Raw genomic sequence first — 48,039 nt, forward strand, 5'->3', positions numbered from 1 at the left:
GCGCTGGTCCTGCACAAACAGGTCGCCACCGGGCTGGCGACGCCAGAAGGCCGAGGGCTTGATGCGTGGGGTGATCATGCGCTCCATCATGCCGTCTCAGGCGCCTTCCGGATGAGAGAGGTTTCTAGAAGTGCCCAAATGGATCACCGATCGTGATTGACTTGCAGGGTGATGGCATCAGCACATTGTCGCCATCTGATGTCCACGTTCGCTTTGATCTGACCGGCGATGGGGTAAAGGACCGCGTCGGCTGGTTGGATGGCTCGGACGGATTCATCGTGCGCGACCTCAACGGCAATGGCGCCATTGACGGCGTGCAGGAAATGTTTGGGGGAATGCACCGGGGTGAAGGCTATGGCGAGTTGGCTGAGCTCGATGGCAACCGGGATGGCGTGATTTCCATGGCGGACGCCGACTTCACTTCTCTTTTGGTGTGGCAGGACTTGAATGTCGATGGCATCACTGACCAAGGAGAGTTGAGAACACTCTCTGAAGCAGGCGTTTCATTGCTGTCGTTGCGGTACGCGAACGTGGACAACTGGCAGAACGAAAATTTCATTGGCGAGTCCTCGTTTGCCCTCCGGGATGGACGTGAAGTTGAGATGGCCGATGTCTATTTCCGTTTGGAGCAGGACGATCATCAAGCTCAAAGTGGCCCGCTCCTGCCGAACCTGTCAGGAGCCAGCGCTCAGCTTGACGGCGCTCACGCCGCCCCATTGGGCATTGATCTGGGCGATTGGGGGGGCTTGGAGTTCAGCTTGAATGGCCCGGGCAAAGCTCGCTTGTTAGCTGATGTCAACGCGGCCGATGCGCAGGTGGCCAGCCTGGTTCAGGCCATGGCATCAATGGCGCCGCCTGTACTGGATGCGGGCATCATGACCACGGTCCGGCACACGGGCTTAACCCCAGTTCTTGCTGCGAACTGGTGCTGACGATGATCCTCAGCCGCGCAGCTTGCGGCTGTGCTCGTGCACCGTGTCCACCAGCACCTTGACGTTGTCCGGCGGGGTGAACTGGCTGATGCCGTGGCCCAGGTTGAAGATGTGGCCGCTGCCGGCGGTGGGCTGGCCGAAGCTGTCGAGCACCTTGATGGCTTCTTCGCGCACCTGCTCAGGTGAAGCGAACAGCACGTTGGGGTCGAGGTTGCCTTGCAGGGCCACGCGGTCGCCGGTGACCTGGCGGGCCTTGCCCAGGTTCATCGTCCAGTCCAGGCCGACCACGTCGCAGCCGCTGCCCGCGATCTCGTCCAGCCAGATGCCACCGCCCTTGGTGAAGACGATGTGCGGGATGCGGAAGCCGTCGTGCTCCTTCTTGAGCTGCGAGAGCACACGCTTCGTGTAGGCCAGGCTGAACTGCTGGAAGGCTCCGTCGGCCAGCACGCCCCCCCACGAGTCGAAGATCATGGCCGCTTGCGCGCCAGCTTCGATCTGGGTGTTGAGGTAGAGCGCCACGGCGTCGGCGTTGACCTCGAGGATGCGGTGCATCAGGTCGGGGCGCTGGTACATCAGCGTTTTGACCAGGCGGTAGTCGTCCGAGCCACCGCCTTCGACCATGTAGCAAGCCAGCGTCCAGGGGCTGCCCGAAAAACCGATGAGCGGCACCTTGCCCACGCCGTTGGCGTCGGCCAGTTCACCGCGGATGGTGCGCACGGCGTCGAACACGTAGCGCAGCTTGTCCATGTCGGGCACGGCGAGCTCGGCCACGGCGGCCTCGTCGCGCACGACCTTGGCGAACTTCGGGCCTTCACCGGCGGCAAAGCTCAGGCCCAGGCCCATGGCGTCGGGCACGGTGAGGATGTCGCTGAAGAGGATGGCTGCGTCCAGGTCGTAGCGGCGCAGCGGCTGCATCGTCACCTCGCAGGCCAGCTCCGGGTTGGTGGCCAGGCCCATGAAGCTGCCGGCCACGTCGCGCGTGGCGCGGTACTCGGGCAGGTAGCGGCCGGCCTGGCGCATCAGCCACACGGGCGTGGCGTCGGTGGACAGGCGCAGGCAGGCGCGCAGGAAGCGGTCGTTGGCCAGCGGGGGCAGGGTGAAAGCAGCACTCATGGGGCGCATTTTAGGCGGCGGCCCCCACGCGGCTTTGCGCCTGCTCATTCAGGTGGGAGATCCGCACAAGCCATGAGTCGAATTTCCGCTTGAACTGGCAGCATGCAACGCATGGCAGTCATCACCGGCGACATCGTCCCCCTCAACCGATCCGAGCACGGCTATGCGGCCATCGAAGGCCTGGCCGGCACCATGGTGCAGGCCTACCTGCTGCGCTTGAACCAGCCGGTGCCCGAAGAGCGCATGCGCCGCACCCTGCGCGAACTGGTCACGGCCTACCCCAAGCTGCGCGCCGCGCTGGAGCCGGGCCTGCACCGCTATCACTTTCGCATCCTGCCCGAGGGGCCGCTGATCGACCAACTCTTTGAGCTGGCCTACAAGGTCGATGCGCACCTGAACCCGGACGACCCGCTGGCGCTGGAGGCCTGGCACCGCGAGCGCATGCACGAGGTGCTGCCGCTGGAGCGAGGCCTGGGCCTGCGTGCGCACTTCGTGCCGCACCCCGAGCGACCGGTGCTGTGTTTCGGCGTGCCCCACATCCTGGGCGACGGCATGACCATGCTGCAGCTGGTCAAGCAGATCCTGCGCGGGCTCAATGGCCAGGCGCTCGAGCCCATGGCCTTGGAGGCGCCGTCGATGATCGGCTCCATCGCGCCCCTGGACTGGCGGCAGTGGCCGCGCCAGGTGATGCGCTCGCGTCGCCACAAGCTTGAAGAAGCGCGGCGCCTGGCCAGCCTGAACATCCAGCAGTGGCCCACGCAACTGGGCACGCATTTCTCGACCACGGGCCTGCGCCACCACGAGGTGCCCACGCCGGTGGCCGATTTGCGCCGCACCGCGCGCGAGCTGGGCGTGTCGCTCAACACTTTCCTGATCGCGGCGCTGGCGCAGACCTTCCTCGATCAGGCGCCGAACGACCCGAAGGCCGCCGCCGTCATCCGCATCTCGGTGAACCTGCGCAAGTACTACCCCGAGTCGGCCGGGCACGGGCACCTGTGGGGCAACCACGTGGGTGCTTTCCTGGTCATCGAGACGGATGCGCGCAAGCCATTGCGCGAACGCGTCAAGTCGATCGACGCCAGCATCAAAGAGGGGCAGGACCGATACGCCCGCCGCGAGATGTGCTGGACCTACCTGCTGGAAGAAGCCCTGCCCTGGCTGGGCCGCACGCTGATCGGCCACATCGGGGTGCAGCTCAAGCGCCAGGGCAAGTTCCCCAAGATCAGCTGCCACGCCACCAGCCTGGGCGACGCCAACCACGTCAACCTGCCCGATGCAGCGGTGCGCGTGGTGCAGATCGTGCCCACGGTCAACAGCATCTCCCCGTTGCCTGTGCTGGTCGAGATGAACGGGCGGCTGAGCCTGCCCTGCAGCTGGCAACTGGGCGAGACACCGGTGGCCGCCGTCGATGACTTCCACCGGCGCTTTGACGAGGTGCTGGCGCGCATGGTGGCCGAGGTGATGCCGCAAGGCGTGGCGGCCTGAGGGCTCTGCAGGGCGGCGGCTGCCCCACACGCCGCCTTGGTCGGGGTCGGGCACGCGTCCTGCTTCGTGTGCCGGCATTTCACCGGCACACTGTGGCAACTGTTGCCCACCCAGACGAGTCACCATGAGCACGCTCCACCTCATCTCCCACCCCCTGGTCCAGCACAAGCTCACGCTGATGCGGCAAAAGGACGCGAGCACCAACAGCTTTCGCCGCCTGCTCGACGAGCTGAGCACCTTGATGGCGTACGAAGTCACGCGGGACATGCCGCTGCAGCCCATCGAGATCGAGACCCCGCTGGAGACCATGACCGGCCACGTGATCGATGGCAAGAAGCTGGTGCTGGTGTCCATCCTGCGCGCGGGCGATGGCCTGCTCGACGGCATGCTGCGCGTGGTGCCGAGCTCGCGCGTGGGCCACATCGGCCTGTACCGCGACCCCGACACCCTGCGCCCGGTCGAGTACTACTTCAAGATGCCTTCAGAGGTCGCCGAGCGCGACGTGATCGTGGTCGACCCCATGCTGGCCACCGGGCATTCGGCTGCCGCCGCCGTTGCGCGCATCAAGCAGCTCAAGCCCCGCTCGATCAAATTCATGTGCCTGCTCGCTGCGCCCGAAGGCGTGGCCGCGATGCAGTCCGAGCACCCCGACGTGGACATCTACACCGCTGCCGTGGACCGCTGCCTCAATGAGCACGGCTACATCCTGCCCGGCCTGGGTGACGCCGGCGACCGAATCTTCGGCACGAAGTGAGGCGATCGCTCCTGTCATGCTGGTGGGCATAGGCAGAGCGGTGCGGCGCGGGTTCGCGCCCAGCCGGCTCAGGCGCCGCGTCCAGCGGCCAGATCGGCCAGTTTCTGGCTTTGCATCAGGCCGGTCACGCTGAGCTGACGCAGGCGATCGTGCAGGCCGTTCCAGTCGGACGATCGGCCCGACTGCAGCGCCTGCCAGCGCCCATGCACGTCGCGCAGGATGCTGTCTGCAGACGATTCGCCGCCCAGGTCTGAGGAGCTGTCCGCCAGTTTGCGGATTTGCGCCAGGCGAGCATCCACGCGCTCGGCCAGAAGGGGCACGGGCTCCTCCTGCCAGGCATCCAGGTCAGATTTCAGATCGCCAGCGGCCTCCACCAGCGGCAACCATGTGCCATGCAGCTCGGCTTCGGCGCGCACTTGGCGCTGCTCGTGCCAGGAAGCAAAGCCCCCGGCGAGCATCAGCAGGCCGCAGGCCGTGCCGAGCGCGAAGGCGCGCCAGTGGACGAGGGGTGAGGGGGCGGCGGCAGAGGAGGCGGACGAGGCCATGGCATCGGTGCCCCGTTGGCGCGGGGGCAGTGGGTGATGCCATGGTGTTCGGCGCCTGCTGCGCCGACTTGACCGCCCCCGCCTTGCCGGCGAGGGCTGCCGTGACGGGTTTCACGCTTGGGCGGGGAGCCTTTGCGTCAGCGGTGCCTGGGGTGTCAGGCGCCTCAGTTCAGCGTGCGCCGGTAGCTCTTGACCGCCAGCAGCCCGAACACCAGCCCGGCCAGCATGATCGGCCACAGGTGCGGCCACATGTCGATCAGCGTGAACTCCTTGAGGAACACGCCGCGCGAGCCGCGCACGAAGTAGGTCAGCGGCAGCCCCTGCGAGATCACCTGCGCCCATTGCGGCATGCCGCTGTAGGGGAACATGAAGCCCGACAGCAGGATGGACGGCAGGAAGTAGAAGAACGACAGCTGCATGGCCTGCATCTGCGACATGGCCGCCGTCGAGATCAGGATGCCCACCGACAGCGTCGTGATGCCATAGGCCAGCAGCAACGCGATCAGCGCCAGAGGGTCGCCCGTGAGCGGCAACTTGAACAACAGGAAGGCGATCGCCAGGATGATCGAGACCTGCACCACCCCCACCAGGAAGGTCGGGATGATCTTGCCGATGATCATCTCCCAGGGCTCGGTCGGCGTGACCAGCAGGAACTCCATCGAGCCCTGCTCTTTTTCCTTGGTGATGGACATGGCCGTCATCACCAGCAGCGACACGTTCAGGATCATGCCCACCAGACCGGGGATGATGAAGAAGGTCTGCTCGCCCTGCGGGTTGAAGCGCCGCTGCACGCGCACCTCCAGCTTGGGCTCGCCGGTGAACGTGGCCTCGATGCCATCCTTGCGGAACAGGTGGGCCGCCGTCTGGCGCGCGACCTCGCCCGTGGAGGTGATGGCGCCGTTGAGCGAGACCGGGTCGGTGGCGTCGGCTTCGACCAGGATCTGCGCCGGCAGGCCGCGCAGCAGGTTGCGCGTGAAGTCGGGCGGGATCTCGACGACCACGGACGTTTGCGCCTTGCGCAGCATCTCGCTGGCCTGGTCGGACGTCAGCTGGCGCTGGTCGATCTCCAGGTAGACCGACTGCTGCAGCGCGGCCTTGTACAGCCGCGAGAACTCGCTCTTGTCGTGGTCCACCACGATCGTCGGGATGTGGCGCGGATCGGGGTTGATCGCGTAGCCGAAGACGATGACGTAGCCGATGGTGACCGACAGCAGCGACACGAAGGTCATGCGGTCGCGCACCATGTGGATCAGCTCCTTGGTGGCGATGGCGGCGATGCGGTTGAAAGCCTGGAACACCTGGGGCTCCTCAGAACTGCGTGATGGAACCCTGCTGCTGCAAGGTCAGGTAGAAAAAGACGTCTTCCAGGCCCACGTCGATGTCGACGGGCGTGCCGGCGTGCAGGCCGTGCTGGGCCAGGTCACGCACCCAGGAACCCACGTCCTCGTGCGAGCGGGCCACCACGCGGATGCTGTTGCCCTGCTGCGAAAGCCGCACGATGCGCGGGTCGTGCGCCAGGTGAGGGTGACGGAAGACCTCCTGCAGCGGCACCTGCGCGGCCACCAGGGGCGCGTCGGCCAGCACCTTCTCAGGCGCGTCGTCGACCAGCAGGCGGCCATACAGCACGTAGGCGATGCGGTTCGAGCGCATGGCTTCGTCCATGTAGTGCGTGCTCACCAGCACCGACACACCGGTCGAGGCGATGTCCTGCAGGATGTCCCAGAAGGCTTCGCGGGCCTTCGGGTCGACACCTGCGGTGGGCTCGTCGAGCAGCAGGATGCGGGGGCGGTGCGCCATCGCGCAGGCCAGGGCCAGGCGCTGCTTCCAGCCGCCCGACATGGTGCCCACGCGTTGGCGGTCGCGGCCTTCGTTGTCGAAGGCGAACTGTTTGACCAGCTCGGTGACCCGCCCGGCCACGTCCTTGATGCCGTAGAGCTTGCAGACGAACTGCAGGTTCTCGCGCACCGTCAGGTCGCGGTAGAGGCTGAAGTGCTGGGTCATGTAGCCCAGCAAAGGCTTGATCTTGGGTGCCTGCGTGGCGATGTCGAAGCCCAGGCAGGTGCCGCGCCCCGAGGTCAGCGGCACCAGGCCGCACATCATGCGGATGGCGGTGGTCTTGCCCGAGCCGTTGGGGCCGAGGAAGCCGTAGAGCTGGCCTTCCTCGATGGTCATGTTGAGCTGGTCGACGACCGTCTTGTCACCAAAGGTCTTGGTGAGGTCGCGCACCTCGATGATGGACTGGGCCACGTCGCGTCCTTCGCTTGCGTTCAGGAGGCTTTCGCGGCCACGCCGGCCACCTTCACGCCCACCGGGGTGCCGGGGGGCGCGGTGCAGCCGGCCGGGGTTTCCAGGCGCGCTTCGGTCAGGAAGCTCAGGCGGTCACGCAGCTCCTGGCTGAACATCATCGGCTGGGTGTACTCGGGGCGGGCGCTCACGCGCGTGACGCGGGCGATGGCGGGCTTGTCGCAGCCCGAGATCTCGACGGCGACCTGGTTGCCAGGCAGGAACTTCGGGCGCAGGTCATTGGGCACGAAAAAGCGCACGCGCAGCGAGCCGGTGTGCAGGATGGTCATCGTGGTGCTGCCGGCGGTGGCGAACTCGCCCTGGCGCACGTACAGCTCCTGGATCACGCCAGCCACCGGGGCCGTCACCTGCTTTTGCTGCAGCAGCCACTCGACCTGGGCCACGCCGGCCTGGGCCGCCACGGTCTGGGCCTGTGCTGCGGCCTGCTCGTCGGTGCGCGCGCCTTCCTTGGCCACGCGCAGCGCCGCGCGGGCGTCTTCGACCTGGGCTTCGGCCAACTGCACGTTGGTGCGGTCGTTGTCCACCTGTGTTTCGCTCACGAAGTTCTTCTTGAGCAGCGACTCGCTCTTTTTCAGGTTGCTTTCGGCCTGCGAGAGCTGGGCCTGGGCGTAGCGCAGCTTGGCGCGCAGGCTTTCGAGCTCGGCCTGGCGGGCGCCCTTGCTCAGGTTTTTGCTCTGCGCTTCGGCCTGCTGCTTGCGGGCCTGGGCTTCGGCCAGGCGGGCCTGCTCCTGCTGCGACTCCAGCGTGTAGAGCATGTCGCCCGGCTTGACGATCTGGCCTTCCTTGACGCTGAGCTGGGCCATCGTGCCCGAGACCGGCGAGGCCACCGAGGTGGTGTCGGCCTCGATGTAGCCGGGCAGTTGCAAATCGGCCTGACCGTCGAAGAAGCAGCCGCTCAGGCCCAGGCTCAAGGGCAAGGCCAGCAGCGAGGCCGCCAGCACGCTCGGGCGCACGCGGTGTTGGGTGGGGGTCGACGGCAACTTCATGTCGAAACTTTCATGTCACTCGGGTTCACGGCTGGGGCCTCACAGGCGCCCCAGCTCCACATACAACGGACGGTTGTCGATGCCGGGGCGCGGATCGTCACCATAGCTCAGCCAGAAGTGGCTGGAGATGAGTTTTTGGCGTTTGTAGCCGCGCGGCACATCGACCAGCGGATCGCCATGGGTCACCGCCGTGGCCAGGGCGTCGTACTTCTGGCCTTCGTGCGCCATCACCCAGTCGATCAGGGCCTGAAAGGTGGCCTTGTCGTCACCAGCGATCAGCACGTTGTAGAGCGTCAGGTAGTTCAGCACGCCGCCCACCGGCGGCAGCTTGAAGCCACCGGCCAGGCTCACGTACAGGTTGTAGATCGGGCGCAGCACCTGGATGGCGGGCTTGAAGCCCATGATGCGCGTCTGCTTGTAGGCCTTCTGGTTCCAGCCGGCCAGCATGCCGATGATCTCGCCACCCTTGAGCGCCAGCACGTAGTCGCTGACCTTCAGGCCTGTGTAGTACGGATCGCCCTTGGCCATCTTCTCGAAGTCGTAGAGCGGGTAGCCGTTGCGGCGCGGCGCTTCGCGATCGAAGAAGGCCTGCATGGCGGGCAGGTCGGCGTGGGTGGCCGCGCGCAGGGTCACGCCAGCGGGGATGCGCGGCTTGACCTTGCGCACGAAGATGAAGCTGGTCTCGATCGTGTGGCTGACCCAGTAGCGAAACAGCACGTCATCCTTGACGCGCGACGCAGCTTCCAGCGGCGCGGTGTTGTCCTTCATCACGATGCCGTGCATCAGGTCATCGGTGTTGCGGAACTTTTTCTGCTCGGCGAACAGGGACGAAGCAATGCCGCGACGGCGGTAGAACGGGTCCACGCGCGTGTCGCCCGAGTAGTACAGGCGGCGCTTCTTGCCGCTGATGTACATGTCGTGGCCCGAAATCACCGTCAGGCCGGCCAGCACGTCGGGGCGCTCGTCGTCATCGGCCACGGTCATGATGAACTCGTCGCCGACCACGCGCGCGCCAATGAAGAAGTCCGGCAGGCGCTGAAAGCACATCTCGGCCGGGCCGGGCATGGTGATCTTGGAGACCAGGTCGTGGATCTTGGGGTTGTCGGCTTCGCTGCCGATGCGGATGGTGATGGCCATGGTGCTGCTTGGTTTCTTGAGAGGTCTTCAGGCGTCCAGCGAATCGCGCAGCATCGCGGGCACCGAGCCACGCCAGTGGCGCAGGGGCTCGATCTTGATGTTGCCTTCGATCATGCCGCGCTCGCGGCACTGGTCCATGTAGATCTGGCGCATGTGGGGCAGGGCCACGCAGGCGGCGTGCTGCAGTTGGCCCAACTCGCGCGCCAGCTTGTAGTGGAAGTTGGCCTGAAGGGCTTTTTCCACCTGCGCGGCCAGGTCGCTTTGGATGGCCTGGCGAGCCTGGCTGGACACGCCTTCGTCGCACTCGACCAGCAGCACGTAGCCCGGTGTGCGACCGCGTGCCTCGTCCAGGGCCAGCAGCGTCACCGGCAGCGCCCCCGACAGCGACAAGCCATCCTGCACGGCTTGCGCCGTGGTGGCGCTGGTCTTCTCGCCAACCAGGTCGACGCCGTCGTTGCGGCCCAGGAAGGTCAGGCAGGGCACCTGGCCCAGGCTGCCTTCGACGCGCAGCACGTCGCTCATCTGGTAGCGCGCGAAGCCGCTGCCCGTCGTCATCACGGGGATGACCTCCTGGCCTTCGCGCAACTGCCACGCGGCCAGCGTCTGCCCGTCGTTGGCGTCGACGAACTCGTAGAAGTGGCTCAGGTAGGACAGCGGGTAGCGCCCCTGGAAGGGGAAGGTCACCACGCCCTCGGTGGCCCACAGGCCCTTGCCCTGGAAGTTCGCGTGCGGCAGGAAGCCATGCAGCTTGCGCGCCCAGGGCGTGGCAGCGGCCGTGTCCCAGGCGCTGACCACGGCCAGGCTCGGCCACAGCGCCTTGAAGAAAGCCGGGTCCATGCGACCGTCCCAGCCGCGCAGCAGGCTGGCGGCGCGCTGGGAGCGAGGGCATGGCACGCCTGCCATCGACGCGGTGCGCCGGCCCCAGTTGCCTTGCGCCAGCACCTGCGACAGCTCCTCGCGCCAGTGCGACATCTGCTCCAGCAAGCCCAGCCCGAAGGTCGGGCTCCACACCGAAATGAAGCCCAGCGCGTCGTCGGCGGCCAGGTAGGCGATGGTGGCGAACAACGAGTCGTCAGACGACTGCGCCAGCGCGATCTCCTGCGGCGCGGCTTGCGTCAGGTAGGCCAGCAGGCGCTTGCCGAACGACAGCATCTTCATGTCGTCGTTGATGTCGCCGGCGGTCTGGCTGCGCATCTCGGTCGGGATCCACGACAGCGACCAGTAGTGCGTGCCGCGCCCTTGCTGGGGGAACTGCCGGTACAGGTCGCCCACCCAGGCCGTGATGACCTGGTCGAGCTCGTCGAGAAACATCTTCGTGTACGGGACCCACTTGACCGCCGAGGTCGAGCCGCTGGTCGGCTGGTAGCGCATCACCGGCGAGTCGATCAGCAGCGACTGCTTGCGCGCGCGCTGCTGCGCGATCACTTCGGCGTGATCCTGGTAGGTGCTCAGCGGCAACTGGCGCGAAAACTCCTCCCACGACCAGTCCGCGCGGATGCCACGGCGCTGGCCCTCGGGCGAGCGCGACACGGCGGACAACCAACGACTCAGCCGGGCGCGCTGGACCGATTCCAGTTCACCGAGGTGCCGTTCGAAGCGCTGGCGCCCCGGGGCGACCAGCAGGCGGAGGAGGTGGTGTCCGAGGGTGGTGCCGGCCCCCATCAGGAGGCCTTGGAACGCTCGAAAGCGTCCTGGGCATTGCCGTCATCCCAGGCGGCTGATTCGCGGCGGCTCGTCGTGGGCTTGACGTCCAACTCCTGACCCGGACGGCTGTGCGTGCCCAGGATGTGCTTCTTGACCCACTTCCAGGGCACGTCCACGATGGAGCGGAACAGGCTCTCGTAATCACAGGCGGCCAGGCAGGGCACCTCGTGGCCCTGGCGCCAGCCCGGGTTGACCTTCTCAAAAAAGGCGATGTGCTTGTTGGCGGCCTTGAGCTCGGGCGTGATGCCGGCCACGTCGCCTTTGAGGCGCACGTAGTCGTTGCCGAAGTCCAGCACCATGTTCTCGCGGTCGAAGGCCTCGGGGAACAGGGCGTCGCAATACGCTTCGGTGATGCGGCGATAGCGATCGTCCATGCCCGGGCGGTTGCCGCCGACCTTGGGGTAGTAGTTGTAGAAGTTGTTCGTCATCAAGAGGTACGTCTTGTAGCCCTTGGAGATGAGGAACCAGTAGAACGGCACGAAGGGGCGCTTGATGCGCTCGATGATCAGGCGGCGGTAGAAGGTGTTGGCCAGCGCGTTGTTGCCCCAGTAGGCCGGCTCGATGATGGTGTCGCCGCTGAAGATGCCGCGCAGGCGCTTGCCATCGACCTTGATATCGAAGAAGGTCTGGGTGGAAAAGCCCACCACCTTGTCGTCGGCCTTGCGGGTGACCAGGATCACGCCGGACTTCTTGCTCAGGTCGTTGAGGAAGATGTCGAGCGAGGTGTTCTCGTAAAACGACGAATACAGCTCGTACATCTGCTTGATGTGCGTGACCGTGATCGCCTGGATCGGGCGAAAGAAGGTGCTGACTTTTTCTTTCCTGGCCGTGGTGGACATGCTGAGGCTCCATCGAAGCGCGTGGCTTCTGCGATCGAGCGCCGGGCCGGTGGGCTGGGGCGTCGACGTTGACTACCGTTTTGTTACGCGTTCGTTACGCGTTGACGTTGAGGTGAGGATGCGCCCCCCCCTTTTTGAGCGGACACCGGGCTTGCCCTCGGTGAACACTTATATGAGGGGTGTGTAATGCCGCAGATTAGTAAGAAGGGGGAGGGGGGCAACCTGAGGGTTTAGGAGGGGAGGGGATAAAAGCTGTGCGATCGCAGCGCCATGGGCGCTTCCATGTGATCGACATGCGCCCTGGCTGTTTGAATTGCGGCCGATCTGCCCCGCTTGAAGCAGGCTCGGCGCCCGCCAGAACCCCCCGTTTGCGCCGAACTGCACACGGGGGGCTTGGTCTGGCTCGCAGTCCTGCGTATAATCTTTAGGTTTTGCCGACGCCGTGGTGGCGTTTGAATCCGGTGATGTCAATGAGTGGTTCCCACACCAAGCTGCGGATGAAGCCATTTGAAGACAGTGATCTGGACGAAGACGCCCTGCCGCCGGTCAGCCCGCTGACGCGAGAAGAGGCGCAAGCCTTGCTCGCACGGCAGCCCTCTTTCACCGTCTGGCAGGCCTTGGCCTCTCAAGCGGGGGTGGGGCTGCTTGTCGCGCTGATCTGGGGGGCGCTGGCCGCAAGTCAGGCTGCTTTCCTGTCCGCCTTGTATGGCGCGGTGGTGGTGGTCGTGCCGAATGCGCTGATGGCGCGCGGCGTCTTCGGTCGGCGAGCGGGGCGCAGTGTCGGGGGTCTTCTTGTGTGGGAGATCCTCAAGCTGTGTCTGTCCGGGGCCTTGCTGGTCCTGGCGCCGGTGGTGCTGCGCCCGATCGACTGGGCTGCGCTGCTGGTCACCATGGTGTTGTGCCTGAAATCGATTGCCGTGGCGCTGTTGATCCAGCAGCGTCGCACCAGGAATAGAAACGTTTGACGAGAGTCGCCCATGTCTGCTGAACAGCATGCCCTGACCGCGCCCGAGTACATCGGGCACCACCTGCGTCACCTGCAGAACAAAACCGAAGCCCAGGCCATCGTGGACTGGAGCTACATCAACATCGACTCGGTTTTCTGGTCGGTGGTGATGGGCCTGCTGGGCGTGTTCCTGTTGTGGAAGGCCGCTCGCAAGGCCACCTCCGGCGTGCCGGGTCGCTTCCAGGCGGCGGTCGAAATGCTCGTCGAGCTGGTCGACACGCAGGCCAAGGGCATCATCCCCAGCGCCGAGTCGCGCAAGGCCGTGGCCCCTGTGGCCCTGACGGTCTTCGTCTGGATCTTCTTCATGAACGCGATGGACCTGCTGCCCGTCGACTTGCTGCCCCGCATCTGGGAAGGCGTCTACGCTGCCGCTGGTCACGACCCCCATCACGCCTACATGCGCGTGGTGCCCACCGCTGACCTGTCCATCACCCTGGGCATGTCGATCAGCGTGCTCCTGATCTGCCTGTACTACAACATGAAGGTCAAGGGTGTGGGCGGCTGGATCAAGGAGCTCTTCACGGCCCCCTTCCATGCGCACGGTCCCGTCGGCACCATCCTGCTGCTGATCCCCAACTTCTTCCTGAACCTGGTCGAGTTCGGCGCCAAGACGATCTCTCACGGCATGCGGCTGTGGGGCAACATGTACGCTGGCGAGCTGGTGTTCATGCTGATCGCCCTGCTCGGCGCGGCCGTTGGCACGACGCTGACCGCTGGTGGCGCTGGCCTGTGGTTCCTCGGCGTGCTCGCCGGTTCTGCCTGGGCCATCTTCCACATCCTGATCATCGCGCTGCAGGCCTTCATCTTCATGATGCTGACCCTGGTGTACATCGGTCAGGCACACGAAGGTCACTGACCTTCGATCTCTCCCTGTTTCTTTCCCCCTTCCTTCTTTTTCAACCTCCCTTTTTTATTCTTAGGAGCAATCATGGAACTGGTGTTGGCTAACGTCGCTCTGGCTTGTGGTCTGATCATCGCCCTGGGCGCCATCGGTGCCTGTATCGGTATCGCCCTGATGGGTGGCAAGTACTTCGAAGCCACCGCTCGTCAGCCCGAGCTGATGAACGAACTGCAAACCAAGATGTTCCTGCTGGCTGGTCTGATCGACGCCGCCTTCCTGATCGGTGTCGGTATCGCCATGCTGTTCGCCTTCGCGAACCCCTTCATCGCCGCCCTGGCCAAGTAATCGGTCTTTCTCGACTGAACATCCCCTTTAACCGAGAAAGGTCCGAGCCGTGAATCTGAACGCAACGCTGTTCGCGCAGATCGTGGTCTTCGGGATCCTCTGGTGGTTCACGATGAAGTTCGTGTGGCCGCCGATCACGAAGGCGCTCGACGAGCGCGCAAGCAAGATCGCCGATGGTCTGGCTGCCGCCGACAAGGCCAAGCTGGAACTGGCGAACGCCAACAAGAGCGTCCAGGCTCAGCTCGCCCAATCCCGCGACGAAATCGCTCAACGACTGGCTGACGCTGAAAAGCGCGCTGCCGTGATCGTTGAGGAGGCCAAAAAGCGCGCTTCCGACGAAGCCGCCAAGATCGTTGCTGATGCCAAGGCAGAAGCAGATCAACTGGCCACCCAGGCCCGTGAGACCCTGCGTGAGCAGGTCGCCGGTCTGGCCGTCAAGGGTGCCGAGCAGATCCTTCGCCGCGAGGTCTCTGCCCAGGTCCATGCCGACCTGCTGAGCCGCCTGAAGTCGGAGCTGTGATCATGGCCGAGCTTGTCACCATCGCCCGTCCTTACGCCGAAGCGCTGTTCAAGGCCACTCCCCAGGCTGAGCAATCCGCCTGGGTGGCGCAAGTCGCTGCCCTGGGGCAAGTCGCTCGCGACGCCCAGGTGCAAGGCCTTGCCGACAACCCCCGTGCCACGCAAGACCAGGTCTATGGCGTGATCACGGAGGCTGCCAAGGTGGCGCTTGCGCCGGTCGTGGCCAATTTCCTGCGTACCGTTCTGGAAAACGGTCGTCTGGCGGCCCTGCCGCTGATGGCCGAGCAGTTCCAAGCCCTCGTGCAAGCCCGTCAGGGTGTGTCCGAAGCCCGCATCACCAGCGCCTTCGCGGTGTCCGACGAACAAGTCGCCGACATCCTGGTGCCGCTGGAAAAGCGCTTTGGTCGCAAGCTGACAGCCACGGTCGACATCGACCCTGAGCTGATCGGTGGCGTGCGAGTGGTGGTCGGCGACGAGGTGCTCGACACCTCCGTCAAGGCCCGCCTGGAACGCATGAAGTCGGCCCTCCTGGCTTGAATCGGAGCCCGGCCTCAACCTAGAACAGTCGCCCTACCCCCGGTGGCCGCGTGCCACCGGATGTTGTCAACGAGGTTTGCCTTCGAGCAGCCCTTGACCAGACTGGGAGCAAAGCAATGCAACTGAATCCCGCAGAAATTTCCGAACTGATCAAGAGCCGCATCGAGGGTCTCGGCGCGGCTGCCGACATTCGCAACCAAGGCACCGTGATCTCCGTGACCGACGGCATCGTCCGCGTCCACGGCCTGTCCGATGCCATGCAAGGCGAAATGCTGGAGTTCCCCGCGGACGCCTCCGGCGTTCCCACCTACGGTCTGGCCCTGAACCTGGAGCGTGACTCCGTCGGTGCCGTGATCCTGGGTGCTTACGAGCACATCTCCGAAGGCGACATCGTCAAGACGACCGGTCGCATCCTGGAAGTGCCCGTGGGCCCCGAACTGGTCGGCCGCGTGGTCAACGCCCTGGGTCAGCCCATCGACGGCAAGGGCCCGATCAACGCCAAGCTGTCTTCTCCCATCGAGAAGATCGCCCCCGGCGTGATCGCCCGTGAATCCGTCTCGCAGCCCCTGCAGACCGGCATCAAGTCCATCGACTCGATGGTGCCCGTCGGCCGTGGCCAGCGCGAGCTGATCATCGGTGACCGCCAGACCGGCAAGACCGCTGTCGCCATCGACGCGATCATCAACCAGAAGGGCCAGGGCGTCACCTGCATCTACGTCGCCATCGGTCAGAAGGCTTCGTCGATCAAGAACGTCGTGCGCGCTCTGGAACAAGCCGGCGCCATGGAATACACCATCGTCGTCGCCGCTTCGGCCTCTGACTCGGCTGCCATGCAGTTCGTGTCGGCCTACTCCGGCTGCGCCATGGGCGAGTACTTCCGCGACCGCGGTCAAGACGCCCTGATCGTGTACGACGACCTGTCCAAGCAGGCCGTGGCCTACCGTCAAGTCTCGCTGCTGCTGCGCCGTCCTCCCGGACGCGAAGCCTTCCCTGGCGACGTGTTCTACATCCACTCGCGCCTGCTCGAACGTGCAGCCCGCGTGAATGCCGACTACGTCGAAGCCTTCACCAAGGGTGAAGTCAAGGGCAAGACCGGCTCGCTCACCGCGCTGCCTATCATCGAAACCCAGGCCGGTGACGTGTCCGCCTTCGTTCCGACCAACGTGATCTCGATCACCGACGGTCAGATCTTCCTGGAAACCAACCTGTTCAACGCTGGCATCCGCCCCGCCATCAACGCCGGTATCTCGGTGTCGCGCGTCGGTGGTGCAGCCCAGACCAAGGTGATCAAGGGCCTGTCCGGCGGTATCCGTACCGACCTGGCGCAGTACCGTGAACTGGCTGCTTTCGCGCAGTTCGCCTCGGACCTGGACGCCGCCACCCGCAAGCAGCTCGACCGCGGTGCCCGCGTGACCGAACTGCTCAAGCAGGCCCAGTACCAGCCGCTGTCGATCTCCCTGATGGGCGCGACCCTGTTCGCCGTCAACAAGGGCTACATGGACGACGTCGAGGTCAAGAAGGTCCTGGCCTTCGAAGCCGGTCTGCACCAGTTCCTCAAGACCAGCCACAGCGCGCTGCTGGCCAAGATCGAACAGACCAAGGCCCTGGACAAGGACGCTGAAGCTGAACTGCAATCGGCCGTCGTCGCGTTCAAGAAGACCTTCGCCTAAAGGAGCGCACCATGGCCGTAGGCAAGGAAATTCGCAACAAGATCAAGAGCGTCGAGAACACCAAGAAGATCACCAAGGCCATGGAAATGGTCGCGGCTTCGAAGATGCGCAAGGCGCAGGATCGCATGCTTGCGGCTCGTCCCTACGCTGACAAGGTGCGCAACATCACGGCGAACCTGGCAAAGGCCAACCCCGAGTACGTCCACCCCTTCATGCTGCCCTCGACGGGCGGCAAGAAGGTGGGCTTCATCGTGGTGAGCACGGACAAGGGTCTGTGCGGTGGCTTGAACACGAACGTGCTGCGTGCCGTGACCAACCAGCTCAAGGAGCTGGACGGGCAGGGCGTCAAAGCCGACGTGGTCTCCATCGGCAACAAGGCCACGGGCTTTTTCAACCGCATTGGCGCCAACGTGGTCGCCAGCGTGGTCGGCATGGGCGACACGCCCCACCTGGAAAAGCTCATCGGCCCCGTCAAGGTGCTGCTCGATGCCTACACGGCAGGCGAGCTCAGCGCTGTTTACCTGTGCTTCACGCGCTTCATCAACACGATGAAGCAGGAGCCCCTGGTCGAGCAACTGCTGCCCTTGAAGGCCAACGAGTTCGCCGGCGAAACGACTCATGCTTGGGAATACATCTATGAGCCGGACGCCAAGGTGGTCATCGACGACCTGATGGTGCGTTACGTCGAAGCGCTGGTTTACCAGGCTGTGGCTGAGAACATGGCTTCGGAGCAGTCGGCTCGCATGGTGGCCATGAAGGCCGCCACCGACAACGCCGGCAACGTGATCAAGGAACTGAAGCTGGTCTACAACAAGACCCGTCAGGCCGCCATCACGACCGAACTGTCCGAGATCGTCGCCGGTGCGGCAGCGGTCTGATCCGAAGATTTTGAATTGATTGAAGGAACGAAAAATGGCTGACACGCAAACAGTGGGCAAGATCGTTCAGTGCATTGGCGCCGTGGTGGACGTGGAGTTCCCGCGCGACCAGATGCCCAAGGTGTACGACGCCCTGAAGATGGACGGCTCCGCGCTGACCCTCGAAGTGCAACAGCAGCTCGGTGACGGCATCGTCCGCACCATCGCGCTGGGCTCGTCCGACGGCCTGCGCCGCGGCATGCATGTGACCAACACCCACGCCCAGATCACCGTGCCCGTCGGCCCGGCCACCCTGGGTCGCATCATGGACGTGCTCGGCGCGCCCATCGACGAACGTGGTCCGGTCGACCAGGCTCAAACCGCCCCCATCCACCGCAAGGCTCCTGCGTACGACGAGTTGTCGCCGTCGCAAGAGCTGCTGGAAACCGGCATCAAGGTGATCGACCTGGTGTGCCCGTTCGCCAAGGGCGGCAAGGTGGGTCTGTTCGGTGGCGCCGGTGTGGGCAAGACCGTGAACATGATGGAACTCATCAACAACATCGCCAAGGCCCACAGCGGTCTGTCGGTGTTCGCTGGTGTGGGCGAGCGCACCCGTGAGGGCAACGACTTCTATCACGAGATGGCCGACTCCGGCGTCGTGAACCTGGAGAACCTGGGCGAGTCCAAGGTTGCCATGGTCTACGGCCAGATGAACGAGCCGCCGGGCAACCGCCTGCGCGTGGCCCTGACCGGCCTGACCATCGCCGAGTCGTTCCGCGACGAAGGCCGTGACGTGCTGTTCTTCGTGGACAACATCTACCGTTACACCCTGGCCGGCACCGAAGTGTCCGCTCTGCTGGGTCGCATGCCTTCCGCCGTGGGTTACCAGCCCACCCTGGCCGAAGAAATGGGCCGCCTGCAAGAGCGCATCACCTCGACCAAGGTTGGCTCGATCACCTCGATCCAGGCCGTGTACGTCCCTGCGGACGACCTGACCGACCCGTCGCCTGCCACGACCTTCGCCCACTTGGACTCCACCGTGGTGCTGTCGCGTGACATCGCTTCGCTGGGCATCTACCCCGCCGTGGACCCGCTGGACTCGACCTCGCGTCAGCTGGACCCGAACGTGGTTGGTGAAGAGCACTACTCTGTGGCCCGCGCCGTGCAAAACACGCTGCAGCGCTACAAGGAACTGCGCGACATCATCGCGATTCTGGGCATGGACGAACTGGCTCCGGAAGACAAGCTGCTGGTGGCCCGCGCTCGCAAGATCCAGCGCTTCCTGTCGCAGCCTTTCCACGTGGCCGAAGTGTTCACCGGTTCGCCCGGCAAGTACGTTCCCCTGAAGGAAACCATCCGCGGTTTCAAGATGATCGTGAACGGCGAGTGCGACAGCCTGCCCGAGCAAGCCTTCTACATGGTTGGCACCATCGACGAGGCCTTCGAGAAGGCCAAGGCCATCAACTAAGCGGCACGCGCGGCGGCCGGCCCATGCCGGTCGCTGTGTGGTCGCTCTTGACGAAAGAGCACCATGTCCACCATCCACGTCGACGTGGTTTCTGCAGAAGAGTCGATCTTCTCCGGTGAAGCCACCCTGGTGTCCCTGCCAGGCGAAGTGGGCGAGCTCGGCATCCTGCCGCGCCACACCCCGCTGATCACCCGCATCAAGCCGGGCGCCGTGCGCATCCAGCGCGCCGACAACAACGAAGAAGAGTTCGTCTTCGTCGCTGGCGGCATCCTGGAAGTGCAGCCGCACTGCGTGACCGTTCTGGCCGACACCGCCATCCGCGGCAAGGACCTGGACGAAGCCAAGGCCAACGAAGCCAAGCGCCTGGCCGAAGAAGCCGTTCAGAACGCCAAGGGCGATCTGGACCTGGCCAAGGCTCAGAACGAGCTGGTCGAGCTGGTGGCCCAGCTGGCCGCCATCCGCCGCCTGCGCAAGAAGTGATCGCGGCTCGCCGCTGAATCGCTCCCACACAGAAAACCCGCTGCCTGCGCAGCGGGTTTTTTCTTTTGGGTCACCGGCCAGGGCCGAATTGACCGAGGCGACAGAAGTTCTCTTAAATTGGCCGAGCCTGCTTCGGCGCGCCACAGCGCCCACTGCTCGGCGCACACCAAAATCATTTCACCGGAGGGATCCATGGATCGCACCACGCACTGGTTTGCCAGCACGGCGTTCGCTTTTCTGGCGGGCGCTGCCAACGCCGCGCCCGATCAACTCGTCATCGAACGCGGGATGGATCACACCGTTTACGCCGCTGGCATGGGCTGGAGCGACCTGGCGGGCACAGCCACCTATGTCGCGTCTACTAATGTCGTCACTGCCGTGAACGTGATCTCGGTGGTGGGCAGTCCGTACCCCGCGAGCTTGCAAGCGGTTTCCCCTGCTGTCTTGGATGCTCCCATCGCGATCGGCGACTCTGGAAGGGGCCGGTACGCGAGCCTGTCTGCAGTCGCTCCGTTGACGCAGTTGAGTGTCGTGCCTCAGGGCGATGAGCTGACCGTGCAGAGCCTGCAAACAGCGGGCGGCTTTCAGGTGACGACCACCAAGAACGGTGCCACCAAAGGCTCTGGCTCGTTGAGCATCAGCGACCTCAAGGTCGATCTGCAGCGAAAACCATCTATGCAGACATCGTCGGTGCCAATGGCGTGGGGGCGCTGAACGACCACGCGCTGTGGACCTATGACAGTGTCTCCGGCCCCGTCACGTTCAAGCCAGGGTTTGACAAGCCTTTCGACGAGACCCTGTCGCCGCCAGCGCTCACGTTTTCCGGCCTTTTCCTGGTCAAGGCTTCGGACATCGACGACATCTTTGTCGCGGCCCTCAACCTCAACAACATCGGGCGAGTGACCTTCACGGCTGCGAACAATCGCAGCGCCACCAACCCCATCGGCTTTGGCTCGATCACCATCAGCGCCGTGCCTGAGCCAGCCGCTTGCGCCTTGATGGTTGCAGGCATGGCTGCTTTGTTGGTGTTCGGTCGATGTGGCGCCAAGCGTTGAGCACCGGCTCGTCATGGGTGAGCAAGGGTTGCCCCGCCCCCTGAAGTGAGGTGCGCGGGGGGGAACGCGCCCGGATGTCGGCGTTTTAGGGGAAGCCCTCACGGTGAACCCTTTGCCTCCGCAGCCGCTCCCTTTTAGAGTAGTGCCGACGGGGCAACCCCGAAAAAGCGCTCGCTTGGAGCGCCCCATGCACCGCAGAGGAGACACCCATGACATTCAACAAGAACCTGATTGCCGCCACCGCGTTGATGACGTTCGCGGGCCTGGCCCAAGCCGTCACCGAAACCGGCACCCTCGCCAAAGGCGAGACGATGCTCAGCAATGGCTACGAGTTCAGCGAGCTGTCTGGCAGCGGCACTTTGAGCTTCTCCAAGTTGCTCGTCACCGCCTTGAACCTGGCTTCCGTCGGGATGCAGGCGGTGCCTGACGCGGTGCTGCAAATTTCCACCTCGACCAATTCGTCGGGTGCGGTCAAGTACGTTACCGCCTCTGCTGCCGCGCCAGTCACGGCCTTGACCAGCAGCTTCGATGGCGTCACCGCGTCCATCATCGGCGTGGGCACCCATGGTGGTTCGCTCCAGACCACGGTCAAGAACAACGCCACCAACGGCGCGGGCTCGTTGAGCATCAGCGACCTGCGTGTTGACCTGGCCACCAAGACCATCTACGCCGACATCGACGGTGGCAACGGCGTCGGTTTCAAGGACAACTACGCCCTGTGGACCTACGACACGCTCACCGGCCCCACCGTCTTTGACGTCTCGGACGTTGGGCAAACCCCCGTGACCAAGTCGTCGACCAACACGCTGTCGGGCCTGTTCCTGGTCAACTCCTCCGACATCGACAACATCTTTGTCAAGGCTTTGAACCTCAACAACACGGGTCGCTCCGGCATCAACGCGGTGAACAACCGCACTGCCACCAACACCGCAGGTTTTGGCTCGATCACGTCCTCCATTGCCGTGACCGTTGTTGCCGTTCCGGAGCCCAGCACCTACGCTTTGATGGGCGTTGGCCTGGTGGGCTTGGCGTTGTTCGGCCGCCGTCGCGCTGCTCGCTGATCTCGCTGTTTGGATGGGCGCGCGGCCTGGCCGCTTGACGCCGACCAAGGGCCGCTCACATCTGTGAGCGGCTTTTTCTTTTTGCGCCACGCATTCAGGGGGCGGGATAGGCCTGCTGTTGTTCAAGGGGATGCTTGTCTAAAGTGGGTGTTGCCAGCCGGAACCGGTGCGCTTGTTCCTGGCGGGTTCAACAACAGTCAACCCAACTCAGTGGAGCCTACCCATGAAATTCAATCCCAAGCTGATCGCGGCCAGCGCCCTTGCGTTGTTCGCAGGCATGGCCCAAGCCGCCGAAGTCGTCACCTTGACCAAGGAATCTCCGGTGCTGGCCAACGGCTACGTTTTTGACAGCCTGGAGGGCAGCGGCACCCTGAGCTTCTCCAGGCTGCTGGTCACCGCCTTGAACCTGGCTTCTGTCGGCATGCAGGCCGTGCCCGATGCCACCCTGCAGATCTCGACCTCGACCAATGCCTCGGGTGCTGTGAAGTATGTGAGTGCAAGCGCCGCAGCACCGGTCACCGCCCTGACCCTTTCTGTCGAAGACAGCACGGTGACGGTGCAACGTGTGGCCACCCAGGGGGGCTCTTTGCAGACCACGGTCAAGAACGCGGCCACCAATGGCAGCGGCTCGCTGAGCATCAGTGACCTGCAGGTCGACCTGACCACCAAGACCATTTACGCCGACATCGTGGGGGCCAACGGCGTGGGCACCTTGAACGACTACGCCCTGTGGACGTATGACACCATCTCCGGGCCCACCACCTTTGAACTTGATCCGGCTGCCGGCCCATGGGGGGTTGCGCTGTCGGCCTCCAACACCCTCTCGGGGCTGTTCCTGGTGAACGCCGCCGACATCGACAACATCTTCGTCAAGGCCTTGAACCTGAACAACACCGGGCGCTCGGGCATCAATGCCGTGAACAACCGCACCGCTACCAACACCGCCGGTTTTGGTTCCATCACCTCGGTGATCGCGGTCAGCTCGGTGCCCGAGCCCAGCACCTATGCCCTGATGGGCGTTGGCCTGGTGGGGCTAGCGCTGTTCGGCCGTCGCCGAGCAAGTCACTGACCGATTGAACTGCTCGCGGGGCGGGGGCCCCGTTCGCCACGCCAGTCGCGCGCAACCACGAGCGGCCTTTTCGTCCGTGCATGAGCCCAGCAGCAGATGACCTCGGCTGGGGATGCGCCACACCTTGAATCGATGGGCGCTCAGGTAATCGCCCTTTGTTCGTGGCAGTGGGACCATGCAGCGCGGGGAGCCTTTGCTCGAATGGGGCATTCCCTTCTAGAGTGTGGCAGGTCAACCGCGTCTCAAAACGCCTCGGCTGACCTCAACCCAAAAACCCAGTGGAGAAAAGATGAAACTCAAAACAAGTCTGATCGCAGGTGCTGCGCTCCTGGCGTTCGGTGGTGCGGCGCAGGCCTATGAGGAGCGGGGCACCTTGTCGGCCGGGCAGTCGCAATACCTTGCTCCGTATACGCTGGAGAACCTGCAAGGCAGCGGCACCCTGAGTTTTTCCAGGCTGCTGGTCGTCTCGCTGAACTTGGCCTCGGTCGGCATGGAAGCCATTCCCGATGCTTCGGTGCTGGTCACGACATCGACCAACGCGGCTGGCAGAGTCCGCTACGTCAACGCAAGTGCCCAGGCCCCGGTGACCGCTCTGACCTATTCTGTCGAAAATGACAACCTGAACGTCTTGGGTGTTCAGACCGATGGGGGAGTGCACCTGAGCACGGTCAAGAACAGCGCCACCAACGGGGCGGGCTTTCTGAGCATCACCGACCTGAAGGTGGACCTGACCACGAAGACCGTCTACGCCGACATCGTTGGCGCCAATGGCGTGGGCACGTTGAACGACCACGCATTGTGGACGTACGACACCATCACGGGCCCCACCAGTTTTCACATGCGCACGGGGAGCGATGTCGATTGGACGGGGTACCACGTGAACCTGCTGGCCACCAATACCCTCTCGGGGCTGTTCTTGGTGAACGCCGCCGACATCGACAACATCTTCGTCAAAGCCTTGAACCTGAACAACACCGGCCGTTCGGGCATCAACGCCGTGAACAACCGCATCGCCACCAACATCGCAGGCTTCGGTACGATCACCTCTGTGGTCTCGATCGGCACGGTGCCCGAGCCCAGCACATACGCCCTGATGGGCGTGGGCCTGGTCGGTCTGGCGCTGTTCGGGCGTCGGCGCTCCAGCCGTTGAATTGCTGCTGAACTGGCCGGCGGGTGCACGGCGGCGTGGGCCATGTTCAAGTGCCAACAACCAACTCAAAAGGGAAATCATGAAACACCAACCAGCATGGGTGGCTGCCGCGGCGGCCTTGTTGCTCACCAGTGGCGCGCATGCCGGTGTGTACCCACCTGGGGAGTACGCCACACTGGAAGCGGGGGCACAGTTGGCGCTCAACGGCCTGGCGTATTCGGACCTCAGCGGAGCCGGCAGGCTGGAGTTTTCAGCGCAATGGTTGAGGGCACTGAACGGGGCGTCTGTCGGCCTGCAGGCCTTGCCGCCAGCGTTGTTGCAAACGTCTGCGTCGTCCGGCGCAGCAACCGGCCTCGGCTACCAAAGCGCAACCGTTTCCGTGCCTGTTCAATCTTGGTTTGCGGTCTACCGGCCAGGTTCCGGGCTTTTCGGGACCGATGAGACAGCGTTGGGCACGACCTTCAGCGGCGGCTTCATGTTGACCTCCGCAGGAAGCGGAGCGACCGGGGGCTCGGGCGAGTTGCGCATCAGTGACTTGCGCGTGGACCACATCAATCGAGTCATCCATGCCGACATCGAAGGCGCCAACGGCGTCGGCTTCCTCAACGACCATCCCTTGTGGACGTACGAGCGCGTGATCGGGGACACCCAGCGCGAGTGGCCGGATCTGGATCGCCTGGATGGCACACAGGTTCATCAATGGGACCTCAGCCTCTCCGGCCTTTTTTTGGTCAACCAGGCGGATGTCGGCAACATTTTTGCCAAGGCGCTCAACCTGAACGATGGCCAGCGTCTTGCCCTCCAGGCGCTGAACGACCCCAACACCAACGGTTTTGGCTCGCTGTCCTATTCCGCCGAGATGGTCGTCACGGTGATTCCGGAGCCCGGCACGTGGGCCTTGATGGGGGCCGGGTTGGTGTGCCTGGCCGCGCTGCGCCGTCGCGAGACGGCTTGAGCAGGCGGCTGTCTCTGCCGCGCACCCTGACTGGGGTGCGCCCGCCAACCCCCTCGAACGCAGGCCCCTGATGCCCGCGCCGTGGCGGGACGGGTCAATGCAGGCATCATCCCACCATGTGCAAGGCGGCGCCTGGGCGTCGCCAGCACGCACACCAACGAGCGCCGAGTTGGCGCAGGGGAGGGCCGGCATGCGCGTTGCCGCGGACACCACATCCACGCCAGATCCGTCGGTGCCCGGTCGGCACGGCGCCGACCGTGACCGCGCACGCGCGCTGGCCGCGCGCCTGAAGCTCACCATCGACGGCGACCCAGAGCCTTCTGAGCAAGATTGGCAAGCCCTGGGGCAGGCCCTCAACCGGGGCGACCCGCTGGCCGATGCCGTCATCGCCTGGATGCGCGAGGTCGGGCGCCCCTCGGCCTGGCCCCTGATGGAGCGAGGCCTGAGCGGTGGCCCTGCTGCCGTACCCGAACACGCTGGGCCCCTGCGCGCCTTCCTGGCGCAAGGCTGGCAGATGCCGGCCTGGGTCAACTGGGCGCGTGTCAAGCGAGGCGCCCAGGTCATGCAGGGCACCGGCGAGCACGGATTGATGGTGTTGCGCGACGCGGGCCTGATGGCGGGCTACCAGGCTGGCGCCATCAACCAGACCTTGCTCAAGACCGGTGCGCTCGAGCGCGGCGCCCACAAGCGCATCGCCGAAACCACCACCTGGTGGTTGGCCTGCACCGAAGACGATGGCCTGCAGCCCGGCCAGCCTGGCCACCGCATGACCCTGCACGTGCGCCTGATGCACGCCCTGGTGCGCGACCAGCTCTCGCGCTCGCCCGAGTGGGATGCCGATTGGCTGGGCCTGCCCATCAACCAGGTCGACATGCAGGCCACCTACCTGGCCTTCAGTGCCGTGCACCTGCTGGGCTTGCGCCTCACAGGCATGCTGTTCGCGCAGGAAGACGCCGACGCTGTCATGCACCTGTGGCGGGTCATGGGCTGGTTGGTGGGCGTGGAAGACGGCTTGATGTGCGACGACGAGGCCTCTGGTCGCGTGCTCATGTACCGCAACCTCGTGACCCAGGCGCCACCTGACGAGGGCAGCACCTTGCTGGGCCGGGCCCTGATGAACGAGCCCCTGCAGCGCCATTACCCGTTTGCAGGCGCCTTGCGCGGGCGCGTCGATCGCGAACGGCACCTCAGCCTGGTGAGCTGGTTCCTCGGCCCGGAAGGCCTGCGCAACCTGGGGCTGCCCAAGCGCCAGCCCTGGTACCCGCTGATGCTGATGGCGCCGACCGTGGTGGGCAGCGTGGCTTTGCGCACCCTGCCCTGGATGGAGGGGCCCTGGCGCGCGATCGCCAGGCGCCAGCAGCTGGTCTATCAGCAGGACCTGGTCGGACGCGAGCCCCATGCGCCCTGGAGCCCGAAGGCGGGTACACCAGGTGGGGCAGGGGCCTCGCATCCGCATCCGCCCGGCCAGCGCAACGGCTAGACTCTCAGGCTCTGCCTGCACGACCCGCCCCTTGTGGTCGCCACCGCCATTCGGAACCTGCCCATGCCCACCGCGCGCGCCGCCAAGAAATCTCCCGCCGCCAAGCCTGTCGCCGCGAAGCCGGCCGCCACCGCTGCCAAGTCGAAGACCCAGCCAGTGAAGGCCGCGCCGGGCAAAGCTGGCAAGCCCAAGCCGCTGACGATCCAGGACTACCTGCAAAAGACCCTCACCAGCCGCGTCTACGACGTGGCCATCGAGAGCCCGCTGGACGAGGCCCGCAGCCTGTCTCGTCGCCTGGGGCACCACGTGTTCTTCAAGCGAGAAGACAAGCAGCCGGTCTTCAGCTTCAAGCTGCGCGGCGCCTACAACAAGATGGCCCAACTCAGCCGTGCACAGCACGAGCGCGGCGTGATCTGCGCCTCGGCTGGCAACCACGCGCAGGGCGTGGCCATGGGCGCGCGGCGCCTGGGCTGTCAGGCCACCATCGTCATGCCGGTGACCACGCCGCAGGTCAAGATCGACGCGGTGCGGCACTTCGGTGGTGACAACGTCCAGATCGTGCTGCACGGCGAGAGTTATTCCGACGCAGCGCTGCATGCCAAGGAGCTCGAACGCAAGCGCGGCCTGACCTTTGTTCACCCCTTCGACGATCCCGATGTGATCGCGGGCCAGGGCACCGTGGCCATGGAGATCCTGCGCCAGCACGCCGGCCCGATCGATGCGGTGTTCGTGGCCATCGGCGGTGGCGGCCTGATCAGTGGCGTGGCCGCCTACATCAAGGCCGTTCGCCCCGAGATCAAGGTCATCGGCGTGCAGATGAACGACTCCGACGCCATGCTGCGCTCGGTCAAGGCCAAGGGCCGTGTCACGCTCAGCGACGTCGGCCTGTTCTCCGACGGCACGGCGGTCAAGCTGGTGGGCGAGGAAACCCTGCGCCTGACCTCGCTGCTGGTCGACGACATCGTCACGGTCAACACCGATGCGGTTTGCGCGGCCATCAAGGACATCTACCAGGACACGCGCTCCATCGTCGAGCCGGCCGGTGCCCTGGGCGTGGCCGCGCTCAAGCAGTACGCCGAGCGACACGGCGGTCAGGGCAAGACCTACATCGCCATCAACTGCGGCGCCAACATGAACTTCGACCGGCTGCGCTTCGTGGCCGAGCGCGCCGACGTGGGCGAAGAGCGCGAGGCCCTGCTGGCCGTCAGCATCCCCGAGGAGCGCGGCTCCTTCAAGCGCTTTTGCGAGACCATCGGGCCGCGCAGCGTCACCGAGTTCAACTACCGCATCTCGCACGAGAAAGAAGCGCACGTGTTCGTGGGCCTGACCACGAAGGAAAAGGGCGAGTCCAAGCAGATCGCCAAGGCCTTCAAGGCGCAAGGCTTTCGCACGGTGGACCTCACGCACGACGAGCTGGCCAAGACCCACATCCGGCACATGGTGGGCGGGCGCTCGGCGCTGGCCGAGGGCGAGCGGCTCTTCAGCTTCATCTTCCCGGAGCGCCCGGGCGCGCTGATGACCTTCCTGAGCAGCCTGCCCCCAGGCTGGAACATCAGCTTGTTCCACTACCGCAACCAGGGCGCCGATTACGGTCGCATCCTGATCGGCCTGCAGGTGCCCAAAGACGAGGTGCCGCGCATCCCCAAGGTGCTGGACAAGCTGGGCTACGTTTACGTCGACGAAACCCGCAACCCGGTCTACCGGCTGTTCCTGCGCTGACGCGTTGGCTGCGCGGGCCGTGCGGCCGTTGCACATCACCAAATGAAACAGGCCGCTCAGTTTGTGAGCGGCCTGTTGGATTTGGGTGTGGGCTCTGTGGCGTGTGGGGTGTGGCTCAGTCGGGGCTGCGCACCTGGCTGCCACCGTCGAAGCCCTCAGGGGCTGCGGGAGGCTGACCTCGGCGCTCACCCATGCCGGCCTGTGCGCCGGGCGGGATGCCTTGCCCGGGCGGCGGGGTTTGCGTGACGCCGCTGGGGGCCGGCAAGGTGCCCGTGGCAGCTGGGGGCAAGCCGGGCAGGTCGATGGTCAGGAAGTTTGCGCCGTCTTGCGGGCCGATGCGGGCGCTGCGCTGGCTGAGGTCCTGCAGCACCATCTCGCCGTCGACCAGGCCGCCCACGCGGATGGCTTTGGGCGGCTTGCCGTCGATGGACAGCAGGGCCACGCCGGCGCTTTGACCCGGGGCGGGCGCCATCACACCGATGACCTTGATGCGGCTGGCCAGGGCCGAAGCGGCGCTGGGGTTGGCCTGCGGGCCTTCGGTGCGAACCGGGCCGGTCAGCAGGCGCTGGATGTCGCCGCGCACACCGGTCTCCAGCGTCACGGCCGCAGCGTTGTGGGGGACGCCAACGGGCGGCGCGAGCCAGCGCAGGCCCCAATAGGCGAGGCTGGCGGCGACGGCGGCCCAGATCAGGAGTGCAGCGATGCGTGATGCCATGGTGGGCGCATTATGATGGCTGAGTCGGGCATCGTGCACCGTGAACAGGTGGTCCTTCCTCGGGTTGTTCCCGCATCAAGGGTGCCAAAGCCTCGGGCATGCTGGCGCCCTTGGTCGAAGCCGCGCCCGTCGTGACGCGAGGCCACCCCTGACCCTTGAAGACAAAACCGGAAGACGAAGATGTTTGAGCGCACCTCACGACCCCTTGACCGCACGCCCGGCGCCCTTGGCTGGGCTCGCTCGGCCGCCCGCACCGCTCAGCGCGGCTTCACCCTGATCGAGCTGATGGTGGTGCTGGTCATCATCGGGCTGCTGGCCGCCCTGATCGTGCCCAACGTGCTCGACCGCGCCGACGACGCCCGCGTGACCGCCGCCCGCACCGACATCAGCAACCTGATGCAGTCGCTCAAGCTTTACAAGCTCGACAACCAACGTTTCCCCACGGGTGAGCAAGGCCTGCAGGCCCTGGTGGCCAAGCCCAGCGCCGGCCCGATCCCCAACAACTGGAAGCCCTACCTCGAGAAGCTGCCCTCCGACCCTTGGGGCAACCCGTACCAGTACGTCAACCCCGGCGTGAAGGGGCAGGTCGATGTGTTCAGCTTCGGTGCCGATGGTCAAAGCGGTGGCGAAGGCCGGGATGCCGACATCGGTTCCTGGCAGTGATTCGCCGTCAGCTGGCTTGACGGCCCTTCCGACAGGCCGCTGGGCGAGGCGCGTGCGCCGCTCGGTGTCGCGCGGCTTCACCCTGCTCGAGCTGATGGTGGTGGTGGCCATGATCGCCATCACCGTGTCCATCGTGAGCTTTGCCGTGCCCGACCCCTCCAGCACCCGGCTCGAGCGCGAGGCCGCGCGCCTGGTCGCCATCCTGGAGTCCGCCCGCATGCAGGCACGCTCGGGTGCGCTCACGGTGTTGTGGGTGCCGCAGACCAAGGGCGACGAGGCCGACTACCAGTTCATTGGCCTGCCGCCGGTGCTGATGCCGCCTTTGCGCTGGCTGACCCCCGAGGTGCGCGCCGAGGTCGTGGGTGGGCGCAGCATCGTGCTCGGGCCTGAGCCCGTCATCGGCGCGCAAAGCCTGGTGCTGCGGCTCGAAGACCGCCAGCTCGTCATCGGTACCGATGGCCTGGGCGCTTTCCAGGTCATCCTGCCCACGGGCGAAGAGGCCGCCCAGGCGCAGCAGGCGGTGATGCGATGATCCGCGGGCGTGGCATGACCCTCATCGAGGTCCTGGTGGCCCTGGCCATCGTGGCCGTCACCCTGACCGCTGGCATCAAGGCTGCGGGGGGACTGACGCTCAACGCCCAACGCATGGCCGACCTCACCCGCGCCCAGTGGTGCGCCGAGAACCAGCTCACCAGCTTGCGCCTGAGTCGCACCTACCCCCCCGTGGGCGACAGCGACTTCACCTGCAACCAGCTGGGGCGCCAGTTGCCCGGCCGCATGGTGGTGCGCCCCACGCCCAACATCAACTTTCGCCGGGTCGACGCCGAGGTCCGTGACGAGGCGGACCAGCCCATCGTCAAGCTCTCGACCGTGGTTTCGCGGTTCTGACCGGTGGACGATGCCATGAGCCCCATGTCCGCACGCCGCTCCCCGACACCAAAGGCTGCCCGCGCTGGCTTGCGCCGGGTTGCCGGCTTCACCCTCATCGAGGTGCTGGTGTCCCTGTTCATCCTGGCCGTGCTGGCGGGGGCCGCCTGGAAGGGCGTTGACGCCATCAGCACCGCTCGCCAGGTGGCCGATGACAACCTGCAGAACACCTTGCGCCTGCAGTCGGTCATGACCCAGCTTGACGCGGACATGGCCCAGGTCTGCGACACCCAGGTGGTCAAGGGCTTTCAGTTCGATGGCGCCAACCTGCGCCTGACCCGCCGCGCGTCCGGGGGCGTTCAGGTGGTGGTGTGGAGCCTGCGCGAGCGCAAGCTGCTGCGCTGGACGAGCCCCGAGACCACGCGCGTGGGCGACCTGCAGGACCACTGGCGACGGGCCTCGCAGCTGCAGGGGCGCGAGCCCGGCACGCTGGTGGCGCTCAACGGGGTGGACCAGTGGCAGGTTTACTGTTTCCGCAGCGGCTCGCTGAGCAACTGTCAGTCTTCGGGCAACGTGGTGTCCAGCTCGGGCTCAACCAACTCGGGCGAAGGTGCTGCGGCAACCGCCGCCGCCAGCATCGTGCGCGAGCAGCTCCCACAAGCCATCCGCTCGCAGCTCACCCTGGGCGATGGCGCGGGCGTCGCCGGCATGCTTTCACGCGACATCATCCTGTCGCCCCAGCCATGACACGCAGCACCTTGCCCGCCCCCGCCCCCCTTGCCGCCGAAAGCCTGGCCCAGCTGCCTGGCGCCCTGGTGAGGTCGGGCCTGCGCCGAGGGCCCGCGCTGCGCCAGCGTGGCGCGGCCTTGCTGATGGCCATGGTCATCGTGACCCTGGTGGCCACCTTCGCGGCGTCGATGGTGTGGCAGCAGTGGCGGGCGGTGCAGGTCGAAGGCGCGGAGCGCGTGCGCGCGCAGGCCACCTGGGTGCTGGTCGGGGCGCTCGACTGGGCCCGGTTGATCCTGCGCGAGGACGGCCGCAACGGTGGTGCAGACCACCTGGGCGAGCCCTGGGCCATTCCCTTGGCCGAAGCGCGCTTGTCCACCTTCCTGGCGGTGGATGGCGACAACACGGCGGTCGATGCCGACTCTCCCGAAGCCTTTCTCTCCGGCCGGGTCGATGACGCCGCTGCGCGTTACAACCTGCGCAATTTGATCAACTCGGAGGGCGACCTGGTGCCCGAGGAGCTGGTGGTGCTCAAGCGCCTGGTCGAGAACGCTGGGCAGTCGCCCGCGCTGGCCGATGGCCTGGCGCAGTCGATGAGGCAGGCCACCCTGGCGATCATGGCCATGCAGTCCGAAGACCCGCAAGTCATGTCCAAACTGGGCGGGCAAGACGGCATGCGCAAGGCGCCGATCATGCCTTTGTCGGCCGACCAGCTGATGTGGCTGGGCCTGGACGCCGGCACCCTGGAGCGACTGCGCCCCTACCTGACCATCCTGCCGGAGGCGACCCAGGTCAATGTGAACACCGCGCCCAAGGAGGTCATCGCTGCCGTCATCGACGGGGTGGACCTGGCGCGCGCCGCCCGCATCGTGCAGACTCGCCAGCGCAACCCCCTCAAAACGACCGAGGAACTGCGCGCCGTGCTGGGTGCGGGCAACTGGAATTTCAGCCGCATCTCGGTCAAGAGCGATTACTTCGAGATCCGCGGCCGCCTGCGGCTCGACGACAACGTCATCGAGCAGCGCCACCTCGTCAACCGCCCCTCGCCCAACGACGTGGTCGTGAAATACCAGGGGCGTTTCTCGGGTGTGGAGCCTGGCGCCAATCCGTCCCCCAACCCCTGAAGGCCTTGTGGTGTGCTGACCAAGCGGGTATCAATCCTTAAATGGGCGCTATTTCGGCGCTCCTACAATGGCCCGGCGCCTAAGCTAGGGCGCTCCACCAGCGAATCCAGACTTTTCAACGCCCCGGCATGAGCATCCTCATCATCCAACTGCCGACCCGCAGCCGCCAGGTGATCGACCCGGCGGCGGCCGAGGCCGCACCTGCCAGCTCGGGGCCCAAGGAATACAGCTACGTCCTCAGTGCCGACGGCATGTCGGTGTCGCGCCAGGGGCGTTGCGTGGCCGCCATGTTGCCCAGGGCCGACAGCGTCATCGCCGTGATGCCGCCGACCGACCTGAGCTGGCACCGCGTGACCGTGCCCAAGGCCCCGGCGGCCCGCATGCGCGCCGCCCTGGCCGGCATGCTCGAAGAAGCCCTGCTCGACGACCCCGAAGAGCTGCACCTGGCCCTGGCCCCGCAGGCCAAGGCGGGGCAGGCTGCCTGGGTGGCCGCTTGCGACCACACCTGGCTGACCAGCCAGCTCATGGCCCTGGAAAAAGCCAAGCTGCGCATCGACCGCGTGGTGCCCGCCGTGGCACCCGACGAGCCGGCCACGGCCTACTTCCACGAGGCCCACGCCAACCCGGTCGACGACAACGACGCCGTGGCCGCTGTGCTGCTGACCTGGTCCACCGCCGATGGCGTGTCGACCTGGCCGGTGGCCGGCAGCTTGGCCCGCAGCCTGCTGCCAGAGCCCCTGCCGGTGCAGGCGCGCTTTTTTGCCACGCCGCCGGTGGCATCGCCGGCCGAGCGCTGGCTGGGCCGTGCCGTCACGGTGCAGACCCAGGGCGAGCACCTGCTGATGGCCGCCCGCTCGCTGTGGAACCTGCTGCAGTTCGAGCTGACGCCCAGCAGCAAGGGCCTGCACGCCCTGACCGACCAGTGGCGTCGCGTCATGAGCCCGCAGTGGCGGCCCGCCCGCGTGGGCCTGGCGGCCCTGGTGGCGGTGCAACTGCTGGGGCTCAACCTGTGGGCCTGGCAGCAAAAGTTGCAGGTGCAGGACAAGCGCAACGAGCTGGCCCGCATCCTCAAGCAGGCGCACCCCCAGGTGGGCTCGGTGCTGGATGCCCCCGTGCAGATGCAGCGCGAAACCGAGGCCTTGCGCGCCGCAGCAGGCCAGGCGGGCGACAACGACCTCGAGGCCTTGATGGGCGCCGTGGCCACGGCCTGGCCGCCCGAGCGGCCCACCGCATCCCTTCAATACGACGGCACCTCCCTGACCCTGAGCCCCCCGGTGGGCTGGGGCCCTGACGAACTCACCCAGTTCCGTGCGCGCCTGGGCGCCGCCGGTGTCGAAGTCGAACCCTTGGGCGACGGCCGCATGAGCGTGCGCCGAGCCCCCCGAGTCTGAAAGGCGAGGGCACCCACCCATGACCCAAACCTCTCAACCGTTGCAGGCCTTGCGCGACGCCTGGCAGGCCAAATGGTCGGCCTTGGCCCCGCGCGAGCGCCGCATGGCCACCATCGCCGGCTGGCTGCTGCTGCTCGCGCTGGTGGTGCTGGTCGGCATCCGGCCGGCGTGGCGCACGCTGTCGACCACCCCCGCGCAACTCAAGGAAGTCGACGCGCAGCTGGACCAGATGCGCCGCCTGGCCGACGAGGTGCAACTGCTGCGTCAGCGCCCACCCGTGCCGCCCGCCCAGGCCGAAGCCGCCCTGCGTTCGGCCTCCGACCGCCTGGGCCCCGCCGCCACGCTGAGCGTGCAAGGCGACCGCGCCACCCTCAGCCTGCGCGAGGTGCCCGGCGAGAGCCTGGCCTCCTGGCTCGATGAAGTCCGAACCGCCGCGCGCGCCAGGCCCCTGGAGGCCAACCTGCAGCAGGCCCAGGCCGGGCGTTACAACGGCAGCATCGTGCTGAGCCTGTCCACGGCTCAAGCGCCGCGCTGAAAGGGCAAGAACATGGCTGGCCTGCCCCTGCTCAACCGACGCCCCGGCTGGATGAAAGGCGCGACCGCGCTGACCACCCGCTGGCTGGAGTCCACCCTGGAGGTCGCCCGCTGGGAGAACATGCGCCGGGCCGGGCGCCGCTGGGGCTGGTGGGGCGCGGGCGTGGGTGCCATGCTGGGCCTGATCGCCTATGCCCCCGCCCCCTGGTTGGCCAAGGCCGTGGTGTCTGCCTCGGACGGTCGCCTGCTGCTGGCCGACGCCAAGGGCACCATCTGGCGCGGTGACGCCGTGGCCGTGCTCACTGGCGGCCCGGGCAGCCGTGACGCCCGGGCCTTGCCTGGGCGCCTGAACTGGTCGATGCGACTGGGGCTGCAAGGCGTCTCCCTGGTCCTGCAGCAGGACTGCTGCATCCAGACGCCACTGGTGCTGTTGGTGCAGCCAGCCTGGTCGGGTGCCACCGTGCGCGTGGCCACGCAAGCCCAGCCTGGCCAGCCTGTACAAACCGCTGGCGAGATCGGCCACTGGCCTGCAGCCTGGCTGGGCGGCCTTGGCACGCCCTGGAACACCTTGCAATTGAGCGGCGTGCTGCGCGTGAGCACCCGTGACCTCAGCTTTTCCTGGACCCAGGGCCGCCTGCGCGTGCAGGGGCAGGCCGAGGTGGCGCTCGACAACGTTGCCTCGCGCATCACCACGCTGGACCGCCTGGGCTCGTACCGGCTGGACGTGGTCGGTGACGCCGAGGGGCAGGTTCAACTCAACCTGGGCACCCTCGATGGGGCCCTCAGCCTGACGGGCAACGGTGGTGTCACGCCTTCTGGTGTGCGCTTCCGTGGCGAAGCCCGTGCCAGCGAAGCCAGCCAGGGCGCGCTGGACAACCTCCTGAACATCATCGGGCGTCGCCAAGGCGAGCGCTCCGTCATTTCGATCGGATAAGGCATGAAGACCCATCCCCTGCTCACGCGCTCCCGCGCCACCGCCCTGGTCACGGCCCTTGCCCTGGCTTTCGGCCCAGGTGGCTTGCTGCCAGGCTTCACGGTGGGCGCGGTCTCCGCAGCGCCCGTCAAAAAGGGCGGCGCCACGGTCACGCTGAACTTCGTCAACGCCGAGATCGAAGGCGTCGCGCGGGCGATGGCCGTCATCGTCGACAAGCAGATCATGGTCGACCCCCGCGTCAAGGGCGCGATCACGCTCTACAGCGACCAGCCCCTGACGCCGCGCGAGGCCTACCTGAACTTCCTGGCGGCGCTGCGCGGTCAGGGCTTCAGCGTGGTCGAGGTGGGCAACATGCTCAAGATCGTGCCCGAGGCCGAAGCCAAGTTGCAGACGGGCACCGTTGAAGTCGGCACCGTCAAGCGCGCCGGTGACCAGGTGCTGACCCAGATCTTCCGCCTGCAGTTCGAGTCGGCGGCCAACATGGTGGGCGTGCTGCGCCCGCTCATCAGCCCCAACAACACGATCAACGCCAACCCGGGCAGCAACACCCTGGTGGTGACCGACTACGCGGACAACCTGCAGCGCATCAGCCAGATGATCGCGGCGATGGACGTGCCTTCGACCACCGACATGGAGGCGATCCCGCTGCAGCACGCCATCGCGGTGGACATCGCGCCCATGGTGCAGAAGCTCATCGACGGCGGCGCGGCGCCTGGTGCGGCCGGTGGAGCGACCGCTGGTGGCGCCGTGGTGATGGCCGATGCCCGCACCAACACGTTGATGGTGCGCGCCCAGAACGCCGCCCGCATGGGGCTGGTGCGCAACGTCATCCAGCGCCTGGACCGTCCGGGCACCGCTGGCGTTGGCGGCAGCGGCATCCACGTGGTCTACCTGCGCAACGCCGATGCGGTCAAGCTGGCCCAGGTGCTGCGTGCGGCGTTCGCGTCGGCCGGTGGCAGCTCGTCTTCGGGCGGCGGGGCATCGGGGGGCTCGCCCACCAGCGCCACCTCCACGCCAACGACCCAGACCGGCATGAACACCTCTTCGGGCAGCAACTCGGGCGGAGCGTCGTCGCAGGCCACGGCCCCGGTGGGCGCCTCGGTGCAGCCCTCGACGGGTGGCTTCATCCAGGCCGACCCGAGCTCCAACTCGCTGATCATCACGGCCAGCGACGCGCTGTACAAACAGCTGCGCGCCGTGATCGAACAGCTCGACGGTCGTCGCGCGCAGATTTACATCGAGGCGATGATCGTGGAAGTCAGCGAGCAAAAGCTCGCTGAAGTTGGCTTCCAGTGGGCGGCTGGCTCGGGCAACTCGACCCAGGTCATCGGCGGCACCAACCTTGCGCAAGGTGGCACGCCCGGCCTTTTCAGCCTGATCGCCGACCCCGAGACGGTGGGCGCGGGCCTGACGGGCTTGAACGTGGGCATTGCCCGCAGGCTCTCCAGTGGCAAGTACAGCCTGGGCGCGCTGGCCAGCTTCCTCGAAACCAACGCCGATGGCAACGTGCTGTCCAAGCCAAACATGATCGCGCTGGACAACGAAGAGGCCAAGATCGTCGTTGGCCAGAACGTGCCCTTCGTGACGGGCTCGTACACCAACAACAACTCCAGCTCGGGCTCGGTGAACCCCTTCACCACCGTGGAGCGCAAGGACGTGGGCCTGACGCTGCGCGTGCGACCGCAGGTGGGTGAGGGCGGCACGGTGCGCATGACGGTGTTCCAGGAAAACTCGTCGGTGGACGCGTCCAGCCGCACCAATGCGCAGGGCCTGACCACCAACAAGAGTTCCATCGAAACCACCGTCGTGATCGACAACGGCACGACCCTGGTGCTGGGTGGCCTGCTCAAGGACGAATTCAGCAACGGCAACTCACAGGTGCCTCTGCTGGGCGACATCCCCGTGTTGGGCAACTTGTTCAAGAGCCGCTCGCGTTCGCGCAACAAGACCAACCTGATGGTCTTCCTGCGCCCGGTCGTGATCCGCGACCAGGACGCCAGCAACGCCATCACGCTGGACCGCTACGAGTTCATGCGCCAAAAGCAGATCAGCAGCCAGCCTGAAGAAAGCGCAGCGATGCGCAAGATCAATGGTGCGCCGCTGATCGAGCCCTGGAAGCTCAGCAACGACATGGCGCCACCCTCGGTGCGTCAGCCCCTGGACGACCCGAACGCCGCGGAGCCGAACCTGGTGCTGCCGCGCGTGCAGCCGGTGCCGGCGCCAGCTGCGGTGCCTGCCGCATCGGTGCCTGTCGCACCTGCTGCGCCCACCACCTCGGCCCCGCGCTGACCGACCGGAGCCGCACAACCATGGGCGCCCGCCACCCCCTTCCGTATGCCTTCGCGCGGGCCCACGGCCTGCTGCTCGAAGCCGACGCCGAGCGATCCACCCTGTGGGCCAGCGTCGGTGTGTCACCCGCTGCGCTGTCGGAGGTGATGCGCAAGTACGCCATCGACGTCATCGAGCAGGAGCCCGCCGAGACGCTGTCGCAGCGCATCGCCACGGCCTACGCTGCGGGTGAAGGCAGCGCTGCCGCCGTGGTGGGCGAGGTCGAAAGCGCGGTGGACCTGTCGCGCATGTTGCAGGACCTGCCAGCCGTTGAAGACCTGCTGGAGTCGAGCAACGACGCGCCCATCATCCGCATGCTCAACGCGCTGCTCACGCAGGCCGCGAAGGACGGTGCGTCCGACATCCACATCGAGCCGTACGAGCGATCTTCGTCGGTGCGCTTTCGCGTCGATGGCACGCTGCGCGAGGTGGTGCAGCCCAACAAGGCACTGCACGCCGCGCTGATCTCGCGCCTGAAGATCATGGCCGAGCTCGACATCTCCGAAAAGCGCCTGCCGCAGGACGGCCGCATCAGCCTGCGCATCGGTGGTCGCGCGGTGGACGTTCGCGTCTCGACCTTGCCATCGGCCCACGGCGAGCGCGCCGTGCTGCGGATCCTGGACAAGGGCGACGCCAACAAGTTCACCCTGGAATCTCTGGGCATGAGCGGCGATTCGCTCGACCGCTTCAAGCGCTTGCTGCGCCAGCCCCACGGCATCGTGCTGGTGACCGGCCCCACGGGTTCCGGTAAAACGACCACGCTGTATGCGGGCCTGAGCACGGTCGACGCCGCCACCACCAACGTGCTGACGGTGGAAGACCCGGTCGAATACGAGCTGCCCGGCATCGGCCAGACCCAGGTCAACGCCAAGATCGACCTGACGTTTGCCAAGGCCCTGCGCGCCATCTTGCGCCAGGACCCGGACGTCATCATGATCGGTGAAATCCGCGACTTCGAAACCGCGCAGATCGCCGTGCAGGCCTCGCTGACCGGTCACTTGGTGCTGGCCACGCTGCACACGAATGACGCGCCCAGCGCCGTCACGCGTCTCACCGACATGGGCATTGAGCCCTTCCTGTTGTCCAGCTCGCTGCTGGGCGTGCTCGGCCAGCGCCTGGTGCGCAAGCTGTGCGTGCACTGCAAGCGCCAGGATGACCAGGGCAAGTGGCACCCGGTGGGGTGCCCCGAATGCGGCATGAGCGGCTACAAGGGCCGAACCGGTGTGTACGAACTCATGGTGGCCGACGACGAGATCCGCGGCCTGATCCACGAGCAGGCGGCCGAGTCCAAGCTGTTCGAGGTGGCCCAGCTCAGCGGCATGAAGACCATGCGCGAAGACGGCGACCGCCTGGTGGCCGAAGGCGTGACCTCGCTCGAAGAGGTCTTGCGCGTCACGCGGGAATGACCGCCCGCACGACGGCCCCGACCCGAGCACCTGAGTAACCACCATGCCCGCCTTCCGCTTCGAAGCCCTGGACGCCACCGGCAAGACCGTCAACGGACTGGTCGATGCCGACAACCCCAAGGCCGCGCGCGCCCAGCTGCGCACCCAGCACATGGTGCCGCTCAGGGTGGCGCCCGTGCAGGTGGCCGAGAGCGAGCAGAGCACCTCGACCAAGCTGTTCGCGCGGCGGGTGTTCAACTCTTCCGAGCTGGCCGTTTGGACGCGCCAGCTCTCGGGCCTGGTGGTGGCGGGTTTGCCGCTGGAGCGGGCGCTCACAGCGCTCGCCGATGAAGCCGAAGACCCGCGCCAGCGCGAGCTCGTGGCACACCTGCGTGCCGAGGTCAACGCCGGCTCGCCCTTTGCCCGCGCTTTGCTGGGCTCGCCCCGCGAGTTCGACGAGGTGTACTGCGGCGTGGTGGCCGCCGGTGAGCAAAGTGGCCAGCTTGGCGGCGTGCTCGACAAACTCGCCAACGACCTGGAAGAGCAGCAGGCGCTCAAGTCCAAGCTGATTGGCGCCACGCTGTACCCGGCCATCGTGTCGCTGTTCGCCGTGGTCATCGTGGTGGCCCTGCTGGTGTTCGTGGTGCCCCAGGTGGCGCAGGTGTTCTCCAGCAGCAAACGGGCGCTGCCTTTCCTGACGCAGTTCATGCTGGGCCTGAGCGCCTTCATGCGCAACTGGGGCTGGCTGCTGATGCTGGCCATCGTCGGCGGGGGCACCGGTTTGCTGGTGGCGCTGCGCGACGAGGGCTTCCGTCAAAAGTTCGACGCCTTCTGGCTGGAGTTGCCCATCATCGGACGGCTTTCTCGGGGCTACAACGCTGCGCGCTTTGCCGGCACGCTGGCCATGCTGGCGGGCTCGGGTGTGCCCATCCTCAAGGCCCTGCAGGCGGCGGCCGAGACGCTCTCCAACCGCGCCATGCGCGCCGACGCGATGGACGCGCTGGTGCAGGTGCGCGAAGGCGCGCCCCTGGCCTCGGCCATCGCGGCCAAGAAGCGTTTCCCGGGCCTGCTGTCGATGTTCGCCCGCTTGGGCGAGCAGACCGGCCAGTTGCCGTTGATGCTGCAGCGCGCCGCGGTGCAGCTCTCGGGCGAGGTGCAGCGCCGTGCGCTGGCGATTGCCACGGTGCTCGAACCCCTGCTCATCGTCGTGATGGGCCTGGTGGTCATGCTCATCGTGATGTCGGTGATGCTGCCGATCATGCAGATGAACACCTGGGTGAAGTGATTTCTGAAAGCGTTGTTGATTGAAGCGCGAAGGGTGGACTGTGATTGAGTCCTGATCCTTTTGCCGCAATTTGCATTCGTTTTCAAATTACCCCCGTCCTGGGGAGCTTTGTGCTGAGGCAGCAGCCATAGACTGGCCTCCACTCAAATCAAAACCTCAGGGACCATGAATTTGCCAAGCCTGTCGGACCTGGCCGGGCTGCTGTCTGCGTGGGCGCAAGACACCCGGCTGCACGCGCTGGCGGCCACGCATGCCGAGCAGCCCCTGCCCGCTGACTTGATGGTCGAGCGCTTCGAGCTGCACGAAGCCGTCTCCCAGCCCTTCGAGCTGTGCATCCACGTCCTCACGCTTGACACCCACGTCGCCCTCAAAGACCTCTACGCGCGCCCTGTCACGCTGACCACGCGCCTGTCCGATGGCAGCGAGGTCTCGCGCAGCGGCGTGGTCACCGAAGCGCGCTCGCTGCAGTCCGACGGCGGCTTTGCCCGCAAGGCCCTGCTGCTGCAGCCCTGGATCGCCCTGCTCGAGCACGCCCTGTGCAGCAGGGTGTGGCAGGACGCATCGGTCATCCAGATCGTCGAAGACGTCTTTGCCGACCACCCGCAGCTGGCCGCCTGGCACTGGGACACGGGCGTGGCCGAGCACGTCGCCCAAGGGCTGTTTGCCCGCAACGGTGGCCAGCGCTCGTATTGCGTCCAGCACCGCGAGAGCGACCTCGATTTCGTCCAGCGGCTGCTCACAGAAGAAGGCATCGCCTGGCGCGTGGAAGAACACCCTGATGCACCCATGGGCCACCGCGTGGTGTTCTTCGTGCAAAGCGCCCAGCAACCCGAAGACCCGACCAGCGTGCACAGCCTGGGTGGGCGGGGCATCCGCTTCCATGGCCACACCAGCCAGGAAGAGCAAGACAGCATCACGGCCCTGGCTGCGAGGCGCGAGCTGCGCCCCACCCAACTGGTGCTGCAAGGCTGGGACCACAAGGCCAACCAGGCCATCGTGGCCGAGGTGCCCACCGCCGCCCAGTGGGGCCCTGACGAAGCCTTGACCCTCAACGACTGGCTGCACAGCTACGACCCCACGGGCGACTTCGTGTGCGGCAACCACGCCGAGGCCACCTTCCTGGCCACCCTGCTTCAGCAGGCCCACGAAGCGCGCCACAAGAGCTGGTTTGGGCGCGGCAGCGTGCGCACCTTGCGCGCGGGCACCTGGGCTGGCGTCACGCAGTCCACCGTGGGACTGATGTCAGGGCTGGCGTCCAGCACCACATCGGGTGCGAAGTGGGGTGCCTCAGCCGGCGTCACAGACCAAACAGGCGCACCCCACGAACTCTTCTTCACCCAGGTGCACGCCGTCGGCATCAACAACCTGCCCAAAGACATCCAGGCCCTGATCGACGCCAGCCTGCCGCACCCCAAGGGCCGCTTCGCCCGCCCGCGCTGGCCCATGCTCGAGCGCCCACCCGGCTTTGACCCCGAGGGCACCCACTCGATCCACCAAGAACTCAACACCGAGCCCCTGCACACCCACGCCGAGCGCACCGGCTTTGCCTGCCAGTTCCAGGCCGTTCGCCGCGACGTGCCCTGGCGCCCCGTGCTCATGGACGACACCGGCCTGCGCCCCCGCCCACGCCCGACCGCGCTGGGCCCGCAAACGGCCATCGTGGTGGGCCCCGATGGCAGCGAACACCCCAGCGGCGCCCACGAGCTGCACACCGACAAGATGGGCCGCGTGAAGGTGCGCTTCCACTGGCAAAGCATCGACTCGCCGCAAAGACGCCAAAGCGACCACAGCTGCTGGCTGCGCGTGGTCCAGCGCCTGTCGGGCCCGGGCATGGGCCACCAGTTCATCCCGCGCATCGGGCAGGAGGTGCTCGTCACCTTCCTGGGCAACGACATCGATCGCCCGGTGGTCATGGCCGCGCTCTACAACGGCCAGGGCGAATCGGGCATCGCGCCCACGCCCGGTGGCCAAGCCGCCCAGGGCTCGCAGACCGACCAGAGTGCGCTGGCCCAGTCCACCGACCACACGCCCGCCTCGCAAGGCAACCTGATCGGCTCGGGCGCAGGCGGCCACAGCCCCGCCTGGCACGGCGCGGCCAGCGCAGCGGCCAGCCCAGGCGCACAAGGCCAGGCCAACGCAGCTGCGCTGAGCGGCATCAAGAGCAAGGAGTTCGGCGGCAGCGGCCACAACCAACTGGTGTGGGACGACACGCCCGAGCAGTTGCGCACCCAGTTGCACACCACCCAGGCGCAGACCTGGCTGCAAATGGGCCACCTGCTGCACCAGGCCGACAACCACCGGGGCAGCTTCCGGGGCCTGGGCTTTGAGTTGCGATCGGATGCCTGGGGCGGTGTGCGAGCCGCACGTGGCGTGATGCTCAGCACCTTCAGCCTGCGCAATGGCCTGGGTCAGACCGCCGAGCCCGCAGGCGACAACGCTGCCGGCATCGCTCTCGCGCGCCAGATGCAGCAGTTGGCCGAGACGTTCAACCAGGCGGCCACCACCCACCAGACAGTGGGCCTGGCCACGGCCGCTGGCAGCCGCGCCGCCCGGCAAAGCACACTCGACGACACCCTCGCACCAGCGGCCGCCCTCACCAAGAGCCTGATGGGCACCGTCAGCACCACGAGCCTGCCCAACGCCATCGCCGACGCGGCAGACAAGGCCACCGGCGCGGCAGCCGACAAGCTGCCCCACATGGCCGACCCCAACATCGCGCTGGTCGGCAAAGCGGGCATCGGCCTCACCGCAGGCCAGGACTGGCACCTCAGCAGCCAGGACACCACCCAGATCGCCAGCGGGCAACACACCCATTGGGCCGTGGGCGGGCAGGTGCGCGTGCACACGGCGCAAGGCATCGGCGTGCTGGCAGGGGCGATTCAGCCGGGCACGGAAGCCGCTGGCAAGGGCATCACGCTGATCGCCGCGCAAGGGCCGATCGACATGCAGGCGCAAGCTGGGCCCGCTCAAGTCGCGGCCAAGCAGACGCTGGAGCTCAAGACGGCCAGTGGGGTGGTCAACATCGCGGCGGCCAAGCGCGTGGTGCTGTCGGTAGCAGGCGGCGCGAGCATCACGATCGAGGGCGGGCAGTTCACGGCGCAGTGCCCGGGCAAGATCACGGTCAAGGCGGGGCAGAAGTCGATGGTGGGGCCTGGTACCTCTCCATGGGTCATGCCAGCGATGCCCGTGTCCGCATTGAAAACGCGAAAGCCGAACTTCGACATCGTCCTCAAAGACATGCCTGGCTCACTGGGCATACCGCTGATTCACACAGATTGGAAGATCGTCGTGGCCAAGCTGGCCACGCCTGCTCGGCTGATCAACTTGAAGAGCAGTTGGCAACGCGTCATTGCAGCCGGGGAAACCAACGACAGGGGGCGCATGTCATTGGATGCGCTCACCAACCTGAAAGTCCTCGCGGCCCAGAAGCGTTACCCCGGAAGGTTGTATTTGCTCTACCCCGGTCAAGCCATCCCTGTCGAGATGTTCGAGTTGGATGGAGGCAGTGCGGACAAGCTCAGCGCGTCGCATGCTTTGGACGCCCTGAACATCACGAACAGCCGCAACGCATCGGTGGACGAACTTCAAGCGGCAGGGGATTGGCCTGCGGTGTCGACAGATCTCCAAGCAAAGAGCTTTCAGCAATTGCTGGATCAAACAATCAAAGGGAAGAACTGAATGTCCAACGTTCGGAATGCGGTGGAGCTTCAAAGCCACTTTCTGGATCTTGGTTTGTCCATCGAGTTGCCCGAGCAAAAGGGTGGCGCGTCCGAACCCGGCAACCATGTGGCGATTTTGTTGGACAAGGGAGAAGGTAGCCCCGGCCGGGATGCAGTGAGCACGCCCACTGGATTTGCGCGTGACCCGGCTCGCTTGGCGCCGCCAAGGCAAGGCAACGCAGCCCAGTTCTTCATCACGGGCGAGAAGTACTACGAGGCGGTATACAAGGCCATCTCCGAGGCACGAGAGCACGTGTGGATTGCCGGATGGCAAGTGGCCTGGGATGTGGAGTTGAAGAATTTCGGATCTGGCAGAACTCGGTTGATCGACGTCATCAAGGCGCTGGACCCCAAGAAGGTTGACATTCGCTTCATGATCTTCGGCACCAAGTTCGACGTGCCGCCCATCGATGACGTGCACGTGGCCAAAACGCTCCGGGCACTGGGGTGCAAGGTGTTCCTCGCCAAGGGCGAGTCTGACTTTTCAGAGCGCATCTACAGCTATTTCTCGCATCACCAGAAGTGCGTGATCATCGACGGCAAGGTTGCCTTTCTAGGCGGGCTGGACCTGACCCACGGGCGCCGCGATGATCACACCTTCCCGGTGGTGATTGACCCCCAGAAGCGCCGCATCAACGAGATGTACAACGCGTGCGTGCCCCACACACGCGAGATGAACGAGGATGAGTTGAGGTGGGTCGCGCAAGGCACGCAGCCGGGAGGCGCTCGCGAGCCCTATGACAACGCGGCTAAATGGGTGCTTGATCACCGCGATCGGCCTCGTCAGCCTTGGCAAGACGTGCACCTGCAGATTGAGGGCCCTGCAGTTTTCGATGTCGTGACGAACTTTGTCAGGCGCTGGAACGGTTTGACCGAGCTTCCACCGAAGGCCTATTGGGAGAATGACAGCACGCCACCCCAGGTGACTGGGGAGAAGCCCATCCAGCATGTTGGCAGCACACACATCAGTCAGTACCTTCCAGAGAAAATTCCGTCTGCATCGCAGCCTGGCGTAACCGTTCAGATTCTCCGCTCGGCCAGCGCAGACCAGAACCGACGCGAGCAGCGCTACTCAAGCATCGTGCCTGAGGCCATGCGGGGCAAGCGAACCGGTGCAGCGCAGGTCGACATCCAGGAAGCCATGCTCTGGGCGATTGAGGGCGCACAGCATTTCATCTACATCGAAAATCAATACTTCATCTCGAAGTATGGTGCAGAGCAGGTGATCGATGCCAACGGCGTGCCCATCAAGAACCCACCGCTGAGTGAGGAGTTGAGGCGTGCGAATGAAAGTTTTGCGCAAGAGCAGGGTTGGCTTAACACCAAGGCCTTTTACGGCACACAGACCCATCAAGTTGAAGAGGTGAGCAATCTCATCGTGCAAGCACTTGGCGGGCGCATCGCGAAGGCCATCCGAGAAGACAAGCCTTTTCACGTCTACCTCATGATTCCCTTGCATTCGGAAGGATTGCTCAACAGCCCCATGATCATGGGTGTGATGCACCTCACCATGCAAACGCTCACCTTCGGGACGCACAGCCTGATCAACTTGATCAAGAGGGCGTTGGTCGAGAAGGAGTATGTGTCAAGGGGGCAAAACATTGACAACATTCCCCCTGCGATTGTTCGTCAGCGCATTTGGGAAGTCCCCGAGGAGGATTGGTCCAGATACCTCACCGTGCTCCACGGACGCAACTTTGGCCAGATTCCTGGAGGACCGATGGTGAGCGAGCAAATCTACGTTCACAGTAAGTGTTTGGTGGCAGACGACAACGTGGCCATCATCGGCAGCGCCAACATCAACGACCGAAGCTTGATGGGCGACCGAGACTCTGAAATTGCAGCCATGGTGGTTGATTCGGCCTCGATGCAAGCCACTCTGAATGGCGTGAAGCCATCCATGGTTCGTGGGTTTGCACGAGAACTTAGAAGATCGCTGTGGAAGAAGCATCTGGGACTATTGGAGACACTGCCGCCTGGTGGGGTAGAGCCGGCCGATGTGCCAGACTCGGTGGTGGAAGCGCCAGCGGCCGAGGGAACAATCCGCGCGATTCAGCGCTTGGCAAACGCAAATAGCCGCGCATATGAAGCTGTTCTGCAATGGGTGCCTAAGAATGCAGATCGATCCCGGGCATCACTTGAAACGTCGAGTGGGCAAATGGGTTCTAGCATCTGGCCTGGTTGGAAATCCAGTGACGACGACACCCGCCAGCCGTGGTCCAAGCGTTTCGTTTATCCGCCCGGCGAAGCTATGTCTCGGCTGACTGGAAGGGTCAAGGGTTTCTGGTGCAGCTACCCCTACATGTGGACGCAGGGTCAAAATAACTACGACCGACGCATCGCCTTGGAACTCCTCTCGAACGTCAAGCCCTCAGAGGCAAACACACTTGTCAAGAAAAATGACCAAGATAGCAACGCTGCTGCTGGCTAGCCTGTTGGCCCTGATTGGCTGTGGCACCAGCGTCGGCGTACCCGCGGCGTCGCCCGATGACGTGCAAGCTGCGAAAGCCACGTCACTCTATTACCAGGGCTATGCCTTGGTCGGCATGGGACTCACGTCGGTGATCGATGCCGAGAAGGTCTATGCAGAGCAAATCGAAGCGGGCTGGACGCTGATCGATCAGGCCGCCAAGCTGGGCGATGTCAAAGCTCTACGAGCCATGGGTGTGCGTTGGTTGCAAAAGGGTGGCGCGAAGATGGCTCGCCGTTACCTTGAGCAGGCGGTGGCTGCCGGAAGTGTCGCTGCGAAGTACGACTTGGCTTCCATGACCTCTGGCTTGAACGACGGTGTGTCCAGTGAACTGCTTCATGCGCAAGGCAAGGCTGTGAATGAGCGCGCCAATCGGCTGCTGCAGGAGTCGGCTGAGGGTGGCTACCCCCCCGCCATCCGGGCATGGTGCGCGCAGAACATCCCGCGCGATCCCTATGACCCGTTTTCGCCGGTTGTGACCAAGTGTCGCGAGTGGATGGAAGTGGCGGCGGCGCAGGGAGATTGGCAAGGTTGGTCTCAGGCGACGACAGCGCAGATCAAAAATTCGATGGTCGTTGCTCAGGCATATGGGGGGGGGTTAAGGCTTGTCAGAGGAGGATTCTCTGGCGCGACTTTGGATGGGCTTGAGGCAGATTTACCTCAGGAGCATCCGTTTGAGCGATGCACCAAATTCCTCGGCCAAAACCCCTCTCGCTTTCTGTTCATCTTCAACGAGCAGTTGTGCGTGCCGCCCAGGGCCAGCTTCCCCAAATGGCGAGGCGTTGGCAAGCAGTTCAAGGCTCCCGAGTCTTCGCGAGAGTCGCAAGAGTGGTACGAGCAGGGCCTGAATAAGCTCGCCGCTCAGGAGTACAAGGAAGGCGGAGCTTTGCTCAAGCGAGCTGCAGAGGCGGGGCACACAGGGGCCATGATCAATTGGGCCTTGATTCAGTACAGCCTCGACCGCATCTTTTACGACAACGTGATCGACAAGACCGATACGTGGCACACCGCGTGGAGGTGGATGACGCGAGCGAGCAATGCGGGTGACCTTCGTGCTCGTTACTTTCTATCCGCCTTCAAAGATTCTGGCGTTTACGAACCTTTGCGCGAGGTCATGGGTAAGCGTCGCATGGGTCTGCTCGTCGAGGGCAACCGCCTCGAAGCTGAACGCAACGAGCAAGATGTTGCAGAAGCCGGCTTGCCGCGAGCTCAATACCTGCACGGTTGGCAACTGATTCGCGACGAGCGTGGCCCAGAGGGTTGGGCCTGGTTGAAGAAGGCCTACGCCAATGGCGAGCGCCTCGCAGGCTTTGACCTGTACCGCATCGCGCGCTACATCTGGAAAGACAACGCGCAGGCCATTGCGTATTTGCAAAGCACGGCCGAAGAGGGTGAGCTGGCTTCGGTGCAGCTGCTGTCCTGGGTGCACGGTCGAGGCGAGCTTGGGCAGGCGGTCAATCAGGCCAAGTCGGAGTGCTATGCCAAGGTCCTTGAACAACACGCAAGCTTGGACTGGGAAGAGCGGCAGGACTTGGCTTTGCCTGGACTGATCAAGCGTTGTAATGGCGTGAAGTGATGCACTGCTTGTTGGGCGTGCGAAAAGTTGGTGGTCCTTTTTTCAGGACACCAGTAACAGCAGCTGCTCCGCTGTTGTTGTCGCTCTCGATGCTGCCCGGCTGCGGTATCCCTATGGCGTGCGCAAGAACAGGTGCGGGCGTGTTGAACGATTCACCTTTGGTGAAAGTTGATCTGGGGCCTGTCAGAAATTTTGTGTTCGGGGCATAGCATGACGACCAGGAGCATGTATGCCAAGCAAACCGAAGGCGGCCAAGCCTGTGCTGCCGACCATTCCCCAAGAGATTTTGGACCAGTTCGCCAATGGGCCGA

44 protein-coding genes are annotated in these 48,039 nt (G+C 65.4%); 34 read left to right on the top strand and 10 right to left on the bottom strand.

Features of this window, described 5'->3' with window-relative positions:
- Nucleotides 1–152 precede the first annotated feature (152 nt).
- Nucleotides 153–932 (top strand): hypothetical protein, encoded by a 780-nt coding sequence (locus ABG80_RS17615; protein WP_058088919.1) that lies wholly within the window; start codon nt 153–155, stop codon nt 930–932.
- A 9-nt stretch (nt 933–941) separates the two neighbouring features.
- Here the strand turns inward: ABG80_RS17615 and hemE are convergent, their stop codons facing one another.
- On the bottom strand, nt 942–2,045 hold the full coding sequence (gene hemE / locus ABG80_RS17620; RefSeq protein ID WP_058088956.1) for a uroporphyrinogen decarboxylase: 1,104 nt from the start codon (nt 2,043–2,045) through the stop codon (nt 942–944).
- A 111-nt stretch (nt 2,046–2,156) separates the two neighbouring features.
- Between hemE and ABG80_RS17625 the strand changes: the two genes are divergently transcribed.
- Entirely contained in the window at nt 2,157–3,530 is a 1,374-nt protein-coding gene (locus ABG80_RS17625) for a hypothetical protein (protein ID WP_152987724.1), read from the top strand.
- A 124-nt stretch (nt 3,531–3,654) separates the two neighbouring features.
- On the top strand, nt 3,655–4,284 hold the full coding sequence (upp, locus tag ABG80_RS17630) for a uracil phosphoribosyltransferase (protein ID WP_058088921.1): 630 nt from the start codon (nt 3,655–3,657) through the stop codon (nt 4,282–4,284).
- Between the two features lie 68 nt (nt 4,285–4,352).
- Here upp and ABG80_RS17635 read toward each other — a convergent pair whose 3' ends face one another.
- The 7 genes from ABG80_RS17635 to ABG80_RS17665 form a co-directional block, all read right to left on the bottom strand.
- Nucleotides 4,353–4,829: a hypothetical protein gene (locus ABG80_RS17635; protein ID WP_058088922.1), complete on the bottom strand. Its 477-nt coding sequence runs from the start codon at nt 4,827–4,829 to the stop codon at nt 4,353–4,355.
- Between the two features lie 164 nt (nt 4,830–4,993).
- Nucleotides 4,994–6,127 (bottom strand): ABC transporter permease, encoded by a 1,134-nt coding sequence (locus ABG80_RS17640; RefSeq protein WP_058088923.1) that lies wholly within the window; start codon nt 6,125–6,127, stop codon nt 4,994–4,996.
- 10 nt (nt 6,128–6,137) lie between these two features.
- Nucleotides 6,138–7,076: an ABC transporter ATP-binding protein gene (locus ABG80_RS17645; protein ID WP_058088924.1), complete on the bottom strand. Its 939-nt coding sequence runs from the start codon at nt 7,074–7,076 to the stop codon at nt 6,138–6,140.
- Nucleotides 7,077–7,096: 20 nt separating this feature from the next.
- Nucleotides 7,097–8,119 carry an HlyD family secretion protein gene (locus ABG80_RS17650; RefSeq protein ID WP_058088925.1) on the bottom strand — a complete coding sequence of 341 codons (1,023 nt, stop codon included), beginning with the start codon at nt 8,117–8,119 and terminating at the stop codon, nt 7,097–7,099.
- Nucleotides 8,120–8,158: 39 nt separating this feature from the next.
- A complete protein-coding gene (locus ABG80_RS17655) occupies nt 8,159–9,256 on the bottom strand; it encodes a GNAT family protein (protein WP_058088926.1) in 1,098 nt (365 codons plus the stop codon).
- 27 nt (nt 9,257–9,283) lie between these two features.
- Nucleotides 9,284–10,918 (bottom strand): GH3 family domain-containing protein, encoded by a 1,635-nt coding sequence (locus tag ABG80_RS17660; RefSeq protein ID WP_058088927.1) that lies wholly within the window; start codon nt 10,916–10,918, stop codon nt 9,284–9,286.
- Entirely contained in the window at nt 10,918–11,799 is an 882-nt protein-coding gene (locus ABG80_RS17665) for a hypothetical protein (protein WP_200964343.1), read from the bottom strand. The genes ABG80_RS17660 and ABG80_RS17665 overlap by 1 nt, the downstream gene beginning before the upstream one ends.
- Nucleotides 11,800–12,269: 470 nt before the next feature.
- Between ABG80_RS17665 and ABG80_RS17670 the strand changes: the two genes are divergently transcribed.
- The 17 genes from ABG80_RS17670 (at nt 12,270) to ilvA (ending at nt 28,011) form a co-directional block, all read left to right on the top strand.
- Nucleotides 12,270–12,764 carry an ATP synthase subunit I gene (locus ABG80_RS17670; protein ID WP_160322590.1) on the top strand — a complete coding sequence of 165 codons (495 nt, stop codon included), beginning with the start codon at nt 12,270–12,272 and terminating at the stop codon, nt 12,762–12,764.
- Nucleotides 12,765–12,776: 12 nt separating this feature from the next.
- Nucleotides 12,777–13,661: a F0F1 ATP synthase subunit A gene (gene atpB / locus ABG80_RS17675; RefSeq protein ID WP_058088929.1), complete on the top strand. Its 885-nt coding sequence runs from the start codon at nt 12,777–12,779 to the stop codon at nt 13,659–13,661.
- A gap of 72 nt (nt 13,662–13,733) precedes the next feature.
- A complete protein-coding gene (gene atpE, locus ABG80_RS17680) occupies nt 13,734–13,991 on the top strand; it encodes a F0F1 ATP synthase subunit C (RefSeq protein WP_058088930.1) in 258 nt (85 codons plus the stop codon).
- A gap of 49 nt (nt 13,992–14,040) precedes the next feature.
- Nucleotides 14,041–14,511 (top strand): F0F1 ATP synthase subunit B, encoded by a 471-nt coding sequence (locus ABG80_RS17685; protein ID WP_058088931.1) that lies wholly within the window; start codon nt 14,041–14,043, stop codon nt 14,509–14,511.
- 2 nt (nt 14,512–14,513) lie between these two features.
- Nucleotides 14,514–15,047, top strand: a complete 534-nt coding sequence (locus ABG80_RS17690) for a F0F1 ATP synthase subunit delta (RefSeq protein WP_058088932.1) — start codon at nt 14,514–14,516, stop codon at nt 15,045–15,047.
- Nucleotides 15,048–15,163: 116 nt separating this feature from the next.
- Nucleotides 15,164–16,717, top strand: coding sequence for a F0F1 ATP synthase subunit alpha (atpA, locus tag ABG80_RS17695; RefSeq protein ID WP_058088933.1), 1,554 nt, complete (start codon nt 15,164–15,166; stop codon nt 16,715–16,717).
- A gap of 11 nt (nt 16,718–16,728) precedes the next feature.
- Nucleotides 16,729–17,595: a F0F1 ATP synthase subunit gamma gene (gene atpG / locus ABG80_RS17700; protein WP_058088934.1), complete on the top strand. Its 867-nt coding sequence runs from the start codon at nt 16,729–16,731 to the stop codon at nt 17,593–17,595.
- A 34-nt stretch (nt 17,596–17,629) separates the two neighbouring features.
- On the top strand, nt 17,630–19,042 hold the full coding sequence (atpD, locus tag ABG80_RS17705; RefSeq protein WP_058088935.1) for a F0F1 ATP synthase subunit beta: 1,413 nt from the start codon (nt 17,630–17,632) through the stop codon (nt 19,040–19,042).
- Nucleotides 19,043–19,105: 63 nt separating this feature from the next.
- Complete coding sequence (locus tag ABG80_RS17710; protein WP_058088936.1) at nt 19,106–19,522, top strand: F0F1 ATP synthase subunit epsilon; 417 nt, start codon at nt 19,106–19,108, stop codon at nt 19,520–19,522.
- 192 nt (nt 19,523–19,714) lie between these two features.
- Complete coding sequence (locus ABG80_RS17715) at nt 19,715–20,236, top strand: hypothetical protein (protein WP_058088937.1); 522 nt, start codon at nt 19,715–19,717, stop codon at nt 20,234–20,236.
- Nucleotides 20,224–20,577 carry a hypothetical protein gene (locus tag ABG80_RS17720; protein WP_058088938.1) on the top strand — a complete coding sequence of 118 codons (354 nt, stop codon included), beginning with the start codon at nt 20,224–20,226 and terminating at the stop codon, nt 20,575–20,577. Before ABG80_RS17715 ends, ABG80_RS17720 begins: the two co-directional genes overlap by 13 nt.
- A 209-nt stretch (nt 20,578–20,786) precedes the next feature.
- Entirely contained in the window at nt 20,787–21,638 is an 852-nt protein-coding gene (locus tag ABG80_RS17725) for a PEP-CTERM sorting domain-containing protein (RefSeq protein WP_058088939.1), read from the top strand.
- 223 nt (nt 21,639–21,861) lie between these two features.
- A complete protein-coding gene (locus ABG80_RS17730; protein ID WP_058088940.1) occupies nt 21,862–22,707 on the top strand; it encodes a PEP-CTERM sorting domain-containing protein in 846 nt (281 codons plus the stop codon).
- Between the two features lie 289 nt (nt 22,708–22,996).
- Nucleotides 22,997–23,857, top strand: coding sequence for a PEP-CTERM sorting domain-containing protein (locus ABG80_RS17735; protein WP_058088941.1), 861 nt, complete (start codon nt 22,997–22,999; stop codon nt 23,855–23,857).
- A 79-nt stretch (nt 23,858–23,936) separates the two neighbouring features.
- Nucleotides 23,937–24,812, top strand: a complete 876-nt coding sequence (locus ABG80_RS21640; protein ID WP_083506240.1) for a PEP-CTERM sorting domain-containing protein — start codon at nt 23,937–23,939, stop codon at nt 24,810–24,812.
- Nucleotides 24,813–25,002: 190 nt separating this feature from the next.
- Entirely contained in the window at nt 25,003–26,292 is a 1,290-nt protein-coding gene (locus ABG80_RS17745; protein ID WP_058088943.1) for an oxygenase MpaB family protein, read from the top strand.
- A 63-nt stretch (nt 26,293–26,355) separates the two neighbouring features.
- Nucleotides 26,356–28,011 carry a threonine ammonia-lyase, biosynthetic gene (gene ilvA, locus ABG80_RS17750; RefSeq protein ID WP_083506244.1) on the top strand — a complete coding sequence of 552 codons (1,656 nt, stop codon included), beginning with the start codon at nt 26,356–26,358 and terminating at the stop codon, nt 28,009–28,011.
- 115 nt (nt 28,012–28,126) lie between these two features.
- On the opposite strand, the gene ABG80_RS17755 is transcribed toward ilvA, so the two are convergent.
- Nucleotides 28,127–28,726 carry a hypothetical protein gene (locus tag ABG80_RS17755; RefSeq protein ID WP_058088944.1) on the bottom strand — a complete coding sequence of 200 codons (600 nt, stop codon included), beginning with the start codon at nt 28,724–28,726 and terminating at the stop codon, nt 28,127–28,129.
- A gap of 180 nt (nt 28,727–28,906) precedes the next feature.
- Between ABG80_RS17755 and gspG the strand changes: the two genes are divergently transcribed.
- From gspG to ABG80_RS17825, 14 genes are all read left to right on the top strand, one after another.
- Nucleotides 28,907–29,389, top strand: coding sequence for a type II secretion system major pseudopilin GspG (gene gspG, locus ABG80_RS17760; protein WP_058088945.1), 483 nt, complete (start codon nt 28,907–28,909; stop codon nt 29,387–29,389).
- A gap of 16 nt (nt 29,390–29,405) precedes the next feature.
- Complete coding sequence (locus ABG80_RS17765; RefSeq protein WP_058088946.1) at nt 29,406–29,921, top strand: pilus assembly FimT family protein; 516 nt, start codon at nt 29,406–29,408, stop codon at nt 29,919–29,921.
- A complete protein-coding gene (gene gspI / locus ABG80_RS17770; protein ID WP_058088947.1) occupies nt 29,918–30,277 on the top strand; it encodes a type II secretion system minor pseudopilin GspI in 360 nt (119 codons plus the stop codon). The genes ABG80_RS17765 and gspI overlap by 4 nt, the downstream gene beginning before the upstream one ends.
- Nucleotides 30,278–30,292: 15 nt before the next feature.
- Entirely contained in the window at nt 30,293–31,003 is a 711-nt protein-coding gene (locus tag ABG80_RS17775) for a PulJ/GspJ family protein (RefSeq protein ID WP_152987725.1), read from the top strand.
- Nucleotides 31,000–32,106 carry a type II secretion system minor pseudopilin GspK gene (gene gspK / locus ABG80_RS17780; protein ID WP_083506242.1) on the top strand — a complete coding sequence of 369 codons (1,107 nt, stop codon included), beginning with the start codon at nt 31,000–31,002 and terminating at the stop codon, nt 32,104–32,106. The genes ABG80_RS17775 and gspK overlap by 4 nt, the downstream gene beginning before the upstream one ends.
- A gap of 128 nt (nt 32,107–32,234) precedes the next feature.
- Entirely contained in the window at nt 32,235–33,497 is a 1,263-nt protein-coding gene (gspL, locus tag ABG80_RS17785; RefSeq protein WP_058088949.1) for a type II secretion system protein GspL, read from the top strand.
- Nucleotides 33,498–33,516: 19 nt separating this feature from the next.
- Nucleotides 33,517–34,032 (top strand): type II secretion system protein GspM, encoded by a 516-nt coding sequence (gene gspM, locus ABG80_RS17790; protein WP_058088950.1) that lies wholly within the window; start codon nt 33,517–33,519, stop codon nt 34,030–34,032.
- Between the two features lie 12 nt (nt 34,033–34,044).
- The gene (locus ABG80_RS17795; protein ID WP_235513930.1) at nt 34,045–34,965 is read left to right on the top strand and encodes a type II secretion system protein N; all 921 of its coding nucleotides are present in this window, start codon (nt 34,045–34,047) and stop codon (nt 34,963–34,965) included.
- Between the two features lie 3 nt (nt 34,966–34,968).
- Nucleotides 34,969–37,254, top strand: coding sequence for a type II secretion system secretin GspD (gene gspD / locus ABG80_RS17800; RefSeq protein ID WP_083506243.1), 2,286 nt, complete (start codon nt 34,969–34,971; stop codon nt 37,252–37,254).
- 20 nt (nt 37,255–37,274) lie between these two features.
- The gene (gene gspE, locus ABG80_RS17805) at nt 37,275–38,699 is read left to right on the top strand and encodes a type II secretion system ATPase GspE (protein WP_058088951.1); all 1,425 of its coding nucleotides are present in this window, start codon (nt 37,275–37,277) and stop codon (nt 38,697–38,699) included.
- 43 nt (nt 38,700–38,742) lie between these two features.
- Nucleotides 38,743–39,963, top strand: a complete 1,221-nt coding sequence (gene gspF / locus ABG80_RS17810) for a type II secretion system inner membrane protein GspF (RefSeq protein WP_058088952.1) — start codon at nt 38,743–38,745, stop codon at nt 39,961–39,963.
- 165 nt (nt 39,964–40,128) lie between these two features.
- Nucleotides 40,129–43,641 (top strand): type VI secretion system Vgr family protein, encoded by a 3,513-nt coding sequence (locus tag ABG80_RS17815; protein ID WP_058088953.1) that lies wholly within the window; start codon nt 40,129–40,131, stop codon nt 43,639–43,641.
- Complete coding sequence (locus tag ABG80_RS17820; protein WP_058088954.1) at nt 43,642–46,113, top strand: phospholipase D-like domain-containing protein; 2,472 nt, start codon at nt 43,642–43,644, stop codon at nt 46,111–46,113.
- A complete protein-coding gene (locus ABG80_RS17825) occupies nt 46,082–47,728 on the top strand; it encodes an SEL1-like repeat protein (protein ID WP_058088955.1) in 1,647 nt (548 codons plus the stop codon). Before ABG80_RS17820 ends, ABG80_RS17825 begins: the two co-directional genes overlap by 32 nt.
- Here ABG80_RS17825 and ABG80_RS23605 read toward each other — a convergent pair.
- Nucleotides 47,703–48,039 (bottom strand): hypothetical protein (locus ABG80_RS23605; protein WP_235513931.1); only part of this gene is annotated, 337 nt, incomplete at its 5' end. The two genes, ABG80_RS17825 and ABG80_RS23605, sit on opposite strands and share 26 nt — an antisense overlap.

This window comes from Aquabacterium parvum (assembly GCF_001447195.1).
GTDB classification, from domain to species: Bacteria; Pseudomonadota; Gammaproteobacteria; order Burkholderiales; family Burkholderiaceae_C; genus Aquabacterium; species Aquabacterium parvum.

Excerpts from the sequence above, each read along its gene's own strand:
- hemE (WP_058088956.1), bottom strand. The coding sequence starts at position 2,045 with ATGAGTGCTGCTTTCACCCTGCCCCCGCTGGCCAACGACCGCTTCCTG.
- ABG80_RS17625 (WP_152987724.1), top strand. The coding sequence starts at position 2,157 with ATGGCAGTCATCACCGGCGACATCGTCCCCCTCAACCGATCCGAGCAC.
- upp (WP_058088921.1), top strand. The coding sequence starts at position 3,655 with ATGAGCACGCTCCACCTCATCTCCCACCCCCTGGTCCAGCACAAGCTC.
- ABG80_RS17635 (WP_058088922.1), bottom strand. The coding sequence starts at position 4,829 with ATGGCCTCGTCCGCCTCCTCTGCCGCCGCCCCCTCACCCCTCGTCCAC.
- ABG80_RS17650 (WP_058088925.1), bottom strand. The coding sequence starts at position 8,119 with ATGAAGTTGCCGTCGACCCCCACCCAACACCGCGTGCGCCCGAGCGTG.
- ABG80_RS17655 (WP_058088926.1), bottom strand. The coding sequence starts at position 9,256 with ATGGCCATCACCATCCGCATCGGCAGCGAAGCCGACAACCCCAAGATC.
- ABG80_RS17660 (WP_058088927.1), bottom strand. The coding sequence starts at position 10,918 with ATGGGGGCCGGCACCACCCTCGGACACCACCTCCTCCGCCTGCTGGTC.
- ABG80_RS17665 (WP_200964343.1), bottom strand. The coding sequence starts at position 11,799 with ATGTCCACCACGGCCAGGAAAGAAAAAGTCAGCACCTTCTTTCGCCCG.
- ABG80_RS17670 (WP_160322590.1), top strand. The coding sequence starts at position 12,270 with ATGAGTGGTTCCCACACCAAGCTGCGGATGAAGCCATTTGAAGACAGT.
- atpB (WP_058088929.1), top strand. The coding sequence starts at position 12,777 with ATGTCTGCTGAACAGCATGCCCTGACCGCGCCCGAGTACATCGGGCAC.
- atpE (WP_058088930.1), top strand. The coding sequence starts at position 13,734 with ATGGAACTGGTGTTGGCTAACGTCGCTCTGGCTTGTGGTCTGATCATC.
- ABG80_RS17690 (WP_058088932.1), top strand. The coding sequence starts at position 14,514 with ATGGCCGAGCTTGTCACCATCGCCCGTCCTTACGCCGAAGCGCTGTTC.
- atpA (WP_058088933.1), top strand. The coding sequence starts at position 15,164 with ATGCAACTGAATCCCGCAGAAATTTCCGAACTGATCAAGAGCCGCATC.
- atpG (WP_058088934.1), top strand. The coding sequence starts at position 16,729 with ATGGCCGTAGGCAAGGAAATTCGCAACAAGATCAAGAGCGTCGAGAAC.
- atpD (WP_058088935.1), top strand. The coding sequence starts at position 17,630 with ATGGCTGACACGCAAACAGTGGGCAAGATCGTTCAGTGCATTGGCGCC.
- ABG80_RS17710 (WP_058088936.1), top strand. The coding sequence starts at position 19,106 with ATGTCCACCATCCACGTCGACGTGGTTTCTGCAGAAGAGTCGATCTTC.
- ABG80_RS17715 (WP_058088937.1), top strand. The coding sequence starts at position 19,715 with ATGGATCGCACCACGCACTGGTTTGCCAGCACGGCGTTCGCTTTTCTG.
- ABG80_RS17725 (WP_058088939.1), top strand. The coding sequence starts at position 20,787 with ATGACATTCAACAAGAACCTGATTGCCGCCACCGCGTTGATGACGTTC.
- ABG80_RS17730 (WP_058088940.1), top strand. The coding sequence starts at position 21,862 with ATGAAATTCAATCCCAAGCTGATCGCGGCCAGCGCCCTTGCGTTGTTC.
- ABG80_RS17735 (WP_058088941.1), top strand. The coding sequence starts at position 22,997 with ATGAAACTCAAAACAAGTCTGATCGCAGGTGCTGCGCTCCTGGCGTTC.
- ABG80_RS21640 (WP_083506240.1), top strand. The coding sequence starts at position 23,937 with ATGAAACACCAACCAGCATGGGTGGCTGCCGCGGCGGCCTTGTTGCTC.
- ABG80_RS17745 (WP_058088943.1), top strand. The coding sequence starts at position 25,003 with ATGCGCGTTGCCGCGGACACCACATCCACGCCAGATCCGTCGGTGCCC.
- ilvA (WP_083506244.1), top strand. The coding sequence starts at position 26,356 with ATGCCCACCGCGCGCGCCGCCAAGAAATCTCCCGCCGCCAAGCCTGTC.
- ABG80_RS17755 (WP_058088944.1), bottom strand. The coding sequence starts at position 28,726 with ATGGCATCACGCATCGCTGCACTCCTGATCTGGGCCGCCGTCGCCGCC.
- gspG (WP_058088945.1), top strand. The coding sequence starts at position 28,907 with ATGTTTGAGCGCACCTCACGACCCCTTGACCGCACGCCCGGCGCCCTT.
- gspI (WP_058088947.1), top strand. The coding sequence starts at position 29,918 with ATGATCCGCGGGCGTGGCATGACCCTCATCGAGGTCCTGGTGGCCCTG.
- ABG80_RS17775 (WP_152987725.1), top strand. The coding sequence starts at position 30,293 with ATGAGCCCCATGTCCGCACGCCGCTCCCCGACACCAAAGGCTGCCCGC.
- gspK (WP_083506242.1), top strand. The coding sequence starts at position 31,000 with ATGACACGCAGCACCTTGCCCGCCCCCGCCCCCCTTGCCGCCGAAAGC.
- gspL (WP_058088949.1), top strand. The coding sequence starts at position 32,235 with ATGAGCATCCTCATCATCCAACTGCCGACCCGCAGCCGCCAGGTGATC.
- gspM (WP_058088950.1), top strand. The coding sequence starts at position 33,517 with ATGACCCAAACCTCTCAACCGTTGCAGGCCTTGCGCGACGCCTGGCAG.
- ABG80_RS17795 (WP_235513930.1), top strand. The coding sequence starts at position 34,045 with ATGGCTGGCCTGCCCCTGCTCAACCGACGCCCCGGCTGGATGAAAGGC.
- gspD (WP_083506243.1), top strand. The coding sequence starts at position 34,969 with ATGAAGACCCATCCCCTGCTCACGCGCTCCCGCGCCACCGCCCTGGTC.
- gspE (WP_058088951.1), top strand. The coding sequence starts at position 37,275 with ATGGGCGCCCGCCACCCCCTTCCGTATGCCTTCGCGCGGGCCCACGGC.
- gspF (WP_058088952.1), top strand. The coding sequence starts at position 38,743 with ATGCCCGCCTTCCGCTTCGAAGCCCTGGACGCCACCGGCAAGACCGTC.
- ABG80_RS17815 (WP_058088953.1), top strand. The coding sequence starts at position 40,129 with ATGAATTTGCCAAGCCTGTCGGACCTGGCCGGGCTGCTGTCTGCGTGG.
- ABG80_RS17820 (WP_058088954.1), top strand. The coding sequence starts at position 43,642 with ATGTCCAACGTTCGGAATGCGGTGGAGCTTCAAAGCCACTTTCTGGAT.
- ABG80_RS17825 (WP_058088955.1), top strand. The coding sequence starts at position 46,082 with ATGACCAAGATAGCAACGCTGCTGCTGGCTAGCCTGTTGGCCCTGATT.